41 protein-coding genes and 1 pseudogene are annotated in these 52,567 nt (G+C 39.4%); 27 read left to right on the top strand and 15 right to left on the bottom strand.

Annotated features, from left to right (window positions below; genetic code table 11):
- Positions 1–787 precede the first annotated feature (787 nt).
- The 5 genes from V7K30_RS16145 (at position 788) to purU (ending at position 6,476) form a co-directional block, all read left to right on the top strand.
- Positions 788–1,798 (top strand): ABC transporter ATP-binding protein, encoded by a 1,011-nt coding sequence (locus V7K30_RS16145; protein WP_335000848.1) that lies wholly within the window; start codon positions 788–790, stop codon positions 1,796–1,798.
- Positions 1,799–2,611 carry an ABC transporter permease gene (locus tag V7K30_RS16140; protein WP_335000846.1) on the top strand — a complete coding sequence of 271 codons (813 nt, stop codon included), beginning with the start codon at positions 1,799–1,801 and terminating at the stop codon, positions 2,609–2,611.
- 238 nt (positions 2,612–2,849) lie between these two features.
- Positions 2,850–4,553 carry a GldG family protein gene (locus V7K30_RS16135; RefSeq protein WP_335000850.1) on the top strand — a complete coding sequence of 568 codons (1,704 nt, stop codon included), beginning with the start codon at positions 2,850–2,852 and terminating at the stop codon, positions 4,551–4,553.
- A gap of 418 nt (positions 4,554–4,971) precedes the next feature.
- Entirely contained in the window at positions 4,972–5,595 is a 624-nt protein-coding gene (locus V7K30_RS16130) for a DUF4340 domain-containing protein (RefSeq protein ID WP_335000844.1), read from the top strand.
- Positions 5,596–5,621: 26 nt separating this feature from the next.
- Positions 5,622–6,476, top strand: coding sequence for a formyltetrahydrofolate deformylase (purU, locus tag V7K30_RS16125; protein ID WP_335000842.1), 855 nt, complete (start codon positions 5,622–5,624; stop codon positions 6,474–6,476).
- A 296-nt stretch (positions 6,477–6,772) separates the two neighbouring features.
- Here the strand turns inward: purU and V7K30_RS16120 are convergent, their stop codons facing one another.
- Positions 6,773–8,077 carry a hypothetical protein gene (locus tag V7K30_RS16120; protein ID WP_335000840.1) on the bottom strand — a complete coding sequence of 435 codons (1,305 nt, stop codon included), beginning with the start codon at positions 8,075–8,077 and terminating at the stop codon, positions 6,773–6,775.
- A 142-nt stretch (positions 8,078–8,219) separates the two neighbouring features.
- Here V7K30_RS16120 and V7K30_RS16115 point away from each other — a divergent pair, with 142 nt between their 5' ends.
- Positions 8,220–10,754: a dynamin family protein gene (locus tag V7K30_RS16115; protein ID WP_335000838.1), complete on the top strand. Its 2,535-nt coding sequence runs from the start codon at positions 8,220–8,222 to the stop codon at positions 10,752–10,754.
- 69 nt (positions 10,755–10,823) lie between these two features.
- The gene (locus V7K30_RS16110) at positions 10,824–11,507 is read left to right on the top strand and encodes an ATP-dependent Zn protease (RefSeq protein ID WP_335000836.1); all 684 of its coding nucleotides are present in this window, start codon (positions 10,824–10,826) and stop codon (positions 11,505–11,507) included.
- Between the two features lie 90 nt (positions 11,508–11,597).
- Here the strand turns inward: V7K30_RS16110 and V7K30_RS16105 are convergent, their stop codons facing one another.
- Positions 11,598–12,641 carry a GGDEF domain-containing protein gene (locus V7K30_RS16105; protein WP_335000834.1) on the bottom strand — a complete coding sequence of 348 codons (1,044 nt, stop codon included), beginning with the start codon at positions 12,639–12,641 and terminating at the stop codon, positions 11,598–11,600.
- Positions 12,642–13,564: 923 nt separating this feature from the next.
- On the bottom strand, positions 13,565–13,765 hold the full coding sequence (locus V7K30_RS16100; protein WP_334692376.1) for a heavy-metal-associated domain-containing protein: 201 nt from the start codon (positions 13,763–13,765) through the stop codon (positions 13,565–13,567).
- A gap of 256 nt (positions 13,766–14,021) precedes the next feature.
- Between V7K30_RS16100 and alaS the strand changes: the two genes are divergently transcribed.
- A complete protein-coding gene (gene alaS, locus V7K30_RS16095; protein WP_335000831.1) occupies positions 14,022–16,664 on the top strand; it encodes an alanine--tRNA ligase in 2,643 nt (880 codons plus the stop codon).
- A gap of 250 nt (positions 16,665–16,914) precedes the next feature.
- Positions 16,915–17,919 carry a nucleoside hydrolase gene (locus V7K30_RS16090; RefSeq protein ID WP_335000829.1) on the top strand — a complete coding sequence of 335 codons (1,005 nt, stop codon included), beginning with the start codon at positions 16,915–16,917 and terminating at the stop codon, positions 17,917–17,919.
- Between the two features lie 324 nt (positions 17,920–18,243).
- Here the strand turns inward: V7K30_RS16090 and V7K30_RS16085 are convergent, their stop codons facing one another.
- From V7K30_RS16085 to V7K30_RS16065, 5 genes are all read right to left on the bottom strand, one after another.
- Entirely contained in the window at positions 18,244–18,738 is a 495-nt protein-coding gene (locus tag V7K30_RS16085; RefSeq protein ID WP_335000827.1) for an ureidoglycolate lyase, read from the bottom strand.
- A 112-nt stretch (positions 18,739–18,850) separates the two neighbouring features.
- Complete coding sequence (locus tag V7K30_RS16080; RefSeq protein WP_335000825.1) at positions 18,851–19,870, bottom strand: RpoD/SigA family RNA polymerase sigma factor; 1,020 nt, start codon at positions 19,868–19,870, stop codon at positions 18,851–18,853.
- A gap of 683 nt (positions 19,871–20,553) precedes the next feature.
- Complete coding sequence (locus V7K30_RS16075) at positions 20,554–20,817, bottom strand: DUF3172 domain-containing protein (protein ID WP_335000823.1); 264 nt, start codon at positions 20,815–20,817, stop codon at positions 20,554–20,556.
- Positions 20,818–21,090: 273 nt separating this feature from the next.
- Positions 21,091–21,519, bottom strand: a complete 429-nt coding sequence (locus V7K30_RS16070; RefSeq protein ID WP_335000822.1) for a bifunctional diaminohydroxyphosphoribosylaminopyrimidine deaminase/5-amino-6-(5-phosphoribosylamino)uracil reductase RibD — start codon at positions 21,517–21,519, stop codon at positions 21,091–21,093.
- A 73-nt stretch (positions 21,520–21,592) separates the two neighbouring features.
- Positions 21,593–22,012, bottom strand: a complete 420-nt coding sequence (locus V7K30_RS16065; protein ID WP_335000820.1) for a hypothetical protein — start codon at positions 22,010–22,012, stop codon at positions 21,593–21,595.
- Between the two features lie 1,750 nt (positions 22,013–23,762).
- On the opposite strand from V7K30_RS16065, the gene V7K30_RS16060 reads away from it, so the two are divergent.
- The 12 genes from V7K30_RS16060 (at position 23,763) to V7K30_RS16005 (ending at position 38,390) form a co-directional block, all read left to right on the top strand.
- The gene (locus tag V7K30_RS16060; RefSeq protein ID WP_335000818.1) at positions 23,763–25,967 is read left to right on the top strand and encodes a GumC family protein; all 2,205 of its coding nucleotides are present in this window, start codon (positions 23,763–23,765) and stop codon (positions 25,965–25,967) included.
- A gap of 193 nt (positions 25,968–26,160) precedes the next feature.
- The gene (locus tag V7K30_RS16055; RefSeq protein ID WP_335000816.1) at positions 26,161–27,102 is read left to right on the top strand and encodes a hypothetical protein; all 942 of its coding nucleotides are present in this window, start codon (positions 26,161–26,163) and stop codon (positions 27,100–27,102) included.
- Positions 27,103–27,159: 57 nt separating this feature from the next.
- A complete protein-coding gene (locus V7K30_RS16050) occupies positions 27,160–28,176 on the top strand; it encodes a glycosyltransferase family 2 protein (protein WP_335000814.1) in 1,017 nt (338 codons plus the stop codon).
- A 46-nt stretch (positions 28,177–28,222) separates the two neighbouring features.
- On the top strand, positions 28,223–29,545 hold the full coding sequence (locus V7K30_RS16045) for a flippase (protein WP_335000812.1): 1,323 nt from the start codon (positions 28,223–28,225) through the stop codon (positions 29,543–29,545).
- A 52-nt stretch (positions 29,546–29,597) separates the two neighbouring features.
- Positions 29,598–30,524 (top strand): glycosyltransferase family 2 protein, encoded by a 927-nt coding sequence (locus V7K30_RS16040; protein ID WP_335000810.1) that lies wholly within the window; start codon positions 29,598–29,600, stop codon positions 30,522–30,524.
- Positions 30,525–30,552: 28 nt separating this feature from the next.
- Positions 30,553–31,782: an O-antigen ligase family protein gene (locus V7K30_RS16035; RefSeq protein WP_335000808.1), complete on the top strand. Its 1,230-nt coding sequence runs from the start codon at positions 30,553–30,555 to the stop codon at positions 31,780–31,782.
- 173 nt (positions 31,783–31,955) lie between these two features.
- Complete coding sequence (locus V7K30_RS16030) at positions 31,956–32,783, top strand: class I SAM-dependent methyltransferase (RefSeq protein WP_335000806.1); 828 nt, start codon at positions 31,956–31,958, stop codon at positions 32,781–32,783.
- A gap of 66 nt (positions 32,784–32,849) precedes the next feature.
- Positions 32,850–34,121: a glycosyltransferase family 4 protein gene (locus V7K30_RS16025; protein ID WP_335000804.1), complete on the top strand. Its 1,272-nt coding sequence runs from the start codon at positions 32,850–32,852 to the stop codon at positions 34,119–34,121.
- 24 nt (positions 34,122–34,145) lie between these two features.
- A complete protein-coding gene (locus V7K30_RS16020) occupies positions 34,146–35,162 on the top strand; it encodes a hypothetical protein (RefSeq protein ID WP_335000802.1) in 1,017 nt (338 codons plus the stop codon).
- A gap of 110 nt (positions 35,163–35,272) precedes the next feature.
- Positions 35,273–36,160, top strand: a complete 888-nt coding sequence (locus V7K30_RS16015; RefSeq protein ID WP_335000800.1) for a glycosyltransferase family 2 protein — start codon at positions 35,273–35,275, stop codon at positions 36,158–36,160.
- A 126-nt stretch (positions 36,161–36,286) separates the two neighbouring features.
- Positions 36,287–37,426 (top strand): glycosyltransferase family 4 protein, encoded by a 1,140-nt coding sequence (locus V7K30_RS16010; protein WP_335000798.1) that lies wholly within the window; start codon positions 36,287–36,289, stop codon positions 37,424–37,426.
- A gap of 172 nt (positions 37,427–37,598) precedes the next feature.
- Positions 37,599–38,390 (top strand): WecB/TagA/CpsF family glycosyltransferase, encoded by a 792-nt coding sequence (locus V7K30_RS16005; RefSeq protein WP_335000796.1) that lies wholly within the window; start codon positions 37,599–37,601, stop codon positions 38,388–38,390.
- 13 nt (positions 38,391–38,403) lie between these two features.
- On the opposite strand, the gene V7K30_RS16000 is transcribed toward V7K30_RS16005, so the two are convergent.
- On the bottom strand, positions 38,404–38,541 hold the full coding sequence (locus V7K30_RS16000; protein ID WP_335000795.1) for a hypothetical protein: 138 nt from the start codon (positions 38,539–38,541) through the stop codon (positions 38,404–38,406).
- Positions 38,542–38,769: 228 nt separating this feature from the next.
- A complete protein-coding gene (locus tag V7K30_RS15995) occupies positions 38,770–39,918 on the bottom strand; it encodes an endo-1,4-beta-xylanase (RefSeq protein ID WP_335000793.1) in 1,149 nt (382 codons plus the stop codon).
- 56 nt (positions 39,919–39,974) lie between these two features.
- On the opposite strand from V7K30_RS15995, the pseudogene V7K30_RS15990 reads away from it, so the two are divergent.
- Positions 39,975–40,491 (top strand): annotated as a pseudogene (locus tag V7K30_RS15990) (FtsX-like permease family protein); the annotation flags it as partial.
- 358 nt (positions 40,492–40,849) lie between these two features.
- On the opposite strand, the gene V7K30_RS15985 reads toward V7K30_RS15990, so the two are convergent.
- The gene (locus V7K30_RS15985; RefSeq protein ID WP_335000791.1) at positions 40,850–41,506 is read right to left on the bottom strand and encodes a GAP family protein; all 657 of its coding nucleotides are present in this window, start codon (positions 41,504–41,506) and stop codon (positions 40,850–40,852) included.
- A gap of 369 nt (positions 41,507–41,875) precedes the next feature.
- On the opposite strand from V7K30_RS15985, the gene nifJ reads away from it, so the two are divergent.
- On the top strand, positions 41,876–45,577 hold the full coding sequence (gene nifJ / locus V7K30_RS15980; protein WP_335000789.1) for a pyruvate:ferredoxin (flavodoxin) oxidoreductase: 3,702 nt from the start codon (positions 41,876–41,878) through the stop codon (positions 45,575–45,577).
- 329 nt (positions 45,578–45,906) lie between these two features.
- Here nifJ and V7K30_RS15975 read toward each other — a convergent pair whose 3' ends face one another.
- From V7K30_RS15975 to V7K30_RS15965, 3 genes are all read right to left on the bottom strand, one after another.
- Positions 45,907–46,947: an AI-2E family transporter gene (locus tag V7K30_RS15975; RefSeq protein ID WP_335000787.1), complete on the bottom strand. Its 1,041-nt coding sequence runs from the start codon at positions 46,945–46,947 to the stop codon at positions 45,907–45,909.
- Between the two features lie 174 nt (positions 46,948–47,121).
- Positions 47,122–47,274 (bottom strand): lmo0937 family membrane protein, encoded by a 153-nt coding sequence (locus V7K30_RS15970; RefSeq protein WP_335000785.1) that lies wholly within the window; start codon positions 47,272–47,274, stop codon positions 47,122–47,124.
- Positions 47,275–47,684: 410 nt separating this feature from the next.
- Positions 47,685–48,917 (bottom strand): DUF4336 domain-containing protein, encoded by a 1,233-nt coding sequence (locus V7K30_RS15965; RefSeq protein WP_335000783.1) that lies wholly within the window; start codon positions 48,915–48,917, stop codon positions 47,685–47,687.
- 151 nt (positions 48,918–49,068) lie between these two features.
- Here V7K30_RS15965 and V7K30_RS15960 point away from each other — a divergent pair, with 151 nt between their 5' ends.
- The 3 genes from V7K30_RS15960 (at position 49,069) to V7K30_RS15950 (ending at position 51,140) form a co-directional block, all read left to right on the top strand.
- Positions 49,069–49,689 (top strand): hypothetical protein, encoded by a 621-nt coding sequence (locus V7K30_RS15960; protein ID WP_335000781.1) that lies wholly within the window; start codon positions 49,069–49,071, stop codon positions 49,687–49,689.
- Positions 49,690–49,784: 95 nt separating this feature from the next.
- Entirely contained in the window at positions 49,785–50,750 is a 966-nt protein-coding gene (locus V7K30_RS15955) for an acetamidase/formamidase family protein (RefSeq protein ID WP_335000779.1), read from the top strand.
- A gap of 24 nt (positions 50,751–50,774) precedes the next feature.
- Entirely contained in the window at positions 50,775–51,140 is a 366-nt protein-coding gene (locus tag V7K30_RS15950) for a TSUP family transporter (protein WP_335000777.1), read from the top strand.
- A 113-nt stretch (positions 51,141–51,253) separates the two neighbouring features.
- Here the strand turns inward: V7K30_RS15950 and V7K30_RS15945 are convergent, their stop codons facing one another.
- Positions 51,254–51,832, bottom strand: coding sequence for an NADPH-dependent FMN reductase (locus tag V7K30_RS15945; RefSeq protein WP_335000775.1), 579 nt, complete (start codon positions 51,830–51,832; stop codon positions 51,254–51,256).
- A 108-nt stretch (positions 51,833–51,940) separates the two neighbouring features.
- Here V7K30_RS15945 and V7K30_RS15940 point away from each other — a divergent pair, with 108 nt between their 5' ends.
- Positions 51,941–52,429 (top strand): NUDIX hydrolase, encoded by a 489-nt coding sequence (locus V7K30_RS15940; RefSeq protein WP_335000773.1) that lies wholly within the window; start codon positions 51,941–51,943, stop codon positions 52,427–52,429.
- Positions 52,430–52,567 lie beyond the last annotated feature (138 nt).

The raw sequence follows: 52,567 nt of genomic DNA, 5'->3' as shown, positions 1-52,567 counted from the left end.
AACTCTACTTCCCCTCAAAACTATACCTATCAACCGTTTCGCTTTAATTTTAAGTATTTTATCTGTTTGTTAAGAAAGATCCGGGTAATGGATAGTTTATAAGGGGAGGGTTAGGGTGGGGTAAAAAATATTTGATACATCAATCATGACTTTTCAAACATCCTCTAATAGCGAAAGTCGTCTTTAGACGACTGAGAAAAGGTTATAGTCCGTTTTAACGGACTTTAGCTATTAGCCCGGAACTTTAGTTCTCGGCGGTTAAGTCTTTGAGAGTGGCTCCACAGACTTTTAATTCCCCAACTCCTCTTGAAAAGCAAAGCTGTTTCATTCCCTCAAAAGCTCAAAAAAGACTTGTGTTCTGAATGAAAAGACTTGTGTTCTGAACGAAAGTACTTGTGTTCTGAATGAAAAGACTTGTGTTCTGAATGAAAAGACTTGTGTTCTGAATGAAAAGACTTGTGTTCTGAACGAAAGTACTTGTGTTCTGAATGAAAAGACTTGTGTTCTGAACGAAAAGACTTGTGTTCTGAACGAAAAGACTTGTGTTCTGAACGAAAAGACTTGTGTTCTGAACGAAAAGGCTTGTGTTCTGAACGAAAGTACTTGTGTCTACACCGTAGCCTAAAAGGAGAGAGACTTTGAATTTTCCCCTTCTCGCATTGGGAAGGGTGTTAGGTTTTTCAGGAACTTTACCCATTGTCGGCTAATCTTAGTGCCAATCCCCCATACCCAATATCGTGATCTAAGATTGTTGGGTATTCTATAAATTGCGATCGCCACTATACCGATGATCGAAGTTGAACATCTGAGTAAAATATACGGTTCCACCCCAGCGATTACTGATGTCACTTTTAGCGTCGAACCTGGGGAAATTTTAGGGCTTCTCGGCCCTAATGGCGCTGGTAAAACCACAACCATGCGGATTCTCGCTGGTTATTTACCGGCAACAAATGGAAATGCCCGGATTGCTGGTTATGATGTCCATGAAAATTCCCTGGCTGTACGCCAACGGATTGGTTATTTACCCGAAACACCACCGTTATATCCAGATATGACGGTGGAGGGATTTTTGCATTTTGTCGCCCGAATTAAGGGAGTATCAGCAGGCGATCGCCCCAATAAAGTCACAGCCGCCATCGAACGCTGCAACTTAGAAGATAAGCGGCGGGTGATTATTCGCAAACTCTCTAAAGGATACCGCCAAAGGGTAGGAATAGCTCAAGCGATCGTCCACGATCCACCAGCGATCATTCTGGATGAACCCACCGTTGGACTCGATCCCCGACAAATAATTGAGGTGCGGAATTTAATTAAAAGCCTTGGTGGTACTCACACAATTATTCTTTCCACCCACATTCTGCCAGAAGTAAGCATGACTTGTAACCGCGTCGCCATCATCAATCGCGGGAAAGTCGTAGCAACTAATACACCAGAAAATCTGATGACTCAGTTGACAGGTGGTTCAGGGTATGAATTGGAAATAGAAGGAGAAGCTGCCCTAGCGAAACAGGTATTGCAAAAAGTCGCGGGTGTGAGTCTGATAGAATCAATTCCAACAACTGGAATGCACGGTCATCAACTCCAGGAAAACCGCGCTTACCTGCGGGTGATATCGGAACCAGGAAAAGAACCAGGGCGCGATATTGCTACAACATTAGTGCGTGCAGGCTTTGGTTTACATGAACTGCGGCGTGTTAACGCCACCCTAGAAGATGTATTCTTGCAACTGACCACAGAAGAAAAGAATTTCGATACTGAGGTAGACTTAGCAGCAGACAACGAAGGAGAGGCAGCGTAAATGGGTGTAGTGCTGAGTAATATTATTGCCATTTATCGCCGAGAGTTACAGAGTTATTTTGTATCACCTTTAGCTTATGCGATCGCAGGCATATTTTGGTTCATCGCGGGTTTATTCTTCGTGATGATTTTGCTAGGGCCAGATGGCATTTTGACCGGAGTCGCGGCAATAGATTTACAAGGACAACAACAGGGAGTGCCAGTACCGCCGATAGATGTCCCTTACGAATTTGTCCGAGCATTTTTGGATCGTATGGGGTGGCTATTGTTGTTTATCCTGCCAATTCTCTCAATGGGACTCTATGCCGAAGAACGTAAGCGGGGCACTTTAGAACTGTTAGCCACCTCGCCAATTACCAATTGGGCGGTAGCTGTAGGTAAGTTATTAGGCGTGCTAACATTTTTTACCACAATGGTTGTACCCATGCTAGTGTTGGAAGCGATCGCAATCAGTGGATCAAATCCACCAATGGCGTTCTCAATTCCCTTGCTGGGTCATTTGGGATTAATCTTGCTAGCAGCAGCAATTTTATCTGTAGGAATGTTTATTTCCTCATTAACAGACAGCACAATTCTGTCTGCCGTTCTCACATTTGCAGTAATCTTATTATTGTTATTGATTGATTTAATCGGCAAAATTGTCCCTGGTCCCGTGGGCGAAGCATTAGGTTATCTGTCGTTGCTAAAACATTACAACACCTTAATTCAAGGTATTTTTGATACCAGCGCCTTAATTTTATTTGCCAGTTACATTTTTTTGGGCATCTTTCTCACCGCTCAATCAATTGATGCACTGCGCTTTCAAAGGCAGTAATTATTGGTCATTTGTCATTTGTCATCTGGTACATTGCCAATTGAGTTTAGGTAAGAGTTTAATTTGAGTGCTAGTTCGTTAATGATTATTTTGATTGCATTTATAGCGTTTCCAAGGTACATCATAGCCCCCTCTCGAAGAGCGGGGAGGGGGTTGGGGGTGGGCTTCTTCGGGTTTAATAAGCAATCAAGCGGACATGATATCACTAGTTTTTTACAAATGACAAATGACAAATAACATGAAGATAGTTGCAAAAAAGAAACTGTGGAAATATCTATTTTGGTTTGGCCCGTTCCTAATTACAGTCGGCTTAACAATTGGATTAATCTCTGAACAGTGGGGATTAATTCCCTTAGCATTTCTGATTACGGGAATTATCATCAGTGCGTTGGGGATAATATGGCAAAGCTACCAAACTAACTGGTGGAAGCGTCGTTCTACCCAAGCTGGGACTAATGCCTTGGTGGCAACTCTGGCAGTATTGGCAATTTTGGGATTGATTAACTTTTTGGGGACTCGCTATCACTTACGGGCAGACTTAACAGAAACTCAATTGTTTACCCTTGCGCCCCAGTCACGGGAATTAGTGAGTGTCTTACCACAGCCAGTTAAAGTGTGGGTGTTTGATATTAACCAGAATCCCCAAGACCGAGAACTGCTAGAAAATTATCAACGGCAAAGCTCAAAATTTAAATATGAGTATATCGACCCCCAAGCTAGACCAGGACTTGCAGAAAAGTTTGGCGTTAAAGATTATGGGGAAGTTTACCTAGAATCTGGGGATAAACGGCAATTAGTGCAGACAGTAAATGAAAATGAGCGCCTGTCGGAAATCAGATTAACTAGTCGCCTGCAACAACTAACAAGTTCAACCACAGCCAAAGTTTACTTACTCCAAGGTCATGGCGAACGCCAACTTTCGGCTGGTAAAGGTGCAATATCACAAGCAGTTCAGGGATTAGGTGACAAAAGTTATACAACTTCACCCCTGAATTTAGCAGAAACTTCCAAAGTTCCTCAAGATGCGGCTGTCGTAATAGTAGCTGGTCCTAAGCGAGGGCTGTTTGAGGGTGAAGTCAAAGCCTTGCAAGAGTATCTTAATCGCGGTGGTAGCTTACTGCTGATGATTGATCCCAATACCGATCCCAAACTTAACAGCTTGCTACAAGAGTGGGGTGTTCGTCTCGATAATCGTTTAGCAGTAGATGTTTCAAAGGATAGCGTGGGACTTGGCCCTGCTGCGCCCTTAGTGACAGAATATGGACAACATCCAATTACCAAAGATTTCGCTAACGGCATTTCTTTTTATCCAGTTACCCGACCACTAGAAATTACCTCTGTACCTGGTGTTGAGGCGACACCACTGTTGCGAACCAAACCCTATCCCAACAGCTGGGCAGAAAGCGACCTCCAAAGCGAAAAATTAGAGTTTAATGCAGATAAAGACCTCAAAGGTCCTCTGACCTTGGGCGTAGCCTTAACCAGAAAACAAGCGGCTAAATCTATTTCCACTCCCCAAGCTTCACCGACACCTTCACGCTTACCATCACCAACCACCCAAAGCAAAACTAGCCCTACTCCTTCACCCTCCCCCAAAACTCCGCAAGCTTCACCCCTATCATCACCAACCACCCAAGGCAATGCTTCTCCCACTGCCTCATCTCAAACAGCCACCGAATCCCGGTTAGTAGTTTTCGGAAATTCTAGCTTCGCCACCGATGGCTTGTTTCAACAGCAACTAAATGGAGATGTATTTCTCAACTCAGTTACTTGGCTGAGTCAACAGGAGAAGCAACCCCTTTCTATTCGCCCCAAAGAACCGAAAAACCGTAGAATAACCTTGACTACTACGCAAGCCAATCTTTTAATATTGTCGTCTTTGTTGGTTTTACCTTTAATTGGGTTTGCGGCGGCAACTATTATCTGGTGGAAACGACGGTAAGAAGTGAGTTAGGAGTAGAGACGCGATTAATCGCGTCTGTACAGGAGTTAGGAGTTATATAGCGGTATCCCGACCTAGTAAGGTACATCATAGCCCCCTCTCGAAGAGCGGCTACGGTGTACACACAAGTCTGAAGTAGTTTACGAATCTGGTTTTACCCCACCCTAACCCTCCCCTTGGAAAGGGGAGCCACTGCGTTGGGCGGCTTTGCCGACTTGAAGCATGTGGCGTGAGGGAACTAGATTTCCGGCTTCCCCCCTTTACAAGGGGGGATTGAGGGGGGTAATTTGACTTGTGTGTACACCGTAGCCTCGCTTGCGGGGAGGGGGGTGGGGTTCTTGTACCTCACTCAACTGAGAACCGCTATAAATATTAACTCTTCACCAATGCCCAATGCCTCATCCCCAATAATTAAAAAATGAAATTGCCACGAACGACTTTAATTTTGATACTGTTAGCGCTGGGTTTAGGTGGTTTTGTTTACTTCTATGAAATTAGAGGTGCAAGTGTGCGAGAAGAAATTAAGCAGCAAAAGCAGCAAATTTTTTCTTTTGCCGCAGATGATGTGCAATCTTTAACAGTCAAGACAAAAAAACTCACCCTAAATCTGGAACGTAGTCCTGAATCTAGTAATCCGAAGTGGTTAATCAAATCTCCGATATCGGAACCAGCAAATGATGCTATTGTTTCTTATTTGATGGATTTGTTGGTCAAGGGTAAGAGCGATGCCACTTTATCAACTCCAGCAAAAGAGCTTGGAGAATTTGCCTTAGATAAACCCCAAGCAACTATCAGTATCACCCTGAAAAATCGCCAAAGCCATCAGTTGATTTTGGGTAAATCTAACTTTAACGGTCGTTTCTTGTATGCTCAAGCTGACTCTGTTGCTAAACCCGATGGGAATATAAATGTGCTGTTGGTATCTACAGATTTTGCAAATGCCGTGAATCGGGAACTATCAGAGTGGAAGCAACCTGTAGATAATAGTCAGAAACTTCCTCCGCTCACCATTCCTAAACCGAGTCCGACAAACAGCAAATAATTAATTAAAAATCTGGCGATATTATTATGACAAATCCGACAGCAACATTGTTGATTTCCTGCCCAGATCAACGGGGACTGGTGGCGAAATTTGCCAATTTCATCTATTCTAATGGTGGTAATATTATCCATGCAGATCAGCACACAGACTTTGCTGCTGGGTTATTTCTCACCCGCATTGAATGGCAGTTAGATGGGTTTAATTTACCGCGAGAGTTTATTGATCCTGCATTTAATGCGATCGCACAACCTCTTGGCGCTAAGTGGGAAATACGTTTTTCTGATACAGTACCACGCATTGCTATTTGGGTAAGTCGGCAAGACCATTGTCTATTTGACTTAATTTGGCGACAACGCGCTAAAGAATTTCTCGCTAAAATTCCTTTAATTATTAGTAATCATTCTAATTTAAAGGTAGTTGCAGAACAATTTAATATCGACTTTCAGCACGTTCCCATCACTAAAGACAATAAATCAGAACAGGAAGCCCAACAACTAGAATTACTCCGCCAGTACAAAATAGATTTAGTTGTATTGGCGAAATATATGCAGATTGTTAGTGCAGATTCTATTAGTCAATTTCCGCAAATTATCAATATACATCATTCATTTTTACCAGCTTTTATCGGAGCAAATCCCTATCACCGAGCTTTTGAACGTGGGGTAAAAATTATTGGTGCAACTGCTCATTACGCCACTGCTGATTTAGATGCAGGCCCAATTATTGAACAGGATGTAGTGCGAGTTAGTCACCGTGATGAAGTTGATGATTTGGTGAGAAAGGGCAAAGATTTAGAGAGAGTTGTATTAGCAAGAGCAGTGCGATCGCACTTGCAAAATCGTGTCTTAGTCTATGGTAATAGGACAGTTGTATTCGAGTGATTTTATATCCGAAGGAATGAATGTAATCAGACTGTTGATCAATCCACTCTCTTGTTAGACCCCTCACTACTAAAACCTTGGCTTGGTGTTGCTTTCCCGCCCTGCAATAAATTGCGGGCTAATAGCTAAAGTGCGTTGAAACGCACTGAAAATTAAAGAAATTAAGATGGGTTCAGGCTGAGGGGTTAGACCTCCTATGAATTCGCCAACAGTCTCATGTAATTCGCAGTTATACAATAAAGTCCGCATAGACGGACTTTAGAAAAATAATTATTTCAAGAATTGCCGTAGCTGTTTTAGTTAGCTGAAACTAACTCTGTTTCATCTTTCGATTTATCTCTAATATTAAAGTAGTAAAAAAGGTTAGCAACAGTTAGGTCTGATGCCTGTTGTAAATTAGATGTAACTAATGTTTTATGACCAGTAATTACAGCTTGTTGACTAATATAAAATTCGTATTTTCGACGGAGTTCAGGCTTGAATATAAATAACAACTGATCACGAAGCGAATAGAAATGAGATTTTTTGGCTGAACTCTCATATACTAATTGTTCTGGCGGTTCTGCTAAATTGATTGCGGAGTGATCAGCATCTGCATTAGTAGTGAGTTGTGAACTATTAAAATCAGCGCTATTTAAAAGTTTTAATTCTGATGGTGGAAGTGAGCGCATCCAATCAACATGATTTTGCCAGGAATTCAAGACTGCTAAATCATGATTTTTAATGCGGATAATTTCAGGAAAAAGAAAATCAAGTTCATCATGTGATTCACAGCGATTAATCACAGTGATAGCATCTTCACAGATTTTATCTTGGAGATGAGACAAGCGATCGCTAACTGCTGAAACTTCATTCTGCACTTGATAAGTTGCAACAATCACTTGTTCAATTGCCCAAGCACATTCGAGTCTGCGTAGTTGGCCAGCTGCACAGGTTTCTTCCAGTAGATGTGGATTGCTGTAATCTGCTAAAGCCGTAAATAACATTCCCCTCACACCATCAATTTCAGCGTTTCTGCGGCTAAAATCTTGCACTTGTATTGCTGAACGGAAGCGGTTCAGCGCCTGGATAAACACTCCATACGCCCTTACTAAAGCTGTGCGATGTTGTTCAAATTTGATATCTTGGGCTACTTGTTCGATTATTTGTCTAATTTCTACTCCTTGGTTTTTTAAGGCTTGTTTTAAGTCAATAAAGCCGTTTTTGACTTCCAGCCTCATTTGCTCTACTTCTTTTCTTAATTTCAGTGTCTGGTGCAGGTTTACTGCTGTCAACGCTACACCTGCTATTGTTCCCACACCAATTAAGGCTGTAGTTGCTTGCAGCACACCCAAGCTAGTTTGTATAGTTTGCAAGCCGTTCAGTACAGATGTAAAGCCTTGCTGAGTTTGATACATCTGCGCCCCACTCAAAATCAAATTATAATCAGCTATCAGTGGAGATAAAGGGCTGTTGTTGACTGTAGCACCAATAGCATGGGCAATAAACTGCCCGCTAACTGCATCTCTAGCCATACTTAAGGGTACTCCATTGCTCAAGACCTGTAGATATTTACCAGCTTGAATACCAGCTTGAATTGCAGGCGCAAATTGGAACAGCATATTTTTAAGTTGCTAAAAGCTAATTTCCTTGAGCCTAACTGGTATAGAAAAGTAAAGATAACCGTATTTATTCGGTATATTAATGAATTTTGTCTAAATCTGGGCATACTAAACACAAATACTCTATTGGTTCAAAATCTTTATGGATACTTCGTTGTTTAGTTCTCGGATTGTTAATTTCTTGTCATGGATTAGTGGACAAAGACTTAGTCAACGAGATATCACTCCTCAAGTCATTTTTTTAGCATTGTTAATAGTTCTCCTGCGAGATATAGCTTGTGCAGATGGTGTCGTGACAGAAGAGGAAATGCAACGCTGGCAAACAATTCTCAAACGTTTTGTCTCAAGAGAAATAAAACAATTAACACAACTCATCAGTTTAGGAATGAAACAGCATCAGATTTCTGTTCATTCCCCAGAGTTCCTAATGCTGACACATCCGCTTTCACATTCAGAAAAGCTTTTGTTGATTAGTCTGAGTTATGAAATGTCAACGGCAGATGGTGAAATGGACTCGCGTGAGAAAAACTATTTGGAGATAGTTGGCAAGCAGCTTGGCATTAAATCGCAACATTTAGCAGTTTTGGAAGCTGGATTTACTCATCAAGTAAATGTGGAGCCAGATGCTTTAAATGAAGTACATTTTTTACTTGACCCTGCTCGTTTCCAGTCAGCATATCCTGTATTTATCCAAGCTGCGAACGGTATTCTAGCAACTTTACCTGGAAGACTCGAACAAGAAACAACTGAACAGCACACAACTCAATCCTACTGGAAATTGAAAAAATACCAAGAATATCGCAAGCAATTAGCTAATTATTGCTATCAAATTTCCCAGCTAATTCAAGACTGTAAAAATCACGGAATTTTGCCTCACACTTTAATAGGGAATATAGCAGAAGTATCTCAAAAGATTAAATCTCAACGTTTTCGGTTAGCAGTTGTAGGGGAATTTAGCAAAGGAAAATCAACATTACTAAATGCTTTACTAGGCGAAGAAATACAACCTGTAAGGGCTATTCCTTGCAGTGGTACAGTGACAGTTATTAAATACGGGACAGAAAGGCGAGTAACCTGTCGGTACAAGGATGGTCGAACTGAGGAGATACCTTTTGATCAGTATAAATTGAAAGCAACAATTTCCAAAGATGCTGCTCTAGAGCATCGTAGTGATGAACTAGCACAATCTGATATTGAAGAAATTATATTTGAAAATCCTGAATTAGTTTTATGTAAAAATGGTGTGGAAATCGTTGATTCTCCTGGATTAAATGAACATCCTGATAGAACATCTATTACTTATAAACTGCTTCAAGATACAGATGCAGTTATTTTTTTAACGGCTGCTATGAGTGTTTTGACTGAGAAAGAAAAAGAACTGATACAGGATATGAGATATAAACTTAATAATGGTAGCCTGGATGAACCCGCTGAAAATCTTTTTCTATTAGTAAACTTTATGGATATGTTAGATAATGAAAAAGACCTTCATGAGGTTAAAACTCGAGTAGAAAACTTCGTAAAAAATGATAATTTGCTTATTAATACAGGTAAAAGCCGTGTCCATTATATTTCTGCAAAATTAGCATTAAAAGCTATACAGAATAAATATGAAGATGAGTATCTAAAGAGGTTTCAATTTTTCACTCAATCTTTAGAAAATTTTTTGGTACTTGAGCGTGGTAAAGTTAAAATCAGACACTCAATTAAGGAAGTTAATAGTTTAATTACAAAAGTTTTAAATTGGCTGGCTCAATCTAAAGACGTTTTAGATGGTAATATCCAGCTTTCAAAAGCTGCTAAATTTGAAATTTTTGAAAAAATTGGAGCAGTAAGTGGACGTGAAGTAAAAATGCGTATATTAGGAGATTCGCAAAAAGAACAAGTAGCTTTTGAGGTATATAATTCTTGGCAAAAATGGTATGGGGAACTACCAGACACAATAGTCAAAAAATCGATTAATTGGTCTTCCCAAAACTCAAGAGTCTTTGAGCAAAAAAAAATACTAAAAGAATATAGAGATCAGTTTATACAAGAATTAAAAGCTGAGTTAAATACTTGGCAGCAATCAAATTTTGATATAATCATAAAGCCATATATAGAAATATTCGATAGTGAAATATCACAACAAATAAATGCGTTAAATACAGAGTTGGAACTAATAGATAAAAGGTTGAATACTAACTTTAGTGACTATATCTCTCACAATATAACAGAGGTAGATACAACATTATTTTTTGGCACATTGGGACGATGGTCAGTGAATTTATTAGGTAGTATGCTACTAGCATCAACAGGTTTAATACTTTTCGTTCCTCTATTTATAGGGAGCATAAATAAATTTACAGGTTGGGTGGATGGGCAACAAGATACAGGAATAAAGCAAAAAATTATTGAATCAGGGTTAGCAAAATTTGCAGAATCACAAGATAAAATAAAAGAGCAAATAAACCAATATATTAGTTCAATTTTTGAAAGCAAAATTAAATCGTTTTCTGCTGTAATCGCAGAAGCGATCGCACTTTACGAAAATCTCCTAGAACAGCAGGAAAAAGCTCACAACGAGACTCTGGAACAACGTGAGGCTGAAAAAATGTGGATTTACCAAAAGCGCCAAGAACTTGAGCAAGTACAGAAGGGGCTGGAAGTCATTCTCAATAAATGCACCATTGTTTAATCGCATTCCTTTTGTAGCTAATCTCGCCTCATAATATAGAAAGATTAAGCTGCACTCAGAAAACTCTCAATGAGCCAAACTAGCCTAAATTTAGTTGCAATATCTATCTTTCTGATCACCATGTCCAGCCTACTGGGGCCATTCATTCACTTATCGCCCGCAGTACCAGCGATCGCTACCTTCACCATTTTAGGCATAGCTACATTAGATAGTTTCAGCTTGCAAGGCAAGGGTGGTACTATCTTTTTAGATTGGATTGCCGGTTTTTCAAGCGAACACCGCGATCGCATTGTCCACCACGAAGCAGGACATTTCTTGGTTGCTTACCTATTGGGCATTCCCGTTACTGGCTACACACTCAGCGCTTGGGAAGCCTGGAAACAGGGGCAACCTGGGCAAGGCGGCGTTAGCTTTGATGATGGCGAATTAGCATCTCAACTAGAAGTGGGTAAAATCAGTGCCCAAATGCTAGACCGCTACTGCACTGTTTGGATGGCGGGTATTGCTGCTGAAACCCTAGTTTTTAATAATGCTGAGGGTGGATCTGATGATAAAAACAAGCTGATAGGTGTCTTGACAATTTTGGGTTTTTCTGAATCAGTTTATCAGCAGAAACTGCGGTTTCATACCCTCCAGGCAAAAACCCTACTGGAAGAAAATTGGTCTAGCTATGAGGCTTTAGTTAATGCCATGCGACAACGCACTTCGGTAGAAGATTGTCATGCTGAGTTAGGAGTAGGGAGTGGGGAGTGAAGAGTGGAGGCAGGGGAGGCAGGGGAGCAGGGAAGGTAGGGGAAGAATAATAATCCCCAATCCCCAATCCCCAATCCCCAATCCCCACTTTCAAGAAGAAACAGCTTTCAAATGTGAGACATGAGATAGGTAGTTCGAGTTAATAACCCGATTCCGCCCAGCAGTTTTAGCCTGTAGCAAGCATTGATCGGCACGATTCAGCAGACTCTTTCCTTGCTCATCATCCTCAGCTTGCAGACAGGCTGTGCCCAGACTAATGGTGATATTAATTATCAATTTATTGCTGAGTGCAAATGGTTTTTCGCTGACTACCCGATTGAGACGGCGGGCTACTAATAGTGCTTCCTCATCGGTAGTGTTAGCCAGAAGAATCACAAACTCTTCGCCACCATAGCGGAATGCTGTGTCTTGACAGCGCAGATTGTGTCGCAGACGCTGACATAGCAGCTGTAAGATGCGATCACCTACTAAATGCCCGTGAGTATCGTTAACTTTCTTGAAATGATCTATATCGAGAATAATCAAACTCAGGGAAGTTTTTTGAGTCCTAGCTCTTTTAATTTGTCTGGGTAAGTCCCATTCTAAAGCACGACGATTATTTAATTCTGTCAACGAATCGGCTAAGGCGATCGCTGATAACATATCATTTGTCCGAATCAAATCTCGGTATTTTTGCACTTTCCGCAAGCCAACAGTTAATTGAGCAAGTATTAGTCCATGATTGGCGGTCAACTCTGCCAAGCTATGGTCTGTTTTTTCTTCAATAAGATGCCAAATATAAGCATCGGCTCCTTGCTTTAATGCCGCAGCACTCATCTCCAATTCCCTTTGCCAACCATACTTCTTTCTATCAGTAAGCTGCTGCGAACGATCCTCGAAGAGAATACAGTATATCCAAGATAGTCTTGTCTGGTCTTTCAACCAAGCGCACAGTTCCATACTGCCATCCAGGTTAGCCTGCACAAGTATTATATCGGGGGGCGTAATTTGAATCCGCGACACTGCCTGATTAAGATTGTCTATAACTTCTAGACTAAAAGCAGTCGGATAACGAATCTGATCTGGAAGTGTAGCGATAAAGTTATTCTTTCCAAAGATCATAATAGAAATATTAGTTGCGTTATTTTTTATCATATTTAAATTTTAAATAGATTAAATTACTAAAACTTACTGTTATTGTTGCCTAATACTAAATATGTTGTTTTAGGCAGAGTTATATTTATTGATATATGATTTTTTTCACGCTTAATCTACAATAAATTTCCGACTTTCATCTCCTTTTAAGACTTTATGTTTGCTACTATGGTTTTTGAAACTTTCTCTTATGACAACTAATGTCTTCTTTACAGTATATTTTTAAAACAGTAAAAATACTGAATCTTATTTGTACGACTAAAAACTATTTCTGTAGTTTCTTAAGTATTATTTTCTCAAGGTAACTTGAGGGAATTAGCAAAATAAATTTTTTGCAATAACCGTCACGTCAGGCAGCTAAATTCTCCCCAAGAATAAAAATAAAGAATTTATAAAATTTTTCATTCAATTATAAAAGCCAAAACCTTTTCATGGAATTAAAAATGTTATTTACCAAAGAACAGTTAAGCCTTTTTCTTTAAGAAATAGTCCAGCACGGCGTAAATTCAGCTACCATCTCAATTAACAACACAAGTTGCTCAGAGCAACTGGCTAAAGGTAGACAAACTTCCGCTGTGCTGTACTAGGCTTTTATCAAATATTAATTTAGGGGTTTAATTGCAAAAAAAATGCGAATCAAATAGGCAGCAAAACTCACTCGTACTAAGGCGAGTAGCTTTCTGGCACTAATATCCCTACAATTACAGATCGAATTTATCGGATAAAAAATTTACAATTTAAGCAAGGTTTGAACCAAAGTATCACAATGTGTTATTAGGAAAAACAAAATGTCTCTGCTTACGTCTAATTTTGGGAAATTAGTTAGTTTTCGCCTTTTCTAGCGGCGTAAAATAAGAGAAAAAATTTTGTTAGCGTGGCCTAAGATATTAAAATCTAAACTTTTGTGAAAAACTAGAATCAGATCAATAACCTTCAACAGTGTAACCAGCAGCAACAATTACCTGTTTGATTGACTCCTCAGAAGCTGCGGATTCTACCGTGACAGTTTTAGCATTAACATCGACATCCACCTTGGCTTCAGGTTCCATAACGTGGATGGATTCAGTAATCGTTTCTGCACATCCCTCACAGGCAATGTTTGATACTTTCAGTTTTAGTGCCATTTGTTACCTCAATATGGAAATTTTCAATTATTTCTTAACGATTAATCCTAACCATCAAAATGCGATCGCGCATCCTACTAAAGTAAGGTAATGGTGTAAAAACATCCTAATAACTGCATATAGCTCATCGACTGGCACAATTCGCTGGCAGTAATATGAAACAAAATGCAAGAATATATAAAGCTATTTATGAAAATACACCTACTTAGTGCCACTACGCGGAAGTTTAAAGTCTAAAGTCTAAAGTTAAAAACCCATGTCTTCAAATCCCCAGTACCTAAGCGGTAACGAAATTCGCAACATATTCCTCGACTTCTTTGCCCAACGGAATCACCAAATTCTCCCAAGTGCCTCCCTCGTGCCAGAAGACCCAACGGTGCTGCTGACGATCGCGGGGATGCTACCATTTAAACCAATATTCTTAGGGCAGCGCACACCAGAATTTAAGCGGGCTACCACTTCGCAAAAGTGTATCCGTACCAACGACATCGAAAACGTCGGACGCACTAAACGGCATCACACGTTTTTTGAGATGTTGGGCAATTTCAGCTTTGGTGATTATTTTAAAGAACAAGCGATCGCTTGGGGTTGGGAAATTTCCACACAAGTCTTTGGCTTTTCACCCCAAAATCTCGTCGTCAGCGTTTTTGAAGATGATGATGAAGCCTTTGGAATTTGGCGCGATCAAATCGGTGTGCCGATAGCGAGAATTAAACGGTTGGGCGAAGATGATAACTTTTGGGTATCTGGCCCGACTGGGCCTTGTGGGCCTTGTTCAGAAATATATTACGACTTCCACCCCGAACGCGGTGACGAAAATATCGATTTAGAAGATGATTCCCGGTTTATCGAGTTTTACAACCTCGTCTTCATGCAATATAACCGGGATGCGTCAGGCAATTTAACTCCACTGCAAAACAAGAACATTGACACTGGCATGGGTTTGGAGAGAATGGCGCAAATCCTCCAAAAAGTCCCCAATAACTACGAAACTGACCTGATTTTCCCAATCATCCAAACAGCAGCGCAAATTGCTGGCATTGATTACCACAGCAGCGATGAAAAAACCAAAGTTTCTCTAAAAGTCATTGGCGATCACGTTCGTTCTGTTGTCCACATGATCGCCGATGAAATTCGCGCCTCCAACGTGGGACGGGGTTATGTGCTGCGGCGGTTGATTCGGCGCGTGGTGCGTCATGGGCGATTAATTGGGATTTCTGGTGAATTTACTACCCAAGTTGCCGAAACTGCGATCGCTCTTTCGGAATTAGCTTACCCCAATGTGCGCCAACGGGAAGCAGCAATTATTGCTGAACTGCAACGGGAAGAATCCAATTTCCTCAGAACTCTGGATAGAGGCGAAAAACTCCTAGAAGAAATTATCCAAGAGGTGAAACAGCAAGGAAAAACTTCTATTAGCGGTGAAAGCGCATTTACCCTCTATGACACCTACGGATTTCCCCTCGAACTTACTCAAGAAGTTGCCGAGGAAAATAATCTCACAGTCGATGAAGCGGGATTCAATGCCGAAATGCAAAAACAGGTGGAACGTGCCAAAGCAGCACACGAAACCATCGATTTAACTGTGCAAGGTTCCCTCGACAAACTAGCAGAACACATCCAAGTTACCGAATTTTTAGGCTATACCCAACCTGCAACGACGGCGAAAGTCGAAGCGATTTTGGTAGATGGTGTTTCCCAAGAGGAAGCAGAAGCAGGGACAGAGGTACAAATTGTCCTTGACAAAACGCCATTTTATGCTGAATCTGGGGGACAAATCGGCGATCGCGGTTATATCTGTGGTGATGGGATCGTAGTCCGGGTGGAAGACGTGAAGAAAGAATCTGATTTCTTTGTTCACTTCGGACGCATCGAACGCGGTACATTGCGCGTAGGCGATCATGTTACAGCCCAAATTGATCCGGCTTGTCGGCGTCGCGCCCAAGCTAACCATACCGCAACGCACCTGTTGCAAGCGGCGTTGAAGAAAATTATTGATGATGGCATATCTCAAGCTGGTTCTCTGGTTTCCTTTGACAGGTTGCGCTTTGACTTCAACTGTCCGCGTGCGTTGACAGCAGAGGAAGTCCAACAAATTGAGGAACAGGTGAACACTTGGATTGCCGAAGCACATGCTGCGAAAGTGGAAGTATTACCTTTAGCAGAGGCGAAAGCTAGGGGTGCTGTTGCCATGTTTGGTGAAAAATACGGAGAGGAAGTGCGGGTGATTGACTTCCCCAGCGTATCAATGGAACTATGTGGTGGGACTCATGTCAGTAATACTGCTGAAATTGGCGTGTTCAAGATTATCTCAGAAGCTGGAGTAGCTTCTGGGGTGCGGCGGATTGAAGCTGTTTCGGGGCCAGCAATACTGGATTATCTCAATATTCGGGATAAAGTAGTTAAGGATTTGAGCGATCGCTTTAAAGTTAAACCCGAAGAATTACCAGACAGAATCACAAGTTTGCAAAGCGAACTCAGAACCAGCCAGAAGGAACTAGAAACCTTAAAGGTACAGTTAGCGATCGCTAAATCTGACAGCTTGTTGCAAACAGCCGAAACTGTAGGCGATTATAAAATTATTGTCGCTCAATTAGAAGATGTTGATCCAGAATCATTGAAAACCGCAGCCGAACGCTTGCTGCAAAAACTGGGTAATGGTGCGGTGGTGCTGGGTTCTGTTCCTGAAGAGGGGAAAGTTAGCATAGTTGCAGCTTTTAGTCAAGAAGTCAACAAAAAAGGTTTGCAAGCTGGTAAATTTGTAGGTGCGATCGCTAAAATCTGTGGTGGCGGTGGCGGTGGAAGACCGAACTTAGCCCAAGCAGGCGGACGGGATGCGAGTAAATTACCAGAAGCGTTGGAACAAGCGGAAAGTGAGTTAAAGTCCGCGTTGGGTTAACCATCTTCTGGTTCAATCAGAGGGACAAGTGTAACGCACTGCTCAAATTGATAGTTTGCATACCTTTAATATCATGTCCGCATAATTAGTTACGATTCCCACAGTCATCGCACCCCTCCCCGCTCTTCGGGAGGGGAGACAAAGCATAGCTTTGGCGGGGTGGGGTTCTTCGGGTTTAATAAGCAATCAAGCGGACATGATATAACAAGAGGATTTTGCCCCTTGTCTGTTCTATCGAATAGCAATCAGCATGATAAACCTTCAAAATCAGCCCGTCCCAGTGATAGTAGATACAGACGGTGGTGTTGATGATGCCTTGGCTCTGATTATGGCATTGAATTCACCCCAATTAGACTTAAAAGCAATCACCGTTGTAGCTGGCAATATTAACGTAGATCAGGCTGCTAATAATGTGTTGCGCGTAGTGAGTATTGTCAAACCCAATACTTTGCCCATCGTTGCTAAAGGTTGTGAAAAACCACTGGTGAAACCGATCTTCAATGCAGTGGGGATTCATGGTGCAGATGGTCTTGGTGAACTGGATCGCTTCAAGGAAGCTGATGGTACACCTCGCTATCCCAAACTTACTATTGAACCATCTACAGAGAATGCTGTTGATCTGCTTCTCAAAACAGTTCAAGAGTACGGCAACAGTCTGACTATTATTGCTTTAGGACCACTTACGAATGTAGCAACAGCGATTCAGAAAGATGGCGCAACGATGAAAAAAATCGGGCGAATTGTGATCATGGGTGGGGCTGTAACTGTACCCGGAAATATTACAGCCGCGGCGGAATTTAACTTTTTTGTAGATCCCGATGCGGCTCAAATCGTGATGGAATCAGGAATTCCCTTGACCTTAGTTGGTTTAGATGTGACGATGAAAGCCTCCCTACCACGCCAGGTTGTTGAAGAGAATTTACAGCGTCATCCTTCAAAAGTTACCCAGTTTATTGCCGATTGCACTGGAATTTATATGGCTTTCTATCGTGACAATGAAGGCTTTTACGGGTGTTATCTACACGACCCCTTAGCTATGGCGGTTGCTATTGATCCTAGTCTAGTCAAAACAGAGTCCCTCTATATAATGGTGGAAACTGAAGGACGATTTACTACTGGAATGTCATTGGCAGATCGACGCGATCGCAGAAATGAGGAAGCTAATCCTCCCAATGTAGAGGTTTGTTTAGATGTGGATATTGAACGGTTTATGCAGCTGTTTGCTCAATTTACTAATGTGCCTGTGGGCATCTGAGATTTAGATGAGTTTGGGCTGCAAAACTTGAGTGCAAAGAAAACCTTAGAACTTAACGATCGCCTGTTTTTTATTAGAAACGGCAGACAAAATAAATAACTATTCGCAACTTAATTTTTCATAAGCTTAAAGCAGAAGAAGTTTCATATTTCTTCATCGCTAATTCAGTAATTTACTTGTCCAGCATAATTAGGATGTCAACAGATGATAACTAAACTGACGTAACTCTTGAACTAATCCTTTCTTCTGTGGAAAATAGATTTCAATAGTTGAACTGATTTAGAAAAATCGCTTGTCTATGGCTATAATTAAACCCAATCTCACCTAAACCATCTCAAACTCTAATTGATGACTCTTGAGAAAATCATGGGTGAAATGATCCACCACATTTGTATTAGCTAGTTCCAAATTATAAAAATCCACAGCTTCATGGTCAAAATGGGGCCCAGCGTGCCAAGTACCCTCATGTAGCTTGATAAAACAATTCCCCGGAATGCGGAAAGCAGCAATCTCTTCTAATGCTGGTTCATTCACATCATTATCAGGAGGACAAACTGCAATTAACCAATCCTTCCCTGACAAAGAACCCAGACATTGAGTGCATTGCACATGGCGAGTAATGTTGTGAAACTTTCGCCCCCTCTTCTCCAACCGCATAACATAAAATCGTGGAATCCCATTTTGCAAGTTTAACTGGGCATCTTCCACATCGTAAGCTTTGCCATCAAGACTTGCAAAAATCACCTGTCCATAACGCCGAAAGTTTTCAGAAGTCGCCCATTGTGCCTGCAATTGTTGCACTGTCTTTGATTTGCTCATATCAAATCTTTGAGAAAGATTACTTAGGTTTATTTTCCCCCAAAATGACTGAATATACAGCCATTATGGTGACTTCCTGAGTTTAAATGCCCTACATTGTGAAAAAATAACCTCAGCTAGCTAGATAACTACGTACTTGTTCCTTTTGGCGTCGGAGGAGACTGAGAGCTTTTTGCTCTATCTGACGCACCCGTTCTCGACTAATACCCATGCGATCGCCAATCTGTGCTAAAGAAAGTTCATATCCATCACTCAGACCAAAGCGCAAGGTTAATATTTCTCGCTGCTGGGGAGACAGCTTTGCCAACAAGTCTTGTAAGTCTTGGTGGAGAGATTCTTCAACAGCATAGTCTTCGGGAGAAGGCCCATCATCCTCCAGTATGTCCTGCAATTCTGTATCTTGTTGTTCACCAACTCGCGCCTCTAGGGAGAAGGGTTGACGGGCCAAGTACAAACACTCTCGAACTTGGCTAGGTGTCAAAGATAAGGCGTTAGCAATTTCAGCAGTAGTGGGAACGCGACCTAGCTGTTGAGATAATTCTCGTTGCACACGCTTAATTTTGTTCAGTTTCTCAAAGACATGGATAGGTAAGCGAATTGTCCGTCCTTGTTGAGCGATCGCTCGTGTGATTCCTTGACGAATCCACCAGTAAGCGTAGGTAGAAAACTTATAACCAAGAGCGGGATCAAATTTATCCACGCCTCGCTCTAAACCCAAAGTACCTTCTTGAATTAGATCCATAAATTCCAGGTTACGGTGCTGGTATTTCTTCGCCACTGCTACCACTAACCGGAGATTAGCCTGAATCATTTTCTGCTTGGCTTGGTGTCCTAAATTTAGCTGTTGCTCTAACACCTCAACACTTAACTCCACCTGATCTGCCCATTCTTGCAGCGTGGGTTCTTGCTTTAATTTCACAGCCAATTCTTCCTTAGCAGCTAGTAAATTCATCATCTGCTGCACTTGTTGGGCAAAAATAACCTCTTGTTCTCGAGTCAACAAATCTACACGCCCGATCTCTTGCAGATAACTACGCACAATATCATCTGTAGCTCGAGGTTTTTTATCTGCGGCTAAACTTTTTTTCTTCGTTTTTTGAACTTCGGTATGTGGAGATGTTAAGTTGCTCATGGTTATTTGCTCCTCTGTAACCTCATCAATTTATTGGTATCAAGTCTAGATATTCAGACCCTTAGCCATTTCACACTGCTAATCAATCAATTGGCAATACTGATGAATTCTGGTCTATGATACATTACAAGTCAATTGTTGGAGATAATAAACCCAAAATCAACCCACCCCTTAATACTAACATCATCACCAGTGACAAATCAATTACCCAAAGTATGATCAGCATAATTTTTGATGTAATTACACTCCTTTATTATTGATTCTTGCATATTTTCAAACCCAATCATGTCTAGTTTAATTATCTAATGCATTTAATAAAAAAAATAAAAATTGACCGAGCAACGATTTCATTACCGAAAAAAAATTACTAACAGTAAATGCCAACATAATTCTGAATTCTCAAAACCCAGATTTTTTTAAGTTTTAATAGTCTGCCTCTATATCAATGTAATTCTGATTAAATGGAAATTCATTAAATATAAAATATCCATTTTTTACCTCTAATTTTTTGTTAAATAATCCAATCATATCAAGCTGGGTACATAGCGGGCGCTCGTTAACTATGAAAGAAAGTCCTTCTCCTACTCCCCCTGCTCAAGAACAGCTTTCTTTAGGAGTCCGGTCAAATGCTTAGAATTAGGGATTTAGGATGACAAAGACATGGGTATCTGTGACAAATGGCACTAAGTTAAGATATAACCCTTGCCCTGACTGGTTCCTAGCCTGAAGGCTGGGAATATGGCAACACAAGGCATTGGGCTTATCTTAGTGCCATTCGTATCTGTGACAATTGCACTTGTGTCATACTGCACGCAGACATCTGCATTGGATTCGGTATTATCAATGAAATTACTCTTGGAGACATTTTCTGGACTAAAAGTAGTAACAGTGGTCAGATTAACACCAAGGATAATACTTGGCAAGACAGCAACACCCACGATCGCCACTAATATCTATTGAAGCGAAAAGATTTTTGTTTAGGAGTGGGTAGTTGATTGTTATGTAGCATAACTAAAACGACAAGATTCCCTACTGATTGGACAAGTAGGAAATAGTCTGAGACTCTTAACGAAGCAACATCTCACAGCTTTCTCGCTTACTAGTTTTCAGCTTAAGTTGACACAAAAGCACAGTTGTGCATTTATACAGATGATTGACTTATTGCAAATATTTTTGGGAAAATGCTACTATATTGGAATTTTAATCTAACTCTTCAACCATCACTTTAGTAGATATTGGTTAAGAAAAGCATTCACCTCATTGGCACATAATCCGACATTAACTGTCTTTCCTGCAATTCTAAGAATGTCTAATCCTTGACCATTATTGCGGAGGTCTGGATCAATTATAGATACATATATTTCATGTATACGAGGATCTTCAGCGATCGCTAAAGCACATGCAGGTGTGCGTCCATGAAAAGAACAAGGTTCAAGAGTTACATACATTTTCAAGAAGTTGAAAGCTTTACCTTGAATCTGCTTAAGTGCGTCAGCCTCAGCATGATGTTTTCCTGGTGCCCGTGTGTATCCTTGAGCTACTATCTCTTGGGAATCTACGATCACACAGCCTACTGGTGGGTTCGGCAAACATTCTGGCAAAGCTTTTCTGCTTTGAGTTAAAGCAGCCAGCATAAATATTTCATCCATGTTTTAGCGTAAATTATCTCGATAAATTAGACTACCAAGAATTTAGTTATCTCTTTTTAAAAAAGTTCCTATATCAAAACTTAGTAACTGTCACACTAATCCCAGAATCGAGTTTAGGAACCTTGAGATACTCAATTGGCTCAGTACTTTGAGAACTTGGGATATTTGTTGGCTTTTGACATTGCTTAAAGAAAGCGTCTGGGTTATTGATGAACTCAAGCGGGTTAATTTTTTGGCATCCTCGCTCCGGCACTAGGGAAATTGATTCAGCAGTTTGTTTTGGATTATTAGTCTGTCCGATAAAATTACTCCATGTAGTGTTAATCGTGGCTGGTTCCGTCAATAAAACTCCAGCCTGATTGCGATCGTGAAACGGCTCGTTTACAGCATCACCTGTTGTCGTCATGGGAACATTCTCTTGGTTAGCATAGGCACTCTGGGTGAGAGCAAGCGCGCTAATCACAACGACTAAGGTGATAGAAGAGGATTTCATAATTCAATCTCTCAACATTTAATGTTAGTTTAATAATTACAATTGGCTAGATACAGAAACCAAAAAATAGCAGCCTAGTTTGAGTACTTCAGATTAACACAAGTAGTAAGAAGTTTAGCTAAACTTCATTAAAAATATAGTGAAGTTTAGTCAGATGTAGACTTTTGTCTGGGAGGAGGCAGTTGAGCAATCCATGCTCTAACCACGTCGGAATTTGACACTCGCCTGTTATCTACTTCCTGCTGCAACTGTGCTAACTCATATTCTGTTAGCTGTATTAATAAGTAGGTCGGCGTAAAAATTTGTCGTTAGCATCAGGCAGAAGGCAGATAGAAGTTCGAGCATTGCAAGTCGGCGCTCGAACTTCAAAGAGGTAGGAGGGAAGGGGGTTGTAGCCTAGTTTAATTTCTTCACATAGTTTGGTTTTATTGTGCCAACCTACTTACCAGCCGTTTATCTCTCATGCGTGTTACCATACTGTTACACAGATAAGACAACATATACATATATGTTGTTAGATAAATCTTGGAAAGAGTATTTTGCGTCTATTGCAGAATACAAACAAGGCGATTGCAAGTTTACGGGTAAACCTAAAATACGGATATAAACCCAAGGACGGGCACTGTGTTGTAATTTTCACACCTCAAGCCACATCAAAAAAAATCTTTCATTAGTCTAGGCAAATTAGACTGATCGCAAGTCTTTACAAGTTCCATACTAAAATCACACAATCTTAATATTGCCAGTACCGTACCGCTCTCAAAATTGAACATTATTCAGAGCAAGAATTGATTATTGCTGAAAGCTTTTAAACAGCTTACATAAATATCTATCCAGTCTTTCCAAATGTCTATTTTTACTGCACAAAGTCTATCTATGAAGTGGTTCTATTGCTTAGATGCTGGCACAATTGCCCTATTCCTTACCCTTAAGGAATCAATTCCTCTTGTCTTTTAAAGATTAGTAAAGAGGTAGTGAATATACTGAAATGTATGAATTTTTTGTAAAGTTATTCAATTAAGTCTTTTTACATAATATGATATTGAGTATTAGATTACTAATCAATACTTGCATCAGTAACAAGACAAAACTAAGTTAACCAAAAAAAATGGAGAGCCTCTAAATCAGCGAGAAAGTTGTGAGTTATCCTGTTTTTGCTGTCAGGATAATATCAAGCAATATCAATGATAATTGCGACGGATAAAACTATATATAATATGCGGAGGATAGATTTGGCGCAGTTTAGTCGAATGTATTCCGTGAGTCAGTAGCTCAGGAAAGATTTTGGGTTGAAAACAATTGACTATTAATTAACAAAATCATCAGCGTATACACTACCAAGGTTTGGTCAATTAATACTAAAACGGTGTTTATTACAATTCAATAAAAATATTTTGAGTATTTTTGAAATTGGGCTTTGTTAGTCTCTTTGCTCTAAGTTTTTTTAAGTAACTTTATATTTACGTGTTTGAATAAAGAAGGTTAAATTGTAGTGAAAGTGCGTTCGTATTCCAAAATGTTCAAAATAATCTCATATATACTGTTCTGTACATAAGTGGAATCCAGATACTGCTAGTTAAAAATGTCCATTAGTTTACTTCATCTCTTGAACAACCTCAACAACAAGGCTTTAGCTGATAATCAACGCAAATATTACCATCGCAAAGTAGACCCAGTGCTACTGCCGGGAAAATACTGAGAAATATCTGCTGTAAGTAAATAGTCTTTTTTTATAAAATTTGTATATATTATGACGATGGAATCTTTACCCAGCTTTGAAGAAGTAAATATTCAGAAATACTTAGAAGTTATTCAACGGCGTTGGCTACCTCTAGTCGGAGTTTTTGGCATAGCTGTTACCCTTGGATGCTTGTATGCATTTTCACTAAAACCCTCATACAAAGCAGAAGGAAGTTTGATGATTAAAACAAATCGATCTTCCTCACTCACAGGCTTACCGGAAGACATAGGACGCCTAGAAGCTTTGAATGTGAACGACAATCCCCTGGAAACTCAGGTGAGAGTTATTGGATCAAATCCAGTGATTGAGAAAACAATTAATTCCCTCAACCTCAAAGATAGTCAAGGCAAACCGCTGTCGATTCCTGACTTGGCAGAACAACTAAAAATAGAAGGAATCAAAGGCACTGATGTTGTACAACTTTCTTATAAAGGTGGTGACCGAGAACTGGCTGCCAAAATCGTCAATGAAGTTATCGACAGTTATATCGACCTAAATATCAAGGCTAATCAGAATGAAGCGCGGACAGCCAAAGAGGTTCTCGTAACGGAAGTACCCAAAGCTGAGGAAATTGTCAGAAGAGCCGAATCAAAACTGCGGCTATTTAAAGAAACTAATAAAGTTGTTGTTCTGGAACAAGAAGCAACCGCAGCAGTCGATACGATTTCCAAGTTAGGAAATCAAATTTCTCAAGGTTTAGCTCAACTAGATGATGTCAAAGGTCGTTTAGAACAGTTACGCACTGAAGCTCAGGTAGATTCACGACAAGGTGTAATCGATTCTGAATTGAGTCAAGCACCTGGAGTTCAGAAAGTGCTTGCCCAACTCCAAGAAACAGAAAGCCAACTGGCACTAGAGCGGACTCGTTTTGAACCTGGACACCCTACAATTATTAGCTTAGAAGAAAAAGTCGTAGCTCTTAAGAGCTTGCTAAAAGAGCGGACAGGACAAGTCGCTGGTACAGCGCAGATAACAGAGGGAAGTTTGCAGGTTGGACAACTGCGGCAAAGCCTAATTGCAGATATTACTCGTGCTCAGGCAGAACGCGTTGGTCTAGAGAGACAAATAGGCACACTCTTGCGACAGCAAGATGCCTACATCAAACGAGCAAATAATTTGCCAAGGCTAGAACAGAGCCAACGAGAGCTAGAACGGAAACTGCAAGCAGCTCAAACGACTTACGAAACACTCTTAAAGAAACGCCAAGAAATTGATATTGCACAGAACCAAAAGATTCCTAATGCTCGTGTCATTTCCTATGCCTTAATCCCCGATAAAGCAGAAGGGCCTCGCAAAATCCTGTTTATTGTTGGTGGAGGAGCAGTTGGTCTTTTCTTAGGTATCATTGTCGCCTTTAGTTTAGACTTGATAGACCGCTCGGTGAAGACCGTCAAAGAAGCCAAAGAAGTCTTGAGATACAGTGTTTTGGGAGTGATTCCGACACAAGGTAGAAATCGTAAAGCTCATTCTTCTATAGCAGGACTCGATAGAGCTATTCCCAAAATCATTGGCAGAGATATTCCTTACTTTCCTGTTGGTAACGCATACCAAATACTACAAGTGAACTTGAAGTTCCTCTGTTCTGATAAACCGCTCAAAAGCATTGTAGTTACAAGTTCCGTTCCCAAAGAAGGAAAGTCTGACGTATCTGCAAATTTAGCTGTGACTATGGCTCAGGCAGGGCGTCGGGTGTTATTAGTGGATGCAGATATGCGTCATCCCATACAGCATCATATCTGGGGGCTAACAAATACAATAGGACTAAGTAATGTCATTGTTGGTCAAGTTTCTTTAGATGCAGCTGTGCAAGAAGTGATGCCTAATCTGGAGGTTCTTAGTTCTGGAGTTTTGCCTCCCAATCCAGTAGCAATGCTAGATTCTCAACGCATGGCAACATTAATTAGTAACTTTGGGAGAGATTATGATTTAGTAATTTTTGATACTCCTCCTCTATCAGGAATAGCAGATGCGGCTGTTTTAAGCACCCTCACTGACGGTATTTTATTAGTCGTTCGTCCTGGAGTGGTTGACTTGAACAGTGCGAATGCAGCTAAAGAGTTTTTAACTCAGTCAGGTCAGAAAGTGTTAGGGATAGTCATCAATGGTGTGAATACTAAAAATGAACCTAATAATTATTTTTATGACACCAAAAAACGACAAATTGAGCAAGATTTAGTATCTAGCAGCTTAACCAAATTTTCCAAAGAGCGTTAAGTTCTCCTATGGATTGCGAAAACGACCCTCACTACCAATACTTTTCGGATAAACCTAAGAATCTCCCTTTTGGTCTGAGAAAAGATTAAAGGGCAAGGGATAAAGGTGAATCAAGCCCTTTCCCCCTTAACCAAAAAGTATTGCCCTGACTACAACTATCTCAACCCAATTTTTTTACTGTAGGACTAAATTAATGACATTAAGCAAAAATTTTAAGCAATTCGTCAAATCAAATACTCCATTAGCTAAATGGAAAGGCTCTCTTTACACGAAGGCAATAATTCTCAAAAATTATGTAAAAAATTATGATATATATCAGCAAATTTTATCTCCTCAACAGAGTAATGAATTAGTTAGCAATCTTATTAAAGATAATAAACCTTTTATGATTACTCGCTTTGGTAGCACAGAAGCTTATTGTGTACATGAATACCTAAAAGGAGGTTACAAGGGATCTATATTTGATTCAATGTCTAATGATTCTGGTTTTTTCCCAGTAGATGAAAAACATCTAGATCGATTTAGTCAACTTTTTCTAGAATCGTCAAAATCTATAGATGCTCTGGGAGTATGGTTTCAAATTGGAGAGCCGGAAATTATCAGAAATTCTTGCCGAAAAGCTTCTTTTGTTGAATTAAATACACTTGAACCTTATTATCACAACGACCCTTGGAGCAAGAATCTTGAGGGAAAAAAAGTTTTAGTCATTCATCCTTTTGCAGAAACCATTTCATTACAATATAAAAACCATAGGAATTTACTTTTTGAAAATCAAAATATTCTACCTGAATTTGAATTAATTACCTTCAAAGCAGTTCAGTCTCTGGCTGGAACTCAAACCCAGTTCAATACTTGGTTCGATGCTTATGATTGGATGTGTAATAAGATTAAAGATCAAGATTTTGACATAGCTATTATAGGATGTGGTGCTTATGGACTTCCGTTAGCTGCTTACGTTAAATCTCTGGGTAAACAGGCTGTGCATCTTGGAGGATCAACTCAAATTCTTTTTGGAATTAAAGGCAACCGTTGGGATAAGATTCCATTTTTTCAGTCTCTTTATAATGATTACTGGGTGAGGTGTAGACCTGACGATATCCCTAAAAATCCCTCAAAATATCCAGCCTATTGGTAATTCTAGGTTGTCAAAACTATCTCCATTCTGTTTTGTTACCTGCCGAGGCATTTTTGTATGGATAAAAATAAAATCAAAACATCTTGTTTAATTAATAATTACAATTACGCGGAATTTCTTTCAGAGGCAATTGATAGCGCTTTAAATCAAACAGTTAAATTTGATGAAATTATTATTGTTGATGACGCTTCCACAGATAATTCTGTGGAAGTCATCAATAAATTTACTCAATTAACTAATGTTAAATCTATCTTGAAAGAAAAAAATCAAGGACAATTATCATCCTTTAACGAAGGTTTTTTAGCTGCAACTGGTGACATTATATTTTTTTTAGATGCCGATGATATTTATGAACCTCAGTATTTAGAAACTGCCCTAAATTTTTATAAAATACGTAGTGAATGTGATTTTATATTTTGTGCGTATAAAAAATTTGGTGCAGTAGAAGAAACATTTCAAGCTGATGTAGTTGATTTAGATTTGGGTTATTCAGTAGTCAGAACTTTATATAGTGGTGAATGGATTGGCTCCATAACTTCAACATTATCAATGCGTAAAGAAATAATCAGAAAAATTTTGCCTATTCCATACATAGAAGATTGGCGTGTCCGGGCTGATGACTGTCTAGTATGGGGAGCTTCTTTGGTAGGGGCTAAAAAGTTTTATATGTCTAAATGTTTAGTGATGTATAGAATACATCAAAATAATCAGTATCATAACAAGAAATTTTTAGATATAGACAACAACTATGAATACAAGAGATTCTGGAAACGCAATTCCTTATTTAATTACATCCTGCAAAAAAATAATTTTAGTTTACCGTTATTATTGGCTTTCACTTCTCTCAATGAGTTAAAAACAATACCATGTCCAAAAGCTGAAGATTTTATTTCATATTTGAAAATAATATTTTTGTTTGAGTATAACTTTTTTTGGAAAACAAAGGGCATCGTTTTATTAACTGGCTATTTTTTGAAAACTTTAATGAGTGGTCAATGCAAAATGGCGATAAATAATGTGAAATCCTGGATAAATCCACGTTATTTTTTACCTTGGAAAAAAATTGCCCGATAGAGCTTGATAGGGATAGAAAATGTCACATGATTAATTACTAAAAATAATGTTAAGTAAATTAAAAATTGAAAACTTATCAAAATTTAAATCTCGTTCTGGACTGCGTGCAATTATTGCCAATACAGGTTGGTTGTTTGCTGACCGCATTCTACGTATGGGTGCAAGCTTGGTCGTAGGAGTATGGGTAGCACGTTACTTAGGAGTACAGCAATATGGTCTTTTTAACTATGCTTTAGCTTTTGTTAGCTTATTTAGCCCAATTTTTACTCTAGGACTGGACGATGTAGTAGTTCGCCATATTGTCCGTCAATCATCAAACAAAGAGGAAATTTTAGGAACCACTTTTTGGCTAAAATTGCTGGGTGGAATTGCCTCTGTCTTATTGGCAGTTAGCACTATGTTTTTCTTAGGTGAGCATGAAACGCTGAAGATATGGCTAGTTGCAATTTTAGGAATGGCAGGAATTTTTAGGGCGGCTGATACTATTGAAGTGTGGTTTCAATCACAGGTGCAGTCAAAATACATTGTGATTGCTAAAAACACAGCCTTTCTGCTAAATAGTGTCATCAAAATCGCGTTAATTTTAACAAAAGCACCATTGTTAGCTTTTGCTTGGGTAACATTAGCAGAATTTGCGATGAGTGCAATTGGCTTGCTGATTGTTTACCAAGTCAAAGGGTCTTCGTTGTGGTTATGGCGTTGGAGTTTATCTGCTGCTAAAACTCTTCTGAAAGAGAGTTTACCTCTAATTTTTTCTGGGTTCGCTATCCTGATTTATATGAGAATAGATCAGGTGATGTTAGGTCAAATGATCGGAAATAGTGAGGTTGGAATTTATTCTGCTGCTGTCCGTGTTTCTGAAATTTGGTATTTTATTCCGGGGGCTATTGTTTCTTCTGTCGCTCCTGCAATTTACGCAGCTAAGGAAAAATCAGAAAGTCTTTACTATCAGCGAATAGGACAATTACTCAGTCTAATGACATGTATATCTTTGGCAATTGCTCTCCCAATGTCATTTCTATCTGACAAGATAATTATGGTGATGTTTGGAAGTGGATATGCAGAAGCAGGAACAATATTAGCAGTTCATATTTGGACTTCTTTATTTGTATTTATGGGTCTTGCAACATCACCTTGGTTTATTGCTGAAGGTTTGAACCATGTTTCTTTAGGTAAGACTTTATTTGGGGCGATACTAAATATTATTCTTAATTTATTACTTATTCCTAAATATGCAGGACTTGGGGCTGCGATCGCAACAATAATATCTCAAGCTGCTGCTACTTTTCTATGCAATGCATTTGATTCAAGAACACAAAAAATATTTAAGATTCAGGTGCGATCGCTTCTTCCTTTTTATAAATATTGATCGTTCTTATCTAACCTTTCCATATCAAGGACATTAGCCAAATTAATCAAAAATGGAAACACCAGTAACTTTTATTATTTTCAAGCGCCCACAAATAACAGAGAAAGTTTTTGAAGCTATTCGGCAAGCCAAGCCAACAAAACTTTTTGTAATTGCAGATGGGCCCCGTACTGACCACGAAGGTGAGGCAGAAAAGTGTGAAGCAACTCGGGCAATTATTGAAAGAGTTGATTGGGACTGCGAAGTTATTAAGAATTATTCTGATATTAACTTAGGTTGTGCAAAACGAGTATCTAGTGGTTTAGATTGGGTATTTAATAATGTTGAAGAAACAATTATTTTAGAAGATGATTGTATCCCTCATCCAACATTTTTCAGATTTAGTGAAGAACTACTAGAAAAATATAGAAACGATACCAGAATCGCCACAATCTCTGCTCAAAATCTTCAATTCGGACGAAAACGCACAAATTACAGTTACTATTTTTCTCGCTACAATCACTGCTGGGGTTGGGCAAGTTGGAGACGTGCTTGGCAACATTATGATTTAACCATCAAACTCTGGAAAGAGGTGCAAGTAGAAAACCTTTTAAATGACATTCTTATAGACCCAAAAGCAGTAAGTTATTGGCGACGAATATTTAATTCTGTTTATAACAATCCTACAGGTATAACCTGGGATTACCAATGGACATTTGCTTGCTGGATACAGGGTAGCTTAAGCATTATTCCCAATGTTAATTTAATCTCTAATGTTGGTGTTGGTGTAGACGCTACTCATTTCACTTCCAACCAAGAATTTTCGTTCATCAATATGTCGATGCAAGCGATGGAATTTCCTTTAAAACATCCACCGTTTATTGTGAGGAATATAGAGGCAGATAACTTTACCCAGAAAACAGTCTATAAAGCAACTGCATTGGACATTATTAAAGAGGAAGTGAAGAAAAGATTGAATTACTCAACGATAAAAAAATAGTGATATATTTAGTAAATTAATATATTAAATGTCAATGATGAAGGTAACATTAACAGAAAAAATATTAACTATTTTGCTATTACTCATTGCTGTAGGGGCATTAACAATACACCCTGCACAAGAAGTTTCTATGTCTACCCTTGGAGGCGATAAGGTAGATACTTTGTTCAATATAGTTTCATATTTAATCTTATTTTATTTCCTAATTTCATATTGGAAAGGTTTTATTTATGTAATTACAAAAAGTCCATTACAGTTTTTTTTACTAGCAATAGTTATATTTTCTATATTGTGGTCAGAAGACCTAAGTTCTACTCTAAAAGATATAAAAGGTCTAATCCGAATATATTTTCTTGCAATCTATTTGGCAATGCGTTATCCCCTTAGAGAACAAATGAGGTTAATAGCTTGGGCGCTTGGTGTAGCGGCATTATTATCTATGATATTCTCTGCATTCATACCAGGTTATATTCACAAATCACCTGAATTATTAGATATGTGGAGCGGAATCTATGGTCATAAAAATGAATTAGGTTACATGATGAATTGGAGTGCAGGAGTTTTTTTACATCTTGCCCTTAGTAGTTATCGATATCGCTGGTTGATGTGGGCACTATGTGGGTTATCTATATGTCTAATTATCCTCACACGTTCAACAACATCTTTGGCGATCCTATTGACAATGATATTACTTTTGCCTTTCTATCAGTCCTTTAAAAAAACTAATTACAAATTACAAGTTATTATGATTACTTCAGCTCTAATGTTACTGATTATTTTTTCAATATTACTGATCAATAATGCTGAAACTGTAGTTGGTACTTCTGGTAAAGACCTTACCTTGAATGGGCGCTCTGATCTCTGGGAATTAGTGATAGCGAAGGTTTTGGAAAGACCTTGGCTAGGTTATGGATATTCTGGATTTTGGACTAGTAATGCTGCATCTAATCTGAGAGCTACTTATGATTGGGCAAGTAATGCTCATAATGGCTTTTTACAACTATTGTTAGAATTAGGATTTTTAGGTTTCTTGACTTTTGCAGCAGGATTTATCCGGTTCTTCGTAATGGCACTGACTCGAATTCTTTCAGTGGCAGAAAAACCGGAAGATTATTGGCCAATGCAGATGCTAGTTCTCATCGTCATAGTGAATTTCTCAGAAGCAAGATTATTAACTCCCGGTTGGAATTGGTTGATGTATGTCACAACTTCTCTATCTCTGACTCTTAGTTTTCAGCGAACACCAATATATAAATAGGTAAATAGTTTACATGAACCTATCCCACTAATAATATTTGTGCTACAAAGCTTAAGCTTATTGAGAACCGAAAACGAAAAATCAAGGTTTTCAAGCACATTTTACGAAAAGAAGTAGGGGTTTTTTGAATAGTGGGATAGGTTCATACTTGTATAATTCAAAGGAGAAAAAGCATGAAAAAGCTAAATTTTGGATGTGGACACAGATTTTCTTCTGGATGGATCAATATAGATTTTAATTCTGAGCATCCTGAAGTAATTGCCCATAACTTACTGCAACCACTTCCATACCCCAAAGATTATTTCGATGTCATTTATAGCAGTCATGTCCTAGAGCATTTCTCTCAGGACACGGGAGAAATGCTGGTGAAAGAATGCTACAGAGTTCTAAAACCTCAAGGCATTTTACGCATCGTTGTTCCTGACCTAGAACGAACATGCCGTGAATATTTAAGAATTATCGACAGGATTGAAAATGAGGAAGCAAGGAAACAATACGAATGGATTATTATTGAGTTAATCGACCAATTGGTTAGAACAGAACATGGTGGCTTGATGAAAACTTATTGGCGACAAGTGCTTGAAAACAATGATGAACCATCGATAAACTATGTAGAAGCAAGAACAGGTGTGAACATCAAAGACGAGATAGCAACTAATAATACTACTTCTTTGTTGCAAAAGATGTTTAATATCAATCAGAATCAACTCAAAAATAAATTCAAATACCTCTATATTGACATGGTAAAGAGGTTGATACCTCGGTATGTGCGCAAGTCTATGATAGATGAAACCTCCCTTGGGGAAAAACATAAGTGGATGTATGATAGCTATAGTATGAAAATCCTCTTTGAAAGAGTTGGTTTTTCAGATATTAAATTTTTGGATGCCCATACAAGTGAGATTCCAAACTTTAGTAATGAAGTCTTAGATATTAATGCTGATGGAACAGTATATCTACCAGGCTCGTTATATTGTGAGGGCATCAAGCCAAACAAATAATACTGATTCTCTGTGATAGAGAATCAGTATTATCAAGTATATTTTTTCAATTTAGATAGTAGTAATATGAACGTCTTGCTCCTTAGCACCCAGGATGTGGCTGGTGGTGCGGCTCGTGCTGCATATCGCTTGCACAAAGGGTTACAAAATATTGACTTCCAATCACAAATGCTGGTGCAAGAAAAATATACTGATGACAAAACAGTAATTGCACCTAAGCTCAGATTATTTCAAGGCATCGCCAAGGCAAAGTTGACATTTGAAACTTTACCTTTAAAGCTTTATTCTCAAAAGCAAAATACTCCATTTTTTATTCAATGGTTGCCAGATAGAATTATTTCTCAAGTTGCTCATATTAATCCAGACATAATAAATTTGCATTGGATTAGCGCAGCTTTTATGCAAATAGAAACTCTTGCTAAACTAAAGCGCCCTTTAGTTTGGACAATTCATGATATGTGGGCATTTACTGGAGGATGCGGCTACGCTGGAGATTGCGATCGTTACCAAATATCCTGTGGAGCATGTCCTCAACTGAACAGTAAAAAGGATTGGGATTTATCACATTGGGTATGGCAACGTAAAGCCAAAGCTTTGAAAAATTTAAATCTGACTATTGTTTCTCCAGGTTCTTGGTTAGCCGAATGCGCCAAGTCTAGTTCTCTGTTTAATAATTTGCGAATTGAAGTAATTCCGAATGGGCTGGATACTCAAAAGTATAAACCTGTTCATCAAGGTTTAGCGCGAGAATTACTGAATTTACCTCTAGATAAACAACTTATTCTATTTGGAGCGCTAGATGCAACTAATGACCATAGAAAAGGTTTTCATTACTTGCAACCAGCACTACAAGAATTAAGTAAATCTGACTGGAAAGATAAGTTTGAGGTCCTTATTTTAGGTGCATCTCAACCCGACAATCCACCTAATTTGGGCTTCAAAACACACTATTTGGGACACTTACACGATGATATATCTTTAGCAACTGTTTACTCAGCAGCTGATGTGATGCTTGTTCCGTCTCTTCAAGAATCTTTTGGACAGACAGCTTCTGAATCACTCGCTTGTGGTACTCCAGTTGTGGCGTTTAATTCTACTGGCTTAAAAGATATTGTTGATCATCAGCAGAACGGCTATTTGGCTAAACCTTATGAAGTTGAGGATTTTGCCAAAGGAATTAGCTGGGTACTTGAAAATGAACAGAGGCTGCAAAAGCTGTCATTCTATGCTCGCGAGAAAGCCGAACAAGAATTCACCCTGGAACTTCAAGCACGTCGTTATTCAGCTTTGTTTCAGGAAATCTTGATGATAGCAAATAAATCTTCATTTAATAATTAACTTAGTAAACAAACACTTCATAGTATGTCAATACCTATAGCATTTATAATTTGTACAGAACCTGGTCGTTTAGAAGGTCAATCTTTAATGCTTGCAGAAAGTATTCGTAAGTTCTGCGGCAAATTGAAAGATACACCTATATATAGTTTTCATCCTAGAGTAGGTGAACCAATATCAAAGCAAAGCCAACAGGCATTTGAAGCGTTGCGGGTGACTCATCAACAAGTTCCTATCAATCGAGAATTTCATGAATATTACTTAGCCAATAAACCCCTCGTCTGTGCCTATGCAGAACAAAATATTGATGCAGAAATATTAGTTTTTTTAGACAGTGATAAATGCTTTTTTTCTGAGCCAAACGAATTTCTATTGCCAGTAAATTGTAACGTTCGCATACGTCCTGAGTATGGTCAAGGAATTGGTTCTACAGGTCTGCAAGACCCTCAAGAATGGTATTGGCAAAAACTATATGAAGTGCTGGGGGTAAAGCGTGAGGTATTTGTTGACACACCAATTGGTAATAAAAGAATCAGAGCCTACTGGAATTCTGGTTTGGTCGCTGTGAGAAGGAGTGCAGGTATATTTACAACTTGGAAAGAGAATTTTGAAAAAGTAATGCGGCTGGATATTACTCCTCCCCAAGGTATTTATTTTGTTGAGCAGTCTGTTTTGTCTGTAACTTTATGTGCTTTGGAAGAAAATGTCGAACATCTTCCTCCTAATTATAGTTATCCATTACCTTTACATAACCGTTTATCAACTGAACTACAGATTAAACATTGGGATGATATTATATCCATTCATTATTTCAATTTATTCTTCTATAACGATTGGAATGCACAAATCAAAAAATTGAAAAAGTTTAATATCAATTCAGATAAATATCGATGGTTGTGTCAAGAGGTTGTCAGACTCAATATGCCTCGCGTATCAGTTTTACATCGATATATGTTGGTAGTCAGAAGAATGGAACAAAAATTACGAAACTTTAATTTAGATATTAACCTGAGTGGCTGGATAGAAAGAATGGCTAAACTTTAAGGTTCTCTAAAAATATATGGAAGGTAATAATTTTATGTTCGGATTATGAAACGAAGTTTATAAAATTGTTGTATTAATTATATTCATAGATATTATATGAGGAGAATGAGATGAAGCAAGCAAACCTAGCCGTAATTATGACCTGCTATAACAGGCGTAATACAACTCTTAACTGTCTACATACTTTATATCAGCAAAAAAATCATTGTGATGTTTATTTAACTGATGATGGTAGCTCTGATGGGACGGCAGAGGCTATCAAAGCAGAATATCCAGAGGTAAAAATTCTTCAGGGTAATGGCAATTTATTCTGGGTGGGAGGAATGCATCTTGCATTTGGTGAGGCGATAAAAAATCAATATGATTATTATCTGTGGTTGAATGATGACACATTTCTGGAAGCCAATGCTTTGAGTAAATTATTACAGATTCATCAAAATTTGACTGAACAAGGTTATCCAGACTCAATTGTAGTTGGTTCAACTAAAGACCCAATCACAGGGAGAGCAACTTATGGAGGAGCAGTAAAATCAAAAAAGTGGTATTCTAATAAGTTTGAATTTTTAGAACCAAGTTCCGTTACCCAAAAATGCGATGCTATGTATGGTAACTGCGTGCTAATTCCTAAAACTGTTGTCGCAAAAGTTGGCAATATTGATACAGCTTTTGTTCACAGTTTAGGAGATTTAGATTATGCGCTCAGAGCGCATAAATCGGGTTGTCAAATATGGGTAGCTCCTGGATATGTTGGTACTTGTACTAAAAATTCTATCCGCAATAGTTGGGTAGATACCAATTTAAATATATTAGAACGCTTGAAAAAGGTACTGGAAATTAAAGGATTTCCATTGAAATCCTGGACTATATTTTGTAGCAGACACTCTGGGCCATTCTGGATATTTTACTGGTTTTTACCCTATATCCGAGCAATTATTGGTTACAAAAATTTGGCAATTTCACCCACATTTTCTGAAGACATAAATCAAACTAACTCATAAGTTTGATGCTTCCGCAAAAGTCATTAAACTAATAATATTTTGAGCAGTTATAAACAAATCAAAAGTTTGAGAAATACTGTTTCAAAAATCAGATTTTTAAAATTTTAAATAATCAATAATCATTTTATGGGTAAACGCTTACTAATTGTCTCAACCCTCGATTCTAGTCAACCATTTGGTGCATTTACTAGACCTTTTTATTTAGGACAATATCTTACTGAATATTTTGATGTTTTTCAGTTGGGATTAGATTGTTCATCTGTTAATTATGCACCTTCTGTTTCGATTGGCTCAAGAAGCTTGAAGTCATATATTCAAACTATAGAAAAGTGCATCGACGAGTTTCGTCCAGATATCGTCTATGCTCAAGAAACACTACCTGGATTGGCTGCTTTAATTTCATTTAAGTTTAGAAAACACAGTAATTCCTCTCTTATATTAGATTTTCATACATTTTCGGCATATGAATACTGGATGCGCTTGTTTTCCGTTGAGAATCCTTTCAAAGAGTTGGCACAATGTATTAAGACATATATTGCTCAGGGAATTTTGATATTTTCTGGCAGTCCAATTATTGCAGCAGGTGAATCAATTCCTAAACTAATTTCCCAGTGGTATGGTAAAACTCCACAGCAGATTTATTGCATCGGTAACGGAGTTACTGAAGACTTACTAAATACTGAACTTTTTCCCTATCAAGACCCCTATGAATCATTCAGACCAGCGAAAATAGTTGTTCTTATTGCTCCCAAAACATTTCAATTTCCAACTAATGATATGTCTGTATCAATGACTATTGAGGTTGCTAAATATCTTGAAAGTCATCTGCATAAAGTACATTTTGTTGTCATTGGTAGGGATAGTAGTGATATTTCAGAATCAATCCCCTCTAACATTTCTTTTTTAGGATTTTTACCTAAAAGAGAGGATTTTATTGCCCATCTTAAATATGCAGATATTGCTTTGCTGCCATTCTCAAAACAGGCAGTAGCAGGTGGCGCTCGCAATAAAGCATTAGATTATTTTGCTAGCAAAAAGTTAGTTGTATCAACACCAGAAGGCTTACGAGGTTTAGAAGAATTCCGTCACTTAGAACATCTTTTAGTAACAGGATACTCTAGCAAGGAAGTCGCTAATACAGTGCTAGAGGCAGCTTCAAATCTTGATAAATATCAATCAATTGTAGATACAGCATATACCTTAATTACACAAAAATATTCCTGGAATGCAAGAGCAAAAAATATCGCTGAAATCCTCATGAAATGAAGTCATTCTTAGTTGTATTTATTTTCTTAGATAAATACAACCAAGAAGACTTAGTTTGGTTAAATATTTCAATATTTGAAGTATTTAAATATTGCTAAAAATTAATTTTCAAACACTCACCTTGGCTGTGAAATAAACTTTCATACTTTCCCAAAAAAAACAAAAGTAAGATATGAAAAAGCGATTTTCTTATAAACTTCTTGGTGCTCAAGTGGATGCACTCTCTATCCTCGACTTAAATTTATTGATTGAAGAATCTATTGATAAGAATCAGAAATGGATTATTGCCAATCACAACCTGCATAGTCTTTATCTCTTCCATAATGCTCCAAAAATGCAAGCTTTTTATGCCAAGGCAAAATATACCCATATTGATAGTATGCCTCTAGTGTTTATTGGAAAGCTGTTGGGTTTTCCAATGAAACGAGAACAAAGAGTAACCTATGCTGACTGGATATGGCCTTTGATGGCGGAAGCAGCTAATAAAGACTGGCGTGTATTTTATTTAGGTTCGAAGCCAGGAGTTGCTGAACAAGGAGCAAGTATTTTGCGCCAGAGATTTCCTGGTTTACAGATTGCTTGCGCTCATGGCTATATTGGCATGGATAAAGATAGTCAGCAAAATCTTGCTACTCTGGCTGCAATTAATGCTTACAAACCCCATATATTAATGGTGGGGATGGGTATGCCACGCCAAGAGTATTGGATTTCCGAAAATCTTGAACATATTCACACCAACACTATTTTGACTAGTGGAGCCTGCATGGACTATGTAGCAGGAGCAATACCCACTCCTCCTCGCTGGATGGGAAAGGTCGGCTTGGAATGGTTGTATCGCTTGTTGTGTGAACCTAAAAGACTTTGGAGACGTTACTTACTTGAGCCTTGGTTTGTTGGCACATTATTTTTACGAGAAATTTGGAATATCTCAAGTCAACAAAAAAATAATAAGTACAAGACTTAACAAGTCTGTAGCGTTATCGAATCTCTGAAAGCCTTACCAGTAGGTTGCTCAGTTCGTTATGAATTTCTTCTCCAACCCATGCTAACCACAAAGGTTTTAATACTTTCAAGTTCCCATGCTCGTTGAGACGTTCCACCCTGAGTAGGGACATTAGACCTCTTGCAAAAGTCCCTGTAAATATGAGAGAAGTAGGAGAGTAAAATTTATGCTAAAAAGCTTAAGCTTATTGAGAACTAAAAACGAAAAATCAAGCTTTTCAAGCACATTTTACTAAAATAAGTAGGTATTTTTACAATAGTGGAATAAGTTCTTAGAATAATACTTAAAAGCGCTATTTACGCCTCGGTGGAGTATACTTTACTGGTAATGAAAGAGTTGCTTACTGAAAAGCCTGGGCGATAGCATTGCGGGCAAGTTTAGGTTGTAGGTTCTCATCGAAGGGAAGCGGACGCAGAAATTTCCAGAGATTTGGATTGTCTCTAAAGGTTTTTCTTGGCATCCAATCGGGATGACGTATCCAGGTATGACGATCGGTAAGCCCCCATGTAATCACAGTATCAACTTTAGCCGCAAAGCACAGATCAAGATATCGCTTGTAACTGTCGGCTACCATCTGGTCTAGCTTTTTGATACTATCGGGTAGTGGGGTATCAATGATAATATCTAATTCTGTGATTATTGGTTTAACTTCAAGATCATTAAGCCGTTTTAAGACGGAATTAAATCCTTTTTCGTCAAAAGCATAGTCAGTAGAAAACCATAGATGCGACTGGATACCTGCCCCATCAATTTTAACCCCATTATTCTTGAGATATTCGACCATTTTTAAGAAACGGTCTGATTTCCATGTAGCGCCTTCGATGCCGAAATCGTTGACGTAAAATTTCTTGCTGTTATCAACTGAAGCGGCAATTAAAAACAAGTCTCGAATCAATTCTGGTTTTACCCCTTTACGCAAACCGTAGGTAGCGTTGTCAGTTTCATTTTCATTATCAGCGATAATTTCATTAGCAATATCCCAAGACTTTAAAACGGGGCTATTGCGATAATGCCCCATGACTCCCGTAACATGGCGTTCGATCATCTTAAGTGTAGGAGGGTAAGGAACCCAGTCTGGTCTTTCCATGTGCCAGAAAAGGGTATGCCCGTGCAGTTCTATATTATGCTTTTGGCAGAAATCAGCGATCGCATCTGCGAATTCAAAGGTAAATTTTCCTGGCTGTGGTTCAGTGGCGTTCCATTTTAATTCACCATTCGGTGTCGCAATGGAACATTCACGAGCAATCAGGTTAGCGTAATCTTTCTCTGTTTGCAAAAATTCACCAGAAATTGCTGCGCCATAACGCTTTCCTTTGGCGGCAGCTAATTGCCGAAGGGGAGAATTTACATTTGTACTTGTATAATTTGCCATAGCAGCATTCATGCTATGGTCTTCTTTTTGCTTATCCTTTTGTAAAAACCCCATAGTCAATAAAGCAGAAAGGGTTGTATATCCTGCTCTTTTTAAAAATTTTCTCCGATAAGGCATAAATTATATTTAATAAAAAATACACATTCTGTAATTATTATATTACAAAATAAGTTCAAACAGGTAAATTGGACACGGAACTGATTAGTAAAGCTGTCTTTGTTAAGGACTTGTTTACTGATGGTGCTTCCTTTGCTACCGATGTAATGCGATCGCCAGTGACTCTACCTTTCTCCAGCTATTCCTAGAGCGGAAACCCGATTGCATCGAAGTTGGGTTAATCACGCTTAAACCAAATACTAATCCAGCAAAAGTGCGCTCGAACTTGTCGGTAGGCTACCTAAAGATGTTAGAGTTCTGACTCCAAAAGAATTTGCAAAAGTGGAGAGAAGTTACTGGCAAGCTGGTACTGGCGTTGGTTTCATTTTCGATTTAGGTACAGCAGTCGGGTTTATTGTTGGCATCGTGATTGTCTACCAAATCCTTTACTCTGATGTTTATGACCACTTGCCAGAATACGCCACCCTAAAATCAATGGGATACACTGATAACTATCTCTTGGTAGTCCTAATTAAAGAAGCATTGTTATTAGCTATCTTAGGTTTTCTTCCTAGATTCATCTTTATCTTAGGAAAGGAATTTTGTGATGTAAAAAAGCAGCAATTAACAAAACTTCGCCGCCAAATTGGTTATATTTTCCAAGCTCATAACCTGATGACTTTTTTGACAGCTAAAGAAAATGTGCAAATGTCTCTAGAGTTGCATGAGCCCAACCCAGGCAGCGCAGACATAACTAAGCAGGTGCGATCGCTTCATTCAGCAAGAATCTTTCAAAGGCTTACTGGTGTCTCTGCGGCTCATCGATTAAATATCGGCAATGCCAAGGATTTGAAGCCATGAACCAAACAATTAAAAACCAAGGCGGATGATACTAGCACTTTAAGTGAGTAACATCAGTCAGCTTTTAAATAAATTTCGCTCTGACAAAAAACTATCTAAAAAACTGAATAAGACTGTTGACAATCAATAAAACCCCAATTCCACTTAAAATAAAGGGTAAAATTTTGCTCGTCCAACTATTTATTCGATAATAAAATTGTTCTAAATAACTAACAATATTGTCATTAAACACAAGATAAACAGCAACTATTATAAATAATGGAAAGATAAAAATCAAATCGTATAATGCCCAAATTAATATAAATATTGGGATTGAAATATGAGCATCAGTCAATTGCTTGAGGGCGGCAATATGAGGCAATGTAGTTGGAGTTTCAACGGCGACAATAGTAAAACCTAAGAAAAAAGTGTGCTGGGGCTTAAGTGAAAGAGGGTGTAGAGTTTTTGTAGAAGGTTTAAAAAATTTTGGTGCGTTACATCCGACAATCAATAGTCCTATTCCTACAAGGAATTGTAATCCATAAATACTTTCACCAACAAAATTTAAAACTTGTTGAATTACTTGTATCATACCCCAAGCAATTAACAGTCCTGAAATCAAAAGCCCAACATATTCCCCAAGGGTAAAAGCTAATGCACGGATCACAGGTTTCGGTGTACTCAGTAGATAAATTTGTACTGCAAAGCCATTAGGATTAATACTGCCAATTACTGAGATCGCTGCCAGAGAAAGTAAAAAAGAGATCATGCTTGAATAGCAAACTGGTTTTGAGTTTTGTTTAAGTAAAATATATCAGAGATTCCCGACCCTAGACCCCACAAAAAATAATAAATTGCTTTCAAGTCTTATCAAACAGAGACTTTGGTTATTGAGTACATTATTAATACATATTAATAGATGCAGGATTGCGAATGAGATATTAATAGATGCAGTATTTGTTGAAAGTTAACTTCCGAGCCAAAAGTCATCAATAAATTATCCTTTAAACACGGAGTAAATCTTACCGAGAAATCTTTAATGCATATAGTCCACTCACTTTTTAGTTCTGGCTATTTCTGATTCTTATATTCACGCATTCTGATAATGCACTTTACAGGCAAAGACAAAAATCAAATTATGAACAAAACCTTTGCAACCATCGACGGGAATGAGGCTGTTGCCCGTGTTGCTTACAAACTAAATGAAGTGATTGCCATTTATCCCATCACCCCCTCTTCAGCAATGGGTGAATGGGCAGATGCTTGGTCAGCAGAAAGTCGTCCCAACCTCTGGGGTACTGTTCCCAGTGTCGTGCAAATGCAGAGCGAGGGAGGAGCCGCAGGCGCTGTGCATGGAGCATTGCAAACAGGTTCCCTGAGTACCACCTTTACGGCATCTCAGGGATTATTGTTGATGATCCCCAACTTCTATAAAATTGCTGGTGAACTGACTAGCGCCGTAGTTCACGTTGCAGCCCGCTCTTTGGCGACTCATGCTTTATCAATTTTTGGTGATCATAGCGATGTGATGGCAGCTCGTGCTACTGGTTTTGCTTTGCTGTGTTCCGCTTCGGTGCAGGAAAGTCAAGATTTTGCTCTCATTGCCCATGCTGCTACCTTAGAGACGCGAGTCTCGTTTATGCACTTCTTTGACGGCTTCCGCACTTCCCATGAAGTGCAGAAAGTTAAACTGCTGTCAGATGGAGATTTGCGATCGCTCATCCACGATAATCTAATACTCGCCCACCGCAGCCGTGCGCTCACCCCAGATCGTCCAGTCTTGCGGGGAACTGCCCAAAACCCCGATGTCTACTTCCAAGGACGGGAAGGGGCTAACCTTTACTACAACGCTTGTCCAGAAATTGTCCAGCGGATCATGGATCAATTTGGAGAACGCACAGGAAGGCATTACCAAATCTATGAATATTACGGGGACAACAATGCCTCGCGCGTTATCGTTCTTATGGGTTCAGGCTGTGAAACCGTCCATGAAACAATAGATTACCTTAACGCCCGTGGTGAAAAACTTGGTGTAGTGAAAGTGCGACTTTACCGCCCCTTTGATGTCCAAAGGTTTGTTGCAGTATTGCCAACTAGTGTAAAAGCGATCGCTGTCCTTGACCGCACCAAAGAAGCTGGTAGCGCCGGGGAACCGTTGTATTTGGATGTTGTGGCTGCTATCCATGAGGCGTGGGGAGAGAGAAGGGCAGGGGGGGTAGGGGAAGCAGGGGAAGCAGGGGGAGAATTCCTAACTTCTAACTCCTCACTCAGCACTCAGCACTCAGCACTCAGCACTCCTAAAATTGTGGGTGGTCGTTACGGTCTTTCTTCTAAGGAATTTACTCCGGCGATGGTGAAGGGTATTTTTGACAACCTTGCCGAAGCTAAACCAAAAAATCACTTTACAATTGGGATTAATGACGACGTTAGTCATACTTCCTTGAGCTTTGACTCTAATTTCTCTACAGAATCGGATAATGTTGTCAGGGCAATGTTTTATGGATTAGGTGCTGATGGCACTGTTGGTGCTAATAAAAATTCCATCAAGATTATTGGTGAAGAAACCGACAATTACGCCCAAGGCTACTTTGTCTACGATTCCAAGAAATCTGGCTCGATGACTGTCTCTCATCTGCGCTTTGGCAAAGAACCAATTCGCTCTACTTACTTGATTGACCAAGCCAACTTTATTGGTTGTCATCATTGGGGATTTCTAGAACGCATAGATATTTTAAAGGCTGCTATTCCTGGGGCGACTTTGCTGCTTAACAGTCCCTATGATGCAGATAGCGTTTGGGAAAATCTGCCGCTGAAGGTGCAGCAGCAAATTATCGATAAGCATTTGAAGTTATATATCATCAATGCTAGCCAGGTTGCGCGTGAAAGTGGCATGGGTGGACGTATTAACACTATTATGCAGGTATGCTTCTTTGCCTTAGCGGGTGTCTTGCCACAAGAAGAAGCGATCGCTAAAATCAAACAAGCGATTGATAAAACCTATGGTAAAAAAGGCGCAGAAGTTGTCCGCATGAACTTGCAAGCTGTAGACAACACCCTAGACAACCTGCATAAAGTAGACATCCCACAGACAATCCAAAATCCAAAATCCAAAATCCAAAATCCAAAATTGCTAGACTCTGCTCCCGAATTTGTGCGGGAAGTTCTGGGCAAAATCATGGTGTGGGAAGGTGATGACTTACCTGTTAGCACACTACCGGTTGACGGCACTTTTCCCGTAGGTACTGCCAAGTGGGAAAAACGTAACGTTGCCGAAGAGATACCTGTATGGGAGCCGGATGTCTGCGTTCAATGTGGTAAGTGCGTGATGGTTTGTCCGCACAGTGCCATCCGGGCAAAGGCTTATCAGGTGGATGAGTTAGTCAATGCACCAGCAACCTTCAAGTCAACTGGTGCAAAAGATAAAGACTTTGCCAATCAGAAATTTACCATTCAAATTGCCCCAGAAGATTGCACAGGATGCACTATTTGTGTAAATATTTGCCCTGCTAAAGATAAATCTGAGCCATTGCGGAAAGCGATTAACATGGCACAGCAGTTGCCTTTACAAGAGCAAGAGCGGAAAAACTGGGATTTCTTCTTGAGTTTACCTAATCCTGACAGGCGATCGCTAAAATTAAACCAGATTCGCCAACAACAACTGCAAGAACCTTTATTCGAGTTCTCTGGTGCTTGTGCAGGTTGTGGTGAAACACCTTATTTGAAATTATTAACACAATTGTTTGGCGATCGCGCCGTCATCGCCAATGCGACAGGTTGTTCCTCAATTTATGGTGGAAATCTCCCCACAACTCCTTGGACAACCAACGCCCAAGGACGCGGCCCAGCGTGGTCTAATAATCTATTTGAAGATAACGCGGAATTCGGTTTTGGCTTCCGCCTCTCCCTCGACAAACAAGCTGAGTTTGCAGCGGAATTGTTGCAACAGTTGGGGAGTGAAATAGATGAAAATCTTGTCTACTCCATCCTCAAAGCTGAACAAAAATCTGAAGCTGACATTTGGGAACAGCGGGAAAGAATAGAACTGTTGCAGCAGAGGTTAGATGAAATCCTAACTCTCGACCCCAATCGTTCGACTGAGCGACTTGTACCGAGCGAAGTCGAGGTAAGCCGAAGTCTAAAATCTAAAATCCAAAATCTAAAATCCCTTGCTGACTACCTGGTGAGAAAAAGCGTCTGGATTGTTGGCGGTGACGGTTGGGCTTATGACATTGATTTTGGTGGCATCGATCATGTAATTGCTAGTGGTCGAAATGTGAACATCCTAGTAATGGATACAGAAGTGTATTCTAATACAGGCGGTCAATCTTCCAAAGCCACACCACGAGCAGCAGTTGCTAAATATGCCGCCAGTGGCAAGCCTGCGCCTAAAAAAGACTTAGGGATGATTGCCATGACCTACGGAAATGTCTACGTAGCGAGTGTAGCCCTTGGTGCTAGAGATGAACATACTCTCAAAGCATTTCTGGAAGCAGAAGCTTATGATGGCCCATCACTGATTATTGCTTACAGCCATTGCATCGCTCACGGCATTGATATGACCACAGGGATGAATCATCAGAAAACTCTGGTAGAATCAGGTCGTTGGTTGCTGTATCGGCATAATCCAGAGTTGCTCAACCAGGGTAAAAATCCATTGCAATTGGATATGCGATCGCCTACGCAATCTGTAGAACATTCGATGTATCAAGAAAATCGCTTCAAAATGCTCACCAAGAGCAAACCCGACGTTGCCAAGCATTTGTTAGAACAAGCGCAAGCTGAGGTCGATGCCCGTTGGCAGATGTACCAATATCTGGCAAAGCGTCATGTTCGTGACTAACGTCGTGATGTTGATGACTAAGTAACTCAACCAAATTAAATGTAAGACCTCACTTTCATTAGACCTCTTGCAAAAGTCCCTAACACCCTACCCCCAACTCCTCCCCGCTTGCGGGGCTACGGTGTACACACAAGTCGAGTTGGGAATCAAATGGAGGGAAAAGAACGGAAAATTATTTTTAAAATCCTTGATTTGACCTTAGAACTCTATCAATCAGCTGACATTATTGATAATCAGCTTGCTCAACTCAAAACCTTGCCAATATCCGGCTTGTATCTTAGCAGGCAAGGATTTTAGGACTTGTGTGTACAATCACAACCAAACACTTTTCAAACATCCTCTAAAGACGGTTCTTCAAGCGTAAACTCATCAATCAGCGTAATTATCACCGCTGCCGCAGGCACTGCAAGCAGTATACCAATAAATCCAAATAGCTTACCCATTACCAGAAATGTCACAATCACCATTACCGGGTGAATATTAACTTGCTGACCCATCACCACAGGCTGAACAACATGGGCATCTACTTGATTCATTACAAAGAAAAGTATCAGCACAAATACTAGCTTTAGCGGTGAAATACTCAATGCTACTAATGCTGGTAAAAAAGCACCAATAATTGAACCAAAGTAAGGAATTATTTCAAATAAACCTGCAATAATCCCAAATGGCAGGGCTGAGGGAATCCCCAAAATCAAAAGTCCAAACGTTGCTCCAGCACCCAGAAATATCATCGCTATCCCTGTCCCAAAAATCCAGCCCCGCAATCTTGTCTCGCAATCCTTAAGGATTCGTTTAAACCGCTGATGATGTCCCCTTGGTACTAATCTTAAAATCCCTTTCACTAAGGAATTAGGATCGTAAGCCATGTAAAGCGCTAGAATTAAGGTCGCTACCAACTCCACGGTTAAACTCAAAGCTTCACCTAAGAAAACTGGTACTCCAGCCAGTAACTGGTCGGTCAAGTTCCGTAATTGGATTAGTGCTTGAGAGATGTCAGGAATAAAAGTAAATCTCTGACGTAGTTGCTCAACATCTCCTGTTAATCTATTGAGATAAGTTGGTAATGTTTTTATTAATTTTTGAGACTCAAACGTCACACTAGGTAGGACTACAGTAGCTAATACTACAATAAATCCGACGATTAATCCAATTAATAACAGAACAGCAACATCCTGTGATTTGACTAACTTTTGCAAAAACCGTAATAGCGTTCGCAAAATTAAAGCAATCAATGCTGCAATAGTTAAAAGTTCTAATACTGGTAAAAGTTGGTATAGGATGTATAGTACCACAGCTACCATTACTGCCAATGGCGCACCACGAGTTAACTGCGACCATCCATTGTCTGTATCTCTAGGATTCGCCATTACTATGACTTATTCTTCTGTTGAGCATTATTTAAATGACGGTTCGATAAATTAAGCTTTTTAGCGATTTTTGCGTAATTCCTGTTACTGAAGTACACAAATCGAATCTCAAAGCCAGCCAGAAAGCCTGTTTTACTTCTGAATACTAGATTTGGACTGTCATGAGTTATTCATTTACACATCACGCGCCTTGAAAAAATTGTAAACGGCAAGTCCAATAGCTAAAAGTAATACTGCATGAATTAAATTTCCAGCAATATGAAATACCAATCCTAATGCCCAAAAAGCAATCAGTACAACAACAATACCCCAAATTATACTAAACATATATTTACTTTTGCTCAAGTGATTTTTATTTATTTAGATATTTTATCATTTAAATTGAGTTTTATTCTAAATAAGTCGGCGAGAAAAATTCAATTTATATGAAGAAATATAAATTCTCAGTAGGGTGTGTTATGCCGTAGGCTAACGTACCTTGAATCGTTGACGGTGCAGCTTAACCGAACCGTATTGGTGGTAGCACTGCCGACAGAATCTAGTAAATAAAAAAAGATGCTAAAGGCAAATACCTCCTTCACATCTCTAAATCTCTATGTCATCGGAATTTATTTACAGCTAAATACAATACTTGTATTGATTTTGAAGCAAACTCAAATGCTAATTGACACTATTGATTTTTGGCGGTAGTAACTACTACCTCATTAATCACTTCTTTAAAGTTACAAAAAACTCTCCTACACTTTCTCTTTTGCTGCTGGTACAATGCCAAACTTATTTAAACCTGCATCGATTTCCCTAAGTGCTTTAAAATCCTCCTCTGGTAAAGGATAGCTGCTACTGCCAAACAAACCCCCACTGACAGCAGGCTGCTTTTCCAAAAAAGAGAAAGCTTGACGAAACTGATGCGGCTCGGCTTTAATCGGTGAATCAAAGTGGCAGGGAATAATCCACTGGAAGTCCCAACTCGCAACTTTATCAGCCCAATCAATGGTTTCTTGAGGTGCGCGATTGAGAATCAGCGTCTGTAAAATTGGTGCAACAAACAAACGTCCATTCCCTCGCAGAGCATCAAACGATCGCTGCCAATCTGAGTGCCATTTAAAGGGATACAATCCAAAATAAGCTTTCTTTGAGCGTTTTGGTGCTTTCAAAGCATCTTGCAACATCTGACTCCATTGAGGTATATCTAGTGTGCTTGGTTGAAAGTACAAAGTAAACAACGAGATGCGCTGCCAACCCTTACGGCGATTTACTTCAATGTCTACAACAATATCATAAGCATGATCCTTGGCATGGAATAGCAAGGGATATGGATCTAATAGAACGATCGCAGGTGGATCTTCTGGGATAGAAAGCACAGAATCTGTTACTAAAAGAGTATGCGATCGCTTGTGGAAAAAAGCAACTTCCGCAAACCGACCAGGCCCAAGGTGGATGGGGCCCAGCATTGCATAATCAAACTCGTCAGCAAAGGGTGTTTTGCTACTATCTTCTGGGAGTACTTGAGTCCGTTTTGAGGGTAAGCCAAGCCAGCTAAGGGGGAGATTTAGCGGGAAACTCCACTGATAGGGAGCCACAAACACCTGTGCAGTCAGAAAGTATCTGGCGAAGGGGCCGACGAAGATTTTATGTTCTATACCGGAGATAGTTGGCAGGATGATGTACTTAATGTTACCATATTTTTCCACCAACTCATTCACAAGCCGGATGCACTCTGGGGTTGGTGCAACAGGCGCATAGACGAGAAGACCCCGAGCTTCGAGCTTAACAACAGTCATGCGAATCGGTACAACAACGTAGAAAATGCCCTGAATCTGGTCAAAATTCCAGATTGTGTCTTTGACCACTTCTTTGCGGATTGTCTGCCGCCTGCCATAAGGGTAGAGTGGCAGAACAGGCCATAATCCCCATGAAAAGTCTTTTGGATGTATCTGTTGTGCATTGACTATGCATTTATCATCAGCCACTCTGCAACCCCTCCAAATTCCCTGATCAAATTGTTTTTATTGCTATCCCCGAAGTTGGAGTTTAGCAAATTATTGAGATAATCATATCAATTCCTAATTCCTCATTCGTAATTCGTAATATCTCTGGCTTAGTTCATTCACGATAAAAATTATGAGCAAATATAGAATTTTAAAAACCGAGCAAAGTTACACTTTTAGTCAATATTTTTTGTTACCTAATCCTACAATAGATGTAGTAGCTGAGTTTGAGTACGCCTACGAGCGTACAGAGCTAGAATTACCAAGATACTTTGCTGATATTAGCTATTTAGAATTTTTACAAAAATATTTGCAGCGCAATATAAAGCTTTTTAACCCGACGGCTGAGATATCAATCAGAGAATTTATGATTGCTCCTATCCTTGCTGAAATCTGCGATCAGACAAAAGCTCAACTATATAGTGAGTATCCAATTAATGTGGATGAAAAGCTCAAAGGTACTTTGGATTATTACTTACATAAATCTAACTCCCTATTAGTGATTGAAGCCAAACAATCAGATATCAGAAGAGGGTTTACACAGCTAGCAGTAGAATTAATCGCTCTGGATCAGTCTCTAGATGATCAATCATCAATTTTATTTGGCGCAGTTACTAATGGAGATGACTGGAAATTTGGTACACTCAATAGACAACAGAAGCTAATTACAGAAGATATTAAACTTTATCGTGTCCCTGAAGGTTTAGAAGATTTGGTACGAGTACTAGTAGGCATCCTTTCATCTGAGGTTTGACGGAATGACGGGAGTTGAAAAACAGCTTAAAGACTTATTTAGGAGGACACTCTGACGCGGAGAGTTTTTTTGAGCAGTGATTAGGCGGATATAATATGACTCACTATATTTTAAAAGCTACCAAGGAAACTGTGCATCTAGGTGGTTTCTCCCATCTGCTAAAACCAGCACTCATGATTGATTCTGGGGATACGGTTGACGTAGAAACTTATACTGGTTACTACATTTATGACAAAGCACCACCTGAGTTTGTCACACCAGAATTTCTCGACATCTGCCAAAATCTTGTACCAGAACGCAAAATTGCCGGGGGGCCGCATTTACTCACAGGGCCAATTTATGTGCGCGATGCCGAACCAGGGGATGTTTTAGAAGTACAATTAGATGCGATCGCACCTCGTTTACCTGTCGGCTTCAATGCCATTCGTACAGGTTGGGGAGCTTTACCACATCAGTTTCCTCAACCTGCGTTGAGATTCATTCCTCTAGATTTAGCAAACAATATCGCTGAATTTCCAGCGGGGGCTGGCATAAAAATTCCCCTCAAACCGTTTTTTGGAATTCTTGGTGTCGCTACTCCAGAAACCTGTCGAACTTCTGTCCCACCAGGTTCTTACGGCGGTAATATCGACAATCGGGAATTACAAGCTGGTTCTTGTTTATTTTTGCCGATTTTTGTACCAGGTGCATTATTTTCTATTGGTGATGGGCATTCGGCACAGGGAGATGGCGAGGTAAATGTCACCGCCATTGAAACTTCCATGAACGGTAGAATTACCCTCAAACTTCGCAAGGATTTACAACTGACAACACCAATTGCCGAAACTCCAACTCATATCATCACAATGGGCTTTGCTCAAACCTTAGATGAAGCCTTGGAACTGGCTTTAAAAAACATGATTGATTTTCTGGAACGCTTCATAAATTTGTCGCCAGAAGATGCTTATGTATTGTGTAGTTTGGCTGTGAATTTTCACATCACTCAAGTTGTGAACAGTCCCCAAAAAGGTGTGCATGGAATGCTACAAAAATCAATATTTTCTAAAAAAATTAATTTATAATTTGCAATCTACCAACCATTTTTTATGTCTAATATCTTTATCGAACTGTTGTTAATCGGTTTAGTTTCTGGCGTTGCTGGCGGGATATTTGGTATCGGCGGCGGCGCAATTATGATTCCGGCAATGGTGTTAGTAATTGGTTTGGATCAGAAGTTAGCTACAGGAACTTCTGTGGCTGCTCAAATTTTGCCAATCGGCATTTTAGCAGCCTTAGTTTACCATCGCAACGGTAATCTTAATATCAAATATGCCCTGATTATTGCAGTTGGTTTAATTGTGGGTAACTTCTTCGGGGCATTGTTTGCAAATCAGCCGTTTATTAGCAGCGAGTTGATGAAAAAGCTGTATGGCATCTTTGTGTTAATGATAGGTATGCGTTATTTACTATAGCAATCCGAATTGAAATGTGAGAAAATACGGAGATTAAAAGTACGTATTTATAGGCTTTTCAGCGATTTTCGTTTTCACAAATGATTTAGGATTGCTATATCAAATTGAAGAGTTTAATTAAGCTTCAGCAATATCTTTGTTAAGCCATCGCCTAACTTTTCAATAGATTCCTGCTGTTTAGGATCTTTTAACGTACCATCGGCATTAAAGGCTTCGTAAGCTTTGGGTACTGCTATTTGGTCGGGAAGTACCAAAACTTTGATGTTTCCCAAGATAGACCGCAGGTGAACCAACCCCCGCAAACCACCAAGAGCGCCTGGGGAAGCGCTCATAATGCTAGCAACTTTACCTGCAAAAGCAGCCAACGGTATTTCATTTGGGGCTGGACGAGATGCCCAATCAATCGCGTTCTTCAAAACTGCTGTGAGTGAACTGTTATATTCCGGCGAAGCAATCAGCAATCCTTGATGAGAAATCAGCAAATCCTTAAAAGTGCGGGCGTTGGCAGGTAGTCCTTCTTGAGCTTCCAAATCTTCATCAAACAGAGGTAGGGGCAAATCGCGGAGGTCTATATAAGTTACTTCTGCGCCTGCTGCCTTAGCGCCAGCCGCCGCGATTTTTACCAATTTTTTGTTGTAAGAATCAATCCGGGTGCTACCGGCAAAGGCGAGGATTTTGGGTGTAGATGCCATAGTTCTAGGTTGAATGGGAAGGATTGACCAGTTCAGCTGCATTATCCTGTTTTCAGGCGATCGCTATTTGCTACCTTTAGATTTTCTTTAGAAACTTTCTCTAAGATTATGGCGAATTGGTCAGACTCTTATCTCGGCAAGTTACGACAAGTTGTAGGTGAGCGCCTACTTCTGTTGTTTGGCGCACGCGTGATTGTCGAGGATAACTTGGGGCGCGTTTTGTTGCAAAAGCGAAGTGATTTCAAACTTTGGGGGCTACCTGGTGGCTGTCCTGAGGTAGGTGAATCTGCCGAAGAATGTTCAGCACGAGAGGTTTTTGAGGAAACTGGTTTAACGGTTAAGCGTTTTGAAGCTGTGGGGTTTTCTTCTAATCCAGCCTTTGAAACTGTAACCTATCCCAACGGCGATCGCGTGCAAAACTTCATTTTGATTTTGCGAGCTGTTGAATGGGAAGGCAGCCTCGCTTGCTTAGATGGAGAATCGCTGGCGCTGGAATTTTTTGATTTGACGGACTTACCTGCCCTAATGCCAAATGACCACCCTGTTTTAGGAAAGTTTCAAGAGTACAAGAAAAGCGGCGAATTTCTGTTATTCTGAAAATCTGGTGATAACTTTTCAAGTAGGGGCCTACATCTGTGATTAAAGGCTCTTCAGTACTTGTTATGCCAAACTAATAAATAAAATGCCAATTTAATAAGCATCTGACTCTAAAATTTTCAAAGCTTCTAAATCCAT

The organism is Nostoc sp., assembly GCF_036917655.1.
In the GTDB taxonomy this organism is placed as follows: domain Bacteria; phylum Cyanobacteriota; class Cyanobacteriia; order Cyanobacteriales; family Nostocaceae; genus Nostoc.
Note: the sequence above shows the minus strand (reverse complement) of the source record. Positions and strands in the feature narration are given on the sequence as shown.

Excerpts from the sequence above, each read along its gene's own strand:
- V7K30_RS16145 (WP_335000848.1), top strand. The coding sequence starts at position 788 with ATGATCGAAGTTGAACATCTGAGTAAAATATACGGTTCCACCCCAGCG.
- V7K30_RS16140 (WP_335000846.1), top strand. The coding sequence starts at position 1,799 with ATGGGTGTAGTGCTGAGTAATATTATTGCCATTTATCGCCGAGAGTTA.
- V7K30_RS16135 (WP_335000850.1), top strand. The coding sequence starts at position 2,850 with ATGAAGATAGTTGCAAAAAAGAAACTGTGGAAATATCTATTTTGGTTT.
- V7K30_RS16130 (WP_335000844.1), top strand. The coding sequence starts at position 4,972 with ATGAAATTGCCACGAACGACTTTAATTTTGATACTGTTAGCGCTGGGT.
- purU (WP_335000842.1), top strand. The coding sequence starts at position 5,622 with ATGACAAATCCGACAGCAACATTGTTGATTTCCTGCCCAGATCAACGG.
- V7K30_RS16120 (WP_335000840.1), bottom strand. The coding sequence starts at position 8,077 with ATGCTGTTCCAATTTGCGCCTGCAATTCAAGCTGGTATTCAAGCTGGT.
- V7K30_RS16115 (WP_335000838.1), top strand. The coding sequence starts at position 8,220 with ATGGATACTTCGTTGTTTAGTTCTCGGATTGTTAATTTCTTGTCATGG.
- V7K30_RS16110 (WP_335000836.1), top strand. The coding sequence starts at position 10,824 with ATGAGCCAAACTAGCCTAAATTTAGTTGCAATATCTATCTTTCTGATC.
- V7K30_RS16105 (WP_335000834.1), bottom strand. The coding sequence starts at position 12,641 with ATGATAAAAAATAACGCAACTAATATTTCTATTATGATCTTTGGAAAG.
- V7K30_RS16100 (WP_334692376.1), bottom strand. The coding sequence starts at position 13,765 with ATGGCACTAAAACTGAAAGTATCAAACATTGCCTGTGAGGGATGTGCA.
- alaS (WP_335000831.1), top strand. The coding sequence starts at position 14,022 with ATGTCTTCAAATCCCCAGTACCTAAGCGGTAACGAAATTCGCAACATA.
- V7K30_RS16090 (WP_335000829.1), top strand. The coding sequence starts at position 16,915 with ATGATAAACCTTCAAAATCAGCCCGTCCCAGTGATAGTAGATACAGAC.
- V7K30_RS16085 (WP_335000827.1), bottom strand. The coding sequence starts at position 18,738 with ATGAGCAAATCAAAGACAGTGCAACAATTGCAGGCACAATGGGCGACT.
- V7K30_RS16080 (WP_335000825.1), bottom strand. The coding sequence starts at position 19,870 with ATGAGCAACTTAACATCTCCACATACCGAAGTTCAAAAAACGAAGAAA.
- V7K30_RS16070 (WP_335000822.1), bottom strand. The coding sequence starts at position 21,519 with ATGGATGAAATATTTATGCTGGCTGCTTTAACTCAAAGCAGAAAAGCT.
- V7K30_RS16065 (WP_335000820.1), bottom strand. The coding sequence starts at position 22,012 with ATGAAATCCTCTTCTATCACCTTAGTCGTTGTGATTAGCGCGCTTGCT.
- V7K30_RS16060 (WP_335000818.1), top strand. The coding sequence starts at position 23,763 with ATGACGATGGAATCTTTACCCAGCTTTGAAGAAGTAAATATTCAGAAA.
- V7K30_RS16055 (WP_335000816.1), top strand. The coding sequence starts at position 26,161 with ATGACATTAAGCAAAAATTTTAAGCAATTCGTCAAATCAAATACTCCA.
- V7K30_RS16050 (WP_335000814.1), top strand. The coding sequence starts at position 27,160 with ATGGATAAAAATAAAATCAAAACATCTTGTTTAATTAATAATTACAAT.
- V7K30_RS16045 (WP_335000812.1), top strand. The coding sequence starts at position 28,223 with ATGTTAAGTAAATTAAAAATTGAAAACTTATCAAAATTTAAATCTCGT.
- V7K30_RS16040 (WP_335000810.1), top strand. The coding sequence starts at position 29,598 with ATGGAAACACCAGTAACTTTTATTATTTTCAAGCGCCCACAAATAACA.
- V7K30_RS16035 (WP_335000808.1), top strand. The coding sequence starts at position 30,553 with ATGTCAATGATGAAGGTAACATTAACAGAAAAAATATTAACTATTTTG.
- V7K30_RS16030 (WP_335000806.1), top strand. The coding sequence starts at position 31,956 with ATGAAAAAGCTAAATTTTGGATGTGGACACAGATTTTCTTCTGGATGG.
- V7K30_RS16025 (WP_335000804.1), top strand. The coding sequence starts at position 32,850 with ATGAACGTCTTGCTCCTTAGCACCCAGGATGTGGCTGGTGGTGCGGCT.
- V7K30_RS16020 (WP_335000802.1), top strand. The coding sequence starts at position 34,146 with ATGTCAATACCTATAGCATTTATAATTTGTACAGAACCTGGTCGTTTA.
- V7K30_RS16015 (WP_335000800.1), top strand. The coding sequence starts at position 35,273 with ATGAAGCAAGCAAACCTAGCCGTAATTATGACCTGCTATAACAGGCGT.
- V7K30_RS16010 (WP_335000798.1), top strand. The coding sequence starts at position 36,287 with ATGGGTAAACGCTTACTAATTGTCTCAACCCTCGATTCTAGTCAACCA.
- V7K30_RS16005 (WP_335000796.1), top strand. The coding sequence starts at position 37,599 with ATGAAAAAGCGATTTTCTTATAAACTTCTTGGTGCTCAAGTGGATGCA.
- V7K30_RS16000 (WP_335000795.1), bottom strand. The coding sequence starts at position 38,541 with ATGTCCCTACTCAGGGTGGAACGTCTCAACGAGCATGGGAACTTGAAA.
- V7K30_RS15995 (WP_335000793.1), bottom strand. The coding sequence starts at position 39,918 with ATGCCTTATCGGAGAAAATTTTTAAAAAGAGCAGGATATACAACCCTT.
- V7K30_RS15985 (WP_335000791.1), bottom strand. The coding sequence starts at position 41,506 with ATGATCTCTTTTTTACTTTCTCTGGCAGCGATCTCAGTAATTGGCAGT.
- nifJ (WP_335000789.1), top strand. The coding sequence starts at position 41,876 with ATGAACAAAACCTTTGCAACCATCGACGGGAATGAGGCTGTTGCCCGT.
- V7K30_RS15975 (WP_335000787.1), bottom strand. The coding sequence starts at position 46,947 with ATGGCGAATCCTAGAGATACAGACAATGGATGGTCGCAGTTAACTCGT.
- V7K30_RS15970 (WP_335000785.1), bottom strand. The coding sequence starts at position 47,274 with ATGTTTAGTATAATTTGGGGTATTGTTGTTGTACTGATTGCTTTTTGG.
- V7K30_RS15960 (WP_335000781.1), top strand. The coding sequence starts at position 49,069 with ATGAGCAAATATAGAATTTTAAAAACCGAGCAAAGTTACACTTTTAGT.
- V7K30_RS15955 (WP_335000779.1), top strand. The coding sequence starts at position 49,785 with ATGACTCACTATATTTTAAAAGCTACCAAGGAAACTGTGCATCTAGGT.
- V7K30_RS15950 (WP_335000777.1), top strand. The coding sequence starts at position 50,775 with ATGTCTAATATCTTTATCGAACTGTTGTTAATCGGTTTAGTTTCTGGC.
- V7K30_RS15945 (WP_335000775.1), bottom strand. The coding sequence starts at position 51,832 with ATGGCATCTACACCCAAAATCCTCGCCTTTGCCGGTAGCACCCGGATT.
- V7K30_RS15940 (WP_335000773.1), top strand. The coding sequence starts at position 51,941 with ATGGCGAATTGGTCAGACTCTTATCTCGGCAAGTTACGACAAGTTGTA.